Origin of the sequence: Brevibacillus panacihumi W25 (genome assembly GCF_000503775.1) — a bacterium.
In the GTDB taxonomy this organism is placed as follows: domain Bacteria; phylum Bacillota; class Bacilli; order Brevibacillales; family Brevibacillaceae; genus Brevibacillus; species Brevibacillus panacihumi_A.
The window spans coordinates 1,289,716-1,347,386 of sequence record NZ_KI629782.1 but is presented as its reverse complement, the minus strand read 5'-3'; the positions used below and the strand labels follow the sequence as shown (position 1 = coordinate 1,347,386).

51 protein-coding genes, 1 tRNA gene, 4 pseudogenes and 1 other annotated feature (2 of these 57 only partly in view) are annotated in these 57,671 nt (G+C 48.2%); of the genes and pseudogenes, 33 read left to right on the top strand and 23 right to left on the bottom strand.

The window, feature by feature from the left end:
* Together T458_RS35790 and T458_RS35785 are read left to right on the top strand one after the other, a co-directional pair.
* Positions 1-781, top strand: partial view of an efflux RND transporter periplasmic adaptor subunit gene (locus tag T458_RS35790; RefSeq protein ID WP_023555833.1) — the 3' portion only. It extends 437 nt beyond the left edge of the window; only the last 781 of its 1,218 coding nucleotides appear in the window; its start codon lies off the left edge, out of view; it ends in the stop codon at positions 779-781.
* A gap of 14 nt (positions 782-795) precedes the next feature.
* Positions 796-2,373: a DHA2 family efflux MFS transporter permease subunit gene (locus tag T458_RS35785; protein WP_023555832.1), complete on the top strand. Its 1,578-nt coding sequence runs from the start codon at positions 796-798 to the stop codon at positions 2,371-2,373.
* A gap of 24 nt (positions 2,374-2,397) precedes the next feature.
* On the opposite strand, the gene T458_RS57140 is transcribed toward T458_RS35785, so the two are convergent.
* Both T458_RS57140 and T458_RS35780 read right to left on the bottom strand, forming a co-directional pair.
* Positions 2,398-2,547: a hypothetical protein gene (locus T458_RS57140; protein WP_171819359.1), complete on the bottom strand. Its 150-nt coding sequence runs from the start codon at positions 2,545-2,547 to the stop codon at positions 2,398-2,400.
* Positions 2,504-3,457, bottom strand: coding sequence for a DMT family transporter (locus tag T458_RS35780; protein WP_023555831.1), 954 nt, complete (start codon positions 3,455-3,457; stop codon positions 2,504-2,506). Before T458_RS35780 ends, T458_RS57140 begins: the two co-directional genes overlap by 44 nt.
* 132 nt (positions 3,458-3,589) lie before the next feature.
* Between T458_RS35780 and T458_RS35775 the strand changes: the two genes are divergently transcribed.
* Complete coding sequence (locus tag T458_RS35775; RefSeq protein WP_023555830.1) at positions 3,590-4,330, top strand: N-acetylmuramoyl-L-alanine amidase family protein; 741 nt, start codon at positions 3,590-3,592, stop codon at positions 4,328-4,330.
* Here the strand turns inward: T458_RS35775 and T458_RS35770 are convergent.
* Positions 4,301-5,098, bottom strand: coding sequence for a divergent polysaccharide deacetylase family protein (locus tag T458_RS35770; protein ID WP_031305488.1), 798 nt, complete (start codon positions 5,096-5,098; stop codon positions 4,301-4,303). The genes T458_RS35775 and T458_RS35770 overlap by 30 nt on opposite strands.
* Positions 5,099-5,240: 142 nt before the next feature.
* Between T458_RS35770 and polA the strand changes: the two genes are divergently transcribed.
* The 5 genes from polA (at position 5,241) to T458_RS35745 (ending at position 11,175) form a co-directional block, all read left to right on the top strand.
* A complete protein-coding gene (gene polA / locus T458_RS35765; protein ID WP_023555828.1) occupies positions 5,241-7,883 on the top strand; it encodes a DNA polymerase I in 2,643 nt (880 codons plus the stop codon).
* Between the two features lie 50 nt (positions 7,884-7,933).
* The gene (gene mutM, locus T458_RS35760; protein ID WP_023555827.1) at positions 7,934-8,767 is read left to right on the top strand and encodes a DNA-formamidopyrimidine glycosylase; all 834 of its coding nucleotides are present in this window, start codon (positions 7,934-7,936) and stop codon (positions 8,765-8,767) included.
* A gap of 19 nt (positions 8,768-8,786) precedes the next feature.
* Complete coding sequence (gene coaE, locus T458_RS35755) at positions 8,787-9,395, top strand: dephospho-CoA kinase (protein WP_031305487.1); 609 nt, start codon at positions 8,787-8,789, stop codon at positions 9,393-9,395.
* On the top strand, positions 9,392-9,955 hold the full coding sequence (locus T458_RS35750) for a lytic transglycosylase domain-containing protein (protein WP_023555825.1): 564 nt from the start codon (positions 9,392-9,394) through the stop codon (positions 9,953-9,955). The genes coaE and T458_RS35750 overlap by 4 nt, the downstream gene beginning before the upstream one ends.
* Positions 9,956-10,128: 173 nt before the next feature.
* Complete coding sequence (locus tag T458_RS35745) at positions 10,129-11,175, top strand: glyceraldehyde-3-phosphate dehydrogenase (protein ID WP_023555824.1); 1,047 nt, start codon at positions 10,129-10,131, stop codon at positions 11,173-11,175.
* A gap of 84 nt (positions 11,176-11,259) precedes the next feature.
* Here T458_RS35745 and T458_RS35740 read toward each other — a convergent pair whose 3' ends face one another.
* Complete coding sequence (locus T458_RS35740; RefSeq protein WP_023555823.1) at positions 11,260-12,405, bottom strand: HD-GYP domain-containing protein; 1,146 nt, start codon at positions 12,403-12,405, stop codon at positions 11,260-11,262.
* A gap of 135 nt (positions 12,406-12,540) precedes the next feature.
* Here T458_RS35740 and nrdR point away from each other — a divergent pair, with 135 nt between their 5' ends.
* The 3 genes from nrdR to dnaI all read left to right on the top strand — a co-directional run bounded on the left by nrdR (position 12,541) and on the right by dnaI (position 15,563).
* Complete coding sequence (gene nrdR / locus T458_RS35735; RefSeq protein ID WP_023555822.1) at positions 12,541-13,026, top strand: transcriptional regulator NrdR; 486 nt, start codon at positions 12,541-12,543, stop codon at positions 13,024-13,026.
* A gap of 149 nt (positions 13,027-13,175) precedes the next feature.
* On the top strand, positions 13,176-14,624 hold the full coding sequence (locus tag T458_RS35730) for a replication initiation and membrane attachment family protein (protein ID WP_023555821.1): 1,449 nt from the start codon (positions 13,176-13,178) through the stop codon (positions 14,622-14,624).
* 6 nt (positions 14,625-14,630) lie between these two features.
* The gene (gene dnaI, locus T458_RS35725; protein WP_023555820.1) at positions 14,631-15,563 is read left to right on the top strand and encodes a primosomal protein DnaI; all 933 of its coding nucleotides are present in this window, start codon (positions 14,631-14,633) and stop codon (positions 15,561-15,563) included.
* Here the strand turns inward: dnaI and T458_RS35720 are convergent.
* A complete protein-coding gene (locus tag T458_RS35720) occupies positions 15,551-16,165 on the bottom strand; it encodes a YdcF family protein (RefSeq protein ID WP_023555819.1) in 615 nt (204 codons plus the stop codon). The genes dnaI and T458_RS35720 overlap by 13 nt on opposite strands.
* 201 nt (positions 16,166-16,366) lie before the next feature.
* Between T458_RS35720 and T458_RS35715 the strand changes: the two genes are divergently transcribed.
* Positions 16,367-18,958: an Ig-like domain-containing protein gene (locus T458_RS35715; protein WP_023555818.1), complete on the top strand. Its 2,592-nt coding sequence runs from the start codon at positions 16,367-16,369 to the stop codon at positions 18,956-18,958.
* A 45-nt stretch (positions 18,959-19,003) separates the two neighbouring features.
* On the opposite strand, the gene T458_RS35710 is transcribed toward T458_RS35715, so the two are convergent.
* Complete coding sequence (locus tag T458_RS35710; protein WP_436967337.1) at positions 19,004-19,525, bottom strand: hypothetical protein; 522 nt, start codon at positions 19,523-19,525, stop codon at positions 19,004-19,006.
* Between the two features lie 161 nt (positions 19,526-19,686).
* On the opposite strand from T458_RS35710, the gene T458_RS35705 reads away from it, so the two are divergent.
* Both T458_RS35705 and T458_RS35700 read left to right on the top strand, forming a co-directional pair.
* Positions 19,687-20,277, top strand: coding sequence for a TetR/AcrR family transcriptional regulator (locus T458_RS35705; protein ID WP_023555816.1), 591 nt, complete (start codon positions 19,687-19,689; stop codon positions 20,275-20,277).
* Between the two features lie 150 nt (positions 20,278-20,427).
* Entirely contained in the window at positions 20,428-20,958 is a 531-nt protein-coding gene (locus T458_RS35700; RefSeq protein WP_023555815.1) for a DinB family protein, read from the top strand.
* A gap of 62 nt (positions 20,959-21,020) precedes the next feature.
* Here T458_RS35700 and spoIIP read toward each other — a convergent pair whose 3' ends face one another.
* The 11 genes and pseudogenes from spoIIP to T458_RS35650 form a co-directional block, all read right to left on the bottom strand.
* A complete protein-coding gene (gene spoIIP, locus T458_RS35695; RefSeq protein ID WP_023555814.1) occupies positions 21,021-22,817 on the bottom strand; it encodes a stage II sporulation protein P in 1,797 nt (598 codons plus the stop codon).
* Positions 22,818-22,990: 173 nt separating this feature from the next.
* A complete protein-coding gene (gene htpG / locus T458_RS35690) occupies positions 22,991-24,868 on the bottom strand; it encodes a molecular chaperone HtpG (RefSeq protein ID WP_023555813.1) in 1,878 nt (625 codons plus the stop codon).
* Between the two features lie 144 nt (positions 24,869-25,012).
* A pseudogene (locus T458_RS56385) lies at positions 25,013-25,288 on the bottom strand (hypothetical protein); the annotation flags it as partial.
* 73 nt (positions 25,289-25,361) lie between these two features.
* On the bottom strand, positions 25,362-26,720 hold the full coding sequence (locus T458_RS35685; protein WP_023555811.1) for a transposase: 1,359 nt from the start codon (positions 26,718-26,720) through the stop codon (positions 25,362-25,364).
* Positions 26,721-26,844: 124 nt separating this feature from the next.
* Positions 26,845-27,741: a substrate-binding domain-containing protein gene (locus T458_RS35680; RefSeq protein ID WP_051410026.1), complete on the bottom strand. Its 897-nt coding sequence runs from the start codon at positions 27,739-27,741 to the stop codon at positions 26,845-26,847.
* 106 nt (positions 27,742-27,847) lie between these two features.
* Positions 27,848-28,324, bottom strand: coding sequence for a YbaK/EbsC family protein (locus T458_RS35675; protein WP_023555810.1), 477 nt, complete (start codon positions 28,322-28,324; stop codon positions 27,848-27,850).
* A gap of 27 nt (positions 28,325-28,351) precedes the next feature.
* Positions 28,352-29,914 carry a 2-isopropylmalate synthase gene (locus tag T458_RS35670; protein WP_023555809.1) on the bottom strand — a complete coding sequence of 521 codons (1,563 nt, stop codon included), beginning with the start codon at positions 29,912-29,914 and terminating at the stop codon, positions 28,352-28,354.
* A 58-nt stretch (positions 29,915-29,972) separates the two neighbouring features.
* Positions 29,973-30,206 (bottom strand) — a binding site (T-box leader).
* Between the two features lie 66 nt (positions 30,207-30,272).
* Entirely contained in the window at positions 30,273-31,610 is a 1,338-nt protein-coding gene (locus tag T458_RS35665) for a methyl-accepting chemotaxis protein (protein ID WP_084567924.1), read from the bottom strand.
* Positions 31,561-32,262, bottom strand: a complete 702-nt coding sequence (locus tag T458_RS35660; RefSeq protein ID WP_023555807.1) for a PDC sensor domain-containing protein — start codon at positions 32,260-32,262, stop codon at positions 31,561-31,563. The genes T458_RS35665 and T458_RS35660 overlap by 50 nt, the downstream gene beginning before the upstream one ends.
* Before the next feature lie 254 nt (positions 32,263-32,516).
* A complete protein-coding gene (locus T458_RS35655) occupies positions 32,517-33,077 on the bottom strand; it encodes a spore coat protein (protein ID WP_023555806.1) in 561 nt (186 codons plus the stop codon).
* 95 nt (positions 33,078-33,172) lie between these two features.
* Positions 33,173-33,586: a VOC family protein gene (locus tag T458_RS35650; protein WP_031305484.1), complete on the bottom strand. Its 414-nt coding sequence runs from the start codon at positions 33,584-33,586 to the stop codon at positions 33,173-33,175.
* 218 nt (positions 33,587-33,804) lie between these two features.
* On the opposite strand from T458_RS35650, the gene T458_RS35645 reads away from it, so the two are divergent.
* Together T458_RS35645 and sstT are read left to right on the top strand one after the other, a co-directional pair.
* Positions 33,805-33,880, top strand: a tRNA-Ala gene (locus T458_RS35645).
* A gap of 208 nt (positions 33,881-34,088) precedes the next feature.
* Positions 34,089-34,835: pseudogene (gene sstT, locus T458_RS35640) on the top strand (serine/threonine transporter SstT); the annotation flags it as partial.
* Between the two features lie 386 nt (positions 34,836-35,221).
* Here sstT and T458_RS56880 read toward each other — a convergent pair.
* Positions 35,222-35,362 (bottom strand): annotated as a pseudogene (locus tag T458_RS56880) (IS1595 family transposase); the annotation flags it as partial.
* An 86-nt stretch (positions 35,363-35,448) separates the two neighbouring features.
* Here T458_RS56880 and T458_RS0128520 point away from each other — a divergent pair.
* The 4 genes and pseudogenes from T458_RS0128520 to T458_RS35620 form a co-directional block, all read left to right on the top strand.
* Positions 35,449-35,949, top strand: a pseudogene (locus T458_RS0128520) (cation:dicarboxylate symporter family transporter); the annotation flags it as partial.
* A gap of 485 nt (positions 35,950-36,434) precedes the next feature.
* Positions 36,435-36,986 (top strand): DUF1697 domain-containing protein, encoded by a 552-nt coding sequence (locus tag T458_RS35630; protein ID WP_023555801.1) that lies wholly within the window; start codon positions 36,435-36,437, stop codon positions 36,984-36,986.
* 197 nt (positions 36,987-37,183) lie between these two features.
* Positions 37,184-37,567 (top strand): MerR family transcriptional regulator, encoded by a 384-nt coding sequence (locus T458_RS35625; protein ID WP_023555800.1) that lies wholly within the window; start codon positions 37,184-37,186, stop codon positions 37,565-37,567.
* Positions 37,564-38,379, top strand: coding sequence for an NmrA family NAD(P)-binding protein (locus T458_RS35620; protein ID WP_023555799.1), 816 nt, complete (start codon positions 37,564-37,566; stop codon positions 38,377-38,379). The genes T458_RS35625 and T458_RS35620 overlap by 4 nt, the downstream gene beginning before the upstream one ends.
* Before the next feature lie 164 nt (positions 38,380-38,543).
* On the opposite strand, the gene T458_RS35615 is transcribed toward T458_RS35620, so the two are convergent.
* Entirely contained in the window at positions 38,544-39,029 is a 486-nt protein-coding gene (locus T458_RS35615) for a MarR family winged helix-turn-helix transcriptional regulator (RefSeq protein WP_023555798.1), read from the bottom strand.
* A gap of 158 nt (positions 39,030-39,187) precedes the next feature.
* Between T458_RS35615 and T458_RS35610 the strand changes: the two genes are divergently transcribed.
* The 5 genes from T458_RS35610 (at position 39,188) to T458_RS35590 (ending at position 44,068) form a co-directional block, all read left to right on the top strand.
* Positions 39,188-39,613, top strand: coding sequence for an SgcJ/EcaC family oxidoreductase (locus T458_RS35610; RefSeq protein ID WP_023555797.1), 426 nt, complete (start codon positions 39,188-39,190; stop codon positions 39,611-39,613).
* 190 nt (positions 39,614-39,803) lie between these two features.
* On the top strand, positions 39,804-40,784 hold the full coding sequence (locus tag T458_RS35605) for an NAD(P)-dependent alcohol dehydrogenase (protein ID WP_023555796.1): 981 nt from the start codon (positions 39,804-39,806) through the stop codon (positions 40,782-40,784).
* Between the two features lie 569 nt (positions 40,785-41,353).
* Positions 41,354-42,385, top strand: coding sequence for a Cfr family 23S rRNA (adenine(2503)-C(8))-methyltransferase (locus tag T458_RS35600; RefSeq protein ID WP_023555794.1), 1,032 nt, complete (start codon positions 41,354-41,356; stop codon positions 42,383-42,385).
* 376 nt (positions 42,386-42,761) lie between these two features.
* Positions 42,762-43,565: a helix-turn-helix domain-containing protein gene (locus T458_RS35595; protein WP_023555793.1), complete on the top strand. Its 804-nt coding sequence runs from the start codon at positions 42,762-42,764 to the stop codon at positions 43,563-43,565.
* A gap of 92 nt (positions 43,566-43,657) precedes the next feature.
* Complete coding sequence (locus T458_RS35590; protein ID WP_023555792.1) at positions 43,658-44,068, top strand: VOC family protein; 411 nt, start codon at positions 43,658-43,660, stop codon at positions 44,066-44,068.
* A 266-nt stretch (positions 44,069-44,334) separates the two neighbouring features.
* Here T458_RS35590 and T458_RS35585 read toward each other — a convergent pair whose 3' ends face one another.
* Positions 44,335-45,099 (bottom strand): SDR family oxidoreductase, encoded by a 765-nt coding sequence (locus T458_RS35585; RefSeq protein ID WP_023555791.1) that lies wholly within the window; start codon positions 45,097-45,099, stop codon positions 44,335-44,337.
* A gap of 215 nt (positions 45,100-45,314) precedes the next feature.
* Between T458_RS35585 and T458_RS35580 the strand changes: the two genes are divergently transcribed.
* Positions 45,315-48,239, top strand: a complete 2,925-nt coding sequence (locus T458_RS35580; protein ID WP_023555790.1) for an AAA domain-containing protein — start codon at positions 45,315-45,317, stop codon at positions 48,237-48,239.
* An 86-nt stretch (positions 48,240-48,325) separates the two neighbouring features.
* Here T458_RS35580 and T458_RS35575 read toward each other — a convergent pair whose 3' ends face one another.
* Positions 48,326-49,231, bottom strand: a complete 906-nt coding sequence (locus T458_RS35575; protein WP_023555789.1) for a VOC family protein — start codon at positions 49,229-49,231, stop codon at positions 48,326-48,328.
* A gap of 149 nt (positions 49,232-49,380) precedes the next feature.
* On the opposite strand from T458_RS35575, the gene T458_RS35570 reads away from it, so the two are divergent.
* From T458_RS35570 to T458_RS35555, 4 genes are all read left to right on the top strand, one after another.
* Positions 49,381-49,851: a DUF3995 domain-containing protein gene (locus T458_RS35570; protein ID WP_023555788.1), complete on the top strand. Its 471-nt coding sequence runs from the start codon at positions 49,381-49,383 to the stop codon at positions 49,849-49,851.
* 9 nt (positions 49,852-49,860) lie between these two features.
* Complete coding sequence (locus tag T458_RS35565; RefSeq protein WP_051410024.1) at positions 49,861-50,124, top strand: winged helix-turn-helix transcriptional regulator; 264 nt, start codon at positions 49,861-49,863, stop codon at positions 50,122-50,124.
* 290 nt (positions 50,125-50,414) lie between these two features.
* Entirely contained in the window at positions 50,415-51,224 is an 810-nt protein-coding gene (gene speD, locus T458_RS35560) for an adenosylmethionine decarboxylase (protein WP_023555787.1), read from the top strand.
* 127 nt (positions 51,225-51,351) lie between these two features.
* Positions 51,352-51,627, top strand: a complete 276-nt coding sequence (locus tag T458_RS35555; protein WP_023555786.1) for a hypothetical protein — start codon at positions 51,352-51,354, stop codon at positions 51,625-51,627.
* 374 nt (positions 51,628-52,001) lie between these two features.
* Here the strand turns inward: T458_RS35555 and T458_RS35550 are convergent, their stop codons facing one another.
* Complete coding sequence (locus T458_RS35550) at positions 52,002-52,583, bottom strand: TetR/AcrR family transcriptional regulator (protein WP_031305475.1); 582 nt, start codon at positions 52,581-52,583, stop codon at positions 52,002-52,004.
* Positions 52,584-52,836: 253 nt separating this feature from the next.
* Between T458_RS35550 and T458_RS35545 the strand changes: the two genes are divergently transcribed.
* From T458_RS35545 to T458_RS35535, 3 genes are all read left to right on the top strand, one after another.
* Complete coding sequence (locus T458_RS35545; RefSeq protein WP_035316154.1) at positions 52,837-53,988, top strand: MFS transporter; 1,152 nt, start codon at positions 52,837-52,839, stop codon at positions 53,986-53,988.
* 269 nt (positions 53,989-54,257) lie between these two features.
* The gene (locus T458_RS35540) at positions 54,258-56,342 is read left to right on the top strand and encodes a HelD family protein (protein ID WP_023555784.1); all 2,085 of its coding nucleotides are present in this window, start codon (positions 54,258-54,260) and stop codon (positions 56,340-56,342) included.
* Between the two features lie 142 nt (positions 56,343-56,484).
* A complete protein-coding gene (locus T458_RS35535; protein ID WP_023555783.1) occupies positions 56,485-57,114 on the top strand; it encodes a cysteine hydrolase family protein in 630 nt (209 codons plus the stop codon).
* Between the two features lie 108 nt (positions 57,115-57,222).
* On the opposite strand, the gene T458_RS35530 is transcribed toward T458_RS35535, so the two are convergent.
* Positions 57,223-57,671 carry the 3' portion of an isocitrate lyase/PEP mutase family protein gene (locus T458_RS35530; protein ID WP_023555782.1) on the bottom strand. Its footprint extends 391 nt past the window's final position, so only the last 449 of its 840 coding nucleotides appear in the window; the start codon falls outside the window, past its right edge — the gene reads right to left on this strand; its stop codon occupies positions 57,223-57,225.

The following is a 57,671-nucleotide window of genomic DNA, read 5'->3' as shown; positions in this document are numbered from 1 at the left end:
CACACGGATGAAGGCTTTGTTTGATTCCGGTGCCCTGTCTCAGGCGGAGCTGGAACGCGTCACTCTCGATACGGAAAAAGCCCGCACAGGTCTCGAACAGGCGCAAGCGGCGTACGATTTGGCGAAGGCTGGTCCGACCGCTGATTCAGTAGCGGCTCTGGAAGCAGAGGTTGCCCGCTTGAGATCAAGCCTGGATATGGCGAAAAACGGGTATGACAATACCATTATCCATGCACCGATCTCGGGGATTGTCGCGAAGAAAAACGTGAATCCGGGCGAGATGGCCGGAGCAGGTGCGCCTCTATTGGTTCTGGTGAAAATGGACCAGGTGAAGGTAGAGGCAAGCGTGCCGCAAGCCATGATCAACAACGTAAAAGTCGGCAGTACTGTCGACGTGAAAGTGGCAGGGATGGCTGAGAAGGTGTGGAGTGGAGAGGTAGAATTTGTTTCCCCTGTCTCTGATGCCAACAGCAGCTCCTTCCCGATCAAGGTAAGACTGGATAATCAGGATGGCCTGCTGCGCGCCGGGATGGTAGCAGAGGTATACCTGCAAGGGGAAGCGCAAAAGGGAACGAAAGTACCTGCTTCCGCAGTCGTGGAAAAAGAAAACAAGAATTACATCTACACAGTAGATCAAGGTGTGGTCCACCAGGTAGAGGTATCTGTGAGTGAATCCGGAGCCGACTGGGCCGTGGTCGCATCAGGGGTAAAGGAAAACGATCAGATCGTGATTCATCCGACTGACGAGTTATCAGATGGCAGCATGGTGAGCGCAAACTAGCGGGGGTGAGAAATATGGCAGAAGCGGTAGCACAGCAGGAAGAGAAAAGCGGAAGCGGCGGCATGTGGCTGTCTCTTCTCGCTATTCTCTCCGGCACCTTCGTAGCGATCCTGAACAACAGTTTGATTAACGTCGCCCTTCCATCGATGGTCAACATCTTCGGATCGACGACAGACACCATGCAATGGGTATTGACGGGATACATGCTGGCCAATGCGGTAATGATTCCGATGAGCGGTTCCTTGTCCGCAAAATTCGGCTCCAAACGTATCTTCATTCTCTCACTAGCTTCCTTTACCTTATCCTCGGTGTTATGCGCCCTGGCATGGAGCGATACCTCATTGATCGCGTTTCGCGTCATTCAGGGCGTCAGCGGCGGCATGATCATGCCTATTGGGATGTCCATGATCTACATGATCGTGCCACGAGAAAAAATCGGGATGGCCTTAGGTATTTTCGGGATTGCTTCCATGACAGCGCCTGCCTTGGGACCTACGCTGGGTGGATACTTGATTGAGTTTTTAAGCTGGCAATTCCTTTTTTTGGTGGGTGTTCCATTTGGGATTTTTGCTGTCTTGATGAGCAGCATTCTCTTGAAGGAGACGCCGAAAAAACCGGAACTATCGTTTGATTATCTGGGAGCCTTTCTGGCAGTTGTAGGGTTTGGATCTCTCCTGCTTGCTTTCAGTAAAGGGCAGGCAGAGGGCTGGGATTCGTTTTTTATCGTCAGCTTGTTCTTTGTGGCGATCATGAGCCTGGCTTTGTTTGTCTGGGTAGAGCTCGGGAAGGAACAGCCTCTCCTGGACCTGCGCTTGCTGAAAATTCCTGTCTTCTCCCTCAGTATTTTGACATCAGGTTTTGTCATGATGGGGATGATGGGCGGGATCTTCCTGATGCCGATCTTTTTGCAAAACGTCCAGGGCCTGACTGCCATGGAGTCGGGGATTCTGTTGATGCCGCAATCCATTGCGATGGCCATCATGATGCCGATCAGCGGAAAGCTGATGGATAAATACGGCATTGGTCCGATCGGCTTGGTTGGTCTCGTTACGATGAGTGTCACCACGTTTGAATTGCACAATCTGGCTGCCGACAGCATGCATGAATGGATTGACATGATCTTGACCATACGGGGGATCGGAATCGGTCTTTGCATGATGACGCTGTCTACAGTCGGGATGAACGCCGTCCCGCGCCAGAATGTAGGGGATGCATCACCGCTCTCCAACGTCTTGCGTCAGGTGATGAGCTCGTTTGCCATTGCGCTGTTGACCGTATGCATGCAAACAAGACAAACGTTCCATATGTCCTCCATCGCTGAGAATTTGAACAGTGATATGGCGACACAGCTATTAACTGGCCTTGGTGGCATGTACGCGCAAGCTGGGGTGGATACGGCTTACGGAACAGCAGGGGCGACCAGTATCCTGTACGGAATGATGGCAAAAGAAGCCTTGGTTCGCGGGATTGGAGACACTTTCCTGATCTCGGCGATCCCGATCGTCATCTCCATTCCGTTCCTGTATTTCCTGCACAAAAAACCAAAGCCGCCAGCCGACCAAGCGTCGGAAAAACAAAAGACAGCAGCCTGATGAGGTTGCTGTCTTTTGTCCTGTTCAAGAGGAGAGCAGCTTGGTGATCCAGTAAATGATTCGTCCCACGATGTACCCGAGAAAAATCACCCAGCCGATCTTGGCCCAGACACTAAGCCCTTTGATATAATCACGTAAGCTTTTTCGTTGTCGCGGTTGCCGATGCTGGTTCACCCGGGCTCACTCCTTTCGCGGATGGTTGATTGAAGCGGATAAAGAGATAAATGCCTCCAAGAATGATCAACCCGCCAATCCATTGCGGCAGGGTTACCGTTTCTCCAAGGATGATATAGGCGAGAATGGCGGTCCCGACCGGTTCGCCAAGGATCCCCATGGAGATTGTCGTCGTATTCAGCCACTTGATCACCCAGTTGAGCAAGGAATGGCCAAGCAAGGTCGGAAACAATGCGAGGCAGAAAAACCAGCCCCAATTCTCCGCAGAATAACCCACCAACGGGTATCCCAGAACCAGATCATAGCCGATCAATAGTAGGCTCGTCATGGTGTAGACGACAAGGGTATACGTGAAGGATGAGAGATGCTGGCGAAGAAACTGCCCGACCAGCCAGTAGCCGGTAACGGTGACAGCCCCAAGCAAGGCGAGTATGTCTCCAAGCAGGGCCATTCCGCCAATCTGGAAATCACCCCAGGCGATAACGAAGCTGCCCGCGATGGCAGAGATTCCACCCAGCAGCGCGAGCGGACGAATTCGCTCCTGGAAGAAGAAATACCCTCCGATAAAGGCAAAGAGCGGCTGCAGAGTCACGAGCACGGTAGAGCTTGCCACAGATGTGTAGTTGAGGGATTCAAACCAGAGCAGGAAGTGGCTGGCCAGAAAAGCGCCAGACAGGATGCACAATCCCCATGCCTTCTTGGACATCCGGCCGATTTCCTTCCACGCGCCGCGATTCCAAAACAGCAGCGGGAGTGTAAGAACGGCTGAAAAGACCAGCCGATACGTGGCAATAATCGGTGCAGGGGCATCCGAGAGTTTGACAAAAATAGCGGAAGTGGAGATGGCTAGAACAGAAAAGATAAGGACGAGATAAGGTGATACTACAGGTTTGTCCGAGGATTGTTGCACAAGAAAGCACCCTCTTACCGAGAATTGAGAATCTGGATCGTCTCTATTGTATCGTTGGCGGGTGCAATTCACAATGTTAATGCTTTTACTGGCCGTTGAGAGGTTTTCTTTTCAACTGGAAATCCTACAAGCATGCGAAACAAAATCCTTGTTCTCATCACGGTTGCACTGTTGGCGATTTCGAGTTACCCGAGCCGAACCTCGGCTCTCCCGTTCACCCCCATACAAATTCTCATAGACGTCGGACACGGAGGTGTGGATTCAGGTACGACGTACGGATCCCTGTACGAAAAGGACATCAATCTCCAGGTAGCAAAGGAATTGTACCGCCAATTGACAGAGGCTGGCTTCAAGACCGCACTGAATCGCAGCGAAGATATTGCGCTAAGCGATGACAACCGTTGGCTGAAAATCCGCTCCCGCCATCTGCGTGATCTCGCCCAGCGACGAAATCTCGCTCAAGTGATCGATCCTCAGATGATGCTCAGCCTGCATGTCAACTGGTCAGCGGATTCCAAACGACGCGGGCCGTTGGTATTGTACCAAAGCAACGAGCAAAGCTACATGCTTGCCCAGCTGCTGCAAAACTCCCTGAATCGCTATGCCGGAACGAAGCAAAAGCCGGTAAAAGGAAAGACGTATTACATGCTTCGCCACAACTACTGTCCGTCTGTCATCATCGAGATGGGCTTTATCAGCAATGCGCAGGATCGCGCGGAGATGACCAGTCCTGCAGGCCAAAAAAAGATCGCTCAGGCCATTCGAGAGGCCGTGAGCGAATACGTAACCCTGACGGGAGAGATAGCAGTTGAGCAGCAGGTGGAGGAAAGCTTATGGCAGGACTTAGTTGACCGTTTGGAAAATCAGTTTTGAGATCGTGACGAATTCAGCCTCCTTCTGGATCCGCGGGATGTACTGCCGCAGAAGGGAGGCTGTTTTCTTGCCAGCCGGCCCGACATGGCCGATGACGACGCAGCGTTGCTCTTTGTCAAGGCGATGACAGGCTATTTCCAGCTGCTTGGTAATGTGTTCCGTGGTGTGGGAATCATCGAGAAACATCTGATTCTCCGTGTAGGGAACGCCGATCTCCTGCGCAATTTTTCCTGCTATACTGCGATGGTTGGTCTTGCTGTCCAGATAAAAAAGCCCTCGCTCCTTCAGAACACTCATCACGATTCGCATGACACGCTCGTCGGCAGTCGCTTTGGAACCCATGTGGTTGTTCATGCCGATTGCGTGAGGGACCTCATCGATGGCTTTGTGCAGCCGACTGCGGATCTCCTCGTCGGACAAATCCGTTGTGATGGCCCCTGGTCCCAGCCACGAGGCCCTTCCCTTGAAGGGCTCCATCGGCATGTGCACGATGACGTCATGCCCGTTTTTATAGGCGAGCTCAGCATCCTTCTTCGTGCTGGGCAAGAAAGGCATGACCGCAATCGTCATCGGAACGGGCATGGAGAGCATTTCCTCCGTGCCTTTCATGTTGTTGCCGAAATCATCAATTACAAATGCGACCTGCTTGGGTTTGGCTGGAAGCGGAGCGGGTGAGAGACCGGGGCTAGCAGCTGTCGCTTGAAAGCCGTTTGTACATGTGAAAAGGAAGCATGCAAGCACATAAGGAAAGAATTTTTTCAACTGCATAGGATCGCCTGCCTTGTGGTTTTCGTTTAGTTTGTTCAAGCCTGGTTCTCTTTACCCATTCGCCCTTACAGGCTTGGCTTGGATGTTTCCCCTATGTTACGATTAAGGATAGTACGTTTTGTCACGAGAGGGGTCGGGATCGTTGGGTCATTTTGTCTTGATAGACGGGAATAGTATTGCCAACCGCGCCTTTTATGCACTGCCGTTGCTGTCCACGTCAGCGGGACTGCATACGAATGCTGTGCTCGGTTTTACGACCATGCTGTTGAAGGTATTGGAAGAGCTCCAGCCGACACATATCATGGTCGCATTTGACGCTGGCAAAGTCGTGTTTCGCCACAGTGAATTTGCGGAGTACAAGGGTGGACGGAAAAAGACGCCGCCCGAGCTTTCCGAGCAGTTCCCGCTCATGCGTGAATTATTGGACGCCTTCTCCATCAAGCGATTTGAGCTGGAAGGCTATGAAGCGGACGACATCATCGGCACCCTGACGAAACAGGCTGACGAACAGAATTGGAAAACGACTGTAATCACCGGGGACAAGGATATGCTGCAGCTCGTCTCGGACCATGTAAGCGTAGCTTTGACGCGTAAGGGCGTCAGCGAGATCGAGCTGTACACGCCACAGGAGATCACGGATAAATACGGCCTTGAGCCGCTGCAAATCATTGATTTAAAAGGGTTGATGGGCGATACCTCCGACAATATTCCAGGGGTCCCTGGGGTAGGAGAAAAAACAGCCCTGAAGCTGCTGCATGAGTACGGCTCCGTGGAACAGGTGCTGGAAAACGTCGATCGCGTATCCGGCAAAAAACTTCAGGAGAACCTGCGGGAAAATGTGGACAAGGCCAAGCTGAGCAAAGCTTTGGCGACGATTATGCGAGATGCGCCCGTAGAGCTCAATCTTGGCGATACAGCCTACGATGGCTACGACGGGGCTTCCGTCACGGAATTCTTTAAAAAGATGGAATTCAAATCTCTGCTGTCCAAAGTGAAGGGTACAGCCCCAACTGCGCAGAGTGAAGAAAAACAGGCATTTTCCTTTGAGGTCGTGACGTCTGCAAATGCGGACGCCTTCGCAGCCAATCTGACTTCCCCGATGGCGATCTACGTGGAGATGGACGGAGAGAATTACCACCATGCGCCGATTCTGGGATTTGGCTTGGCGAACGAAGACATCGCGCTTTATGTTTCCTGGGACGAAGCCAAGGAATGGGAAGCTTTCCGCAACTGGCTGGGGGACGCAGGCCAGGAGAAATGGACGTTTGACGGCAAGCGCGACACAGTGGGACTCGCTTGGCACGGTCTGGACATCAAAGGCATCAACTTTGATGTATACCTTGCCTCCTACCTGCTCAATGCAGCGGAGAGCAATCCGACTGTGGACAGCATCGCGGCCCAATACGCACAGATACGTGTCCTTCCCGACGAGGAGTTGTACGGAAAGGGCGCCAAGCGGTTGATCCCCGAGACGGATGAGTTGAGCGAGCATGTCGCGAAAAAGGCGAAGGCCATCTGGCAATCGGTCCCTGTTCTGCGCGAGCAACTGGAGGAAAATGACTTATCCGGATTGCTCAACGATCTGGAAGGACCACTTAGTCTGGTTCTTGCAGAGATGGAGAAGCACGGGGTACGCGTGAATGCCGAACGATTGGCTCAAATGGGGGACGAACTCGATCGCAAGCTGGAGGAGTTGACCGCGAAGATCTATGATTTGGCCGGCATGTCCTTTAATATCAATTCGCCCAAACAGCTCGGGGAGGTCTTGTACGAAAAGCTGGATTTGCCTGTTTTGAAAAAGACCAAAACGGGACCTTCGACGAGCGCAGATGTGCTGGAAAAGCTGGCGCCTTATCATCCGATCATCGACACCATCCTCACCTTCCGTCAGTTGGGCAAGCTGCGCTCTACCTATATTGAGGGTTTGACCAAGGAAATTCACGGGAATACAAGCAAGGTACACACCATCTTCAATCAGGCCACGACGGCGACCGGGAGATTGTCCAGCACAGATCCCAACCTGCAGAACATCCCGATCCGTATGGAAGAGGGACGGAAGATCAGGGAAGCATTCATCCCTTCCGAGGCAGATTGCTATATCCTGGCTGCTGACTACTCGCAGATCGAGCTGCGCATCCTGGCCCATATCTCCGGGGATGAGAATCTGATTGATGCGTTCCGCAAGAATATGGATATTCACACGCGCACGGCAATGGATGTGTTTGGTGTGGCCGAACAGGATGTAACCTCCCTGATGCGGCGTCAGGCCAAAGCAGTTAATTTCGGGATTGTGTACGGCATCAGCGATTATGGCTTGTCGCAAAACCTGAATATCACCCGCAAAGAAGCAGGCGACTTTATTGAACGCTATTTCTCCGTCTTCTCAGGCGTGAAACGCTGGATGGAAGAGATTGTCCAGCAGGCCAAGCAGGACGGCTACGTCACGACTCTGCTTCAGCGCCGCAGATACCTGCCGGATATTCGCAGCAGCAACTTCAACCTGCGCTCCTTCGCCGAGCGTACGGCGATGAATACGCCGATCCAGGGAACAGCTGCAGATGTCATCAAGCTGGCGATGATCCGCATGCAGAAGTCCTTGGAGGAAAAAGGACTGAAAAGCCGCATGCTGCTGCAGGTGCATGACGAATTGGTTTTTGAAGTGCCGCAGGATGAATTGGAGCTCATGCAGGAGCTGGTGCCTGAGGTCATGGAAAACGCACTCGAACTGGATGTTCCGCTCAAGGTGGACGTGAATTACGGACGCAGTTGGTATGACGCCAAGTAGGCGAGCCGATTGACAGATAAGAGAAATGAGACAGCGAGAGGAGGAGGCATATGCCGGAATTGCCAGAGGTGGAGACAGTCGTACGTACTCTGCAGACGCTTGTAAAGGGAAAGAAAATCGAGCGGGTGAGTGTGAGCTTGCCGCGAATCGTTCGTCAACCCGATGATGTAGAAGCGTTCAAGGCGCAATTGTGCGGACAGACGATTCATGAGATCAAAAGGCGGGCCAAGTTTATCCAGTTCATTCTCGACCAGGATGTGCTGATTTCCCATTTGCGGATGGAAGGCAGATATGGACTGTATACATCCGTGGAACCGGTGGAAAAGCATACACACGTCATTTTTCACTTTACGGACGGAACCGAGCTGCGCTATCGAGACGTGCGCCAGTTTGGCACGATGGATGTCTATCCCAAGGGACTCGAAACAACCGTCGGTCCATTGGCGAAGCTCGGCGTAGAGCCGCTGGACGAGGGATTTACTGCGGAGCTTCTGCGTGGATTATTGAAAAACCGCACGACAAAAATCAAGCCGCTGCTGTTGAACCAGGAATGTCTGGTGGGGCTGGGGAATATTTATGTGGACGAGTCGTTGTTCAAGGCGGGGATTCACCCGGAGACTCCGGCGGGAAAATTGACAAACAAGCAGGTCGCGCGTCTGCACGAGAGCATCGTGTCGACGTTGCAGGAAGCCGTCGAGCAAGGCGGCAGTTCGATCAAATCCTACGTAAACGGTCAGGGCGAAATGGGGATGTTCCAGCAGTCGCTTACGGTTTACGGACGCAAGGATGAACCGTGCGTGAACTGCGGAACGCCGATTGTCCGCTTTGTTGTTGGCGGCCGAGGGACGCATGTCTGCCCGAAATGTCAGAAGCGGAAGTCATAAGGATAAGCAGGGGAGGAGGATGGAGATGATTCTGGGTTTGACAGGCGGCATTGCCACCGGAAAAAGCACCGTCACCGGGATGCTTCGGGAACGAGGGATCCCAGTGATCGATGCAGATCAGATTGCCCGGGATGTAGTAGAGCCGGGAAAGCCGGCGTATGAAGCAATCGTGGCGCATTTTGGCCGCGAGATTCTGCTCTCTGACGGTCAGATTGACAGGAAAAAACTGGGTGAGATCGTATTTTCGGATGAAACAGAGCGACAAAAACTGAATGCCATCGTCCATCCAGAGGTACGTCGTGTCATGCGCGAAGAAGCAGAAGCGGCTGAAAAGAACGGAGCAAGCATCGTTTTTATGGATATTCCCCTGCTGTTTGAAAGCAAGCTGCAACACATGGTGGACAAAGTTGTCGTAGTCTACGCACCCGCACACATGCAGTTGGCACGCATGATGGAGCGTGATGAGCTGCAGGAAGAGCAGGCACAAAAACGGCTGCGCGCGCAATTCCCCATCGATCAGAAAAAAGCCGATGCTGATTTTTTGATCGACAATTCGGGCTCACGGGAAGAAGCGGAGCGGCAAGTGGAAGAGATGCTGTCAGCGATCCGTTCGGAGATCGGTTTATGACGCTTGGCAAACGAAGGGCATGGTTAGGAATTGCCTTGATCGCGTTCTTCTTCTTGCTCAATACCTCCTTTGTCTGGAAGTGGATGTACCCCATCAAGTATCGGGAGGAAATCATGAATGCCTCCCGTCAATATCAGGTGGATCCACATCTCATCCTGGCTGTGATCCGTTCGGAGAGCAGCTTCCAAGCTGATCGGGTCTCCAAAAAAGGGGCCATCGGATTGATGCAAATCATGCCGGACACGGCGGAATGGATTGTCCAGCAGGGTGGATTTAAGCCTGCGAGTCAGGATTATCTATATGATCCGGTCATGAATATCAAGATCGGCACCTGGTACCTCCAGTTTTTAGGGAATCGCTATGAGGGAGATATCGCCAAAGTGATTGCCGCCTACAATGCCGGTCCCGGCAAAGTGAACGGATGGTTGAATGACGGACAGTGGAATGGGCGAAGAGAGTCGTTGGAGGACATTCCTTACCCGGAGACGCGCATGTACGTACAGCGGGTGTTGTATTATCAGGATCGTTACCAGCGGGTATACGACCAGGAATTGCATTGAAAAGTCGCTTTCTCGATACAAAGAGAGAGCGACTTTTTGCTTTTTAGGTCAAAAATAATGCGAAAAATCGTCCAAATATTTATTTTTCAGTAAAACACATTGATAATTGTGTCATACTTATTATAATAAAGATAACAAATCAGCGTAACTTAATTGAGGAAGGGGTTTCTTTTATGACTATCAAAATTGGTATTAATGGTTTCGGCCGTATTGGGCGCATGGTTTTTCGCCGCGCTATTCAGGACCCCAACATCGAAATCGTCGCTATCAACGCCAGTTATCCAGCAGAGACACTTGCTCACCTGTTGAAATACGACACCATTCATGGACGTCTTCCAAATAAAGTTGAAGTAAAAGATCAAACCATCATCGTAGATGGAAAGCCGACAAAAGTACTGTCCGACCGCGACCCGCTCAAGCTGCCTTGGGGAGAGCTTGGCGTGGAAATCGTCGTGGAAGCCACGGGCAAATTTACGAACCGTGATGGTGCTGGCAAGCATCTGCAAAGCGGCGCGAAAAAAGTCGTCATTACCGCTCCGGCAAAAGAAGAGGACGCTACGATCGTAATGGGTGTCAACGATACCATTTATGATCATGCGAACCATCATATCGTCTCCAATGCTTCCTGCACGACAAACTGCCTGGCTCCAGTAGCCAAAGTGCTGCATGAGGCATTCGGCATCGAGCAAGGCTTGATGACTACCATTCACTCGATCACCAATGACCAGGTGAATATTGACAACCCGCACAAGGACTTGCGTCGCGCCCGTGCGGCAGGGGAATCGATTATTCCGACCACCACAGGAGCTGCCCGTGCGGTAGGGATCGTATTGCCAGAATTGAACGGCAAGCTGAACGGCTTTGCCCTTCGTGTTCCAACTCCCAACGTCTCCGTAGTCGACCTGGTGATCAACACAAAAAAACCAGTGACTGTAGAAGAAGTGAACCGCGTCCTGCGAGAAGCGAGCGAGGGCAGCATGAAAGGATACCTGGAATTCTGCGACGAGCCGCTGGTATCCAGCGACTTCAACGGCAATGAAAACTCTTCGATCGTCGATGGTCTTTCGACGATGGTCATGGGCACGAATCAAGTGAAAGTAATCGCCTGGTACGACAACGAGTGGGGCTACTCCTGCCGCGTCGTGGATCTGGTGCGCCACGTATCCGAACAGTACAATGCCAGTCCAGTGAAAGAGACGGCGGCTGCAGGGGCCCGTTAACCGCAACTGGAACTGGAACAAAAAAGAGGGATTGTCCCGGGAAGTCAAATAGACTTCGGGACAGTCCCTCTTCAGCGTCTTGCCCTATTCGCTTGTAGGTGCTGATTCGGCAGGCGGGGTCAAGGCGCTCATCTCAAACAGCTGCTCGTCTTCAAATCCGACGATAAAAATCTTGATAAGTGTTTTCAGATCAAGATCGTAGGGGGTATGCACATCATTGCCGCGTCCATCCTTGAGAATACGGACAGTCGGACGGTGGCAGTAGTCTGGGTCGACCTTGCTGACGACGCCGACCTCTCCTGTATTGAGAACGACGCTGCTTCCGATCGGAAAAACGGCGATGTGCTTGATAAAGGCATTGATGAGGTGATGCTCGAACAAGTGGCCGCCTGCGCCGAGCAGGTATTCCATGGCGTCCTGCGGCATGTAGCGCCCGCGCCAGGGGCGAGGTGAGGTGAGGGAATCATAGACGTCGCAGATCCCGACGATCTGGGCGTATTCATGCACCTGTTTTCCTTTCAAGCCCTGGGGGTAGCCGCTGCCATTGATGCGTTCATGATGCTGCAGACAGACATGTGCAGACAAGAGCGAAATATCATGCTGCTTGCGCAATAGATTAAACCCGTTCATCGTGTGCTGCTTGGCGATCTCCTGCTGCTCGGGAGTCCAACGCTCGTTGGTATTCAGGAGTTCCTCTGGAAGCTGCAGCTTTCCGATATCGTGAAGCATCGCGCCAATCCCCAATTCCATCAGTTGGCTTTGGTTGTAGCCAAGCGACATTCCGACTGCCGTCGAAAGCACGGCCACGTTAACCGAGTGATGGTACAGGGAAGGGGAATGAGTAGAGATCGTCGTCAGATGTCCGACCATTTGCTCGTTGTGCATCAGATCTTCCAGGATCGCGCTAAAAGCCCGCTGAAAATGGAGGCCCATCTCGAGCAAGGAAATTTTGCGCGCCAATTTGTTCGAATTGGTGATCTGCTTCACTGTTTTTTCAATCGCTTCTACAGCGATCTGCCTCGTTTGCGGGCGAATGACATCCTCGACAACGATGTCGGAAGTGCGAGGATCGTCAATGTAGATGGCATCTACTTCTGAACGGTGCAGTCCTTGGATGAGCCTTTCGGTGAGGTTCATGCCTTTTCCTAAAAGCACCTTGCCATCCTGGGTAAACACGGTTCTTGCCAGCTTCATGCCCGGCCGAACTTGTTTCAAAGATACTAGGCGCATTGATATCCCTCCAACAGTCCATATTGTAATGTATTCAAAAGAGGCTTGAAATAGGTAGAAGGATTGACTTGACTTCTTGTATGCACATGAGGGACACTGTTTACAACGAATGTTCGCAAGGGAGTTGATTCCACGATGCGCTGTCCATTCTGTGAATACAACGGGACCAGGGTCCTGGATTCGCGTCCTTTCAATAACTATAAATCGATTCGCCGCCGTCGTGAGTGCGAAAAATGTGAACGCAGGTTCACCACATTTGAAATGGTAGAAGAATCTCCTTTAATTATCGTCAAAAAAGACGGAACTCGTGAGGAATTTAGTAGAGAAAAAGTATTGCGCGGACTGGTGCGTGCTTGTGAAAAACGACCCGTTCCATTGGAAACCCTGGAAGATGTAGTGAGTGACATCGAAAAGGAATTGCGCAATTGCGGCCAAGCGGAAGTGCCGAGCGATGATGTCGGAGAAAAAGTAATGGAGCGCCTGTACCATGTCGATGAGGTGGCCTATGTCCGGTTCGCTTCGGTTTATCGCCAGTTCAAGGATATATCCGTGTTCATGAAAGAGCTGGAGGAGCTGTTGTCGCAAGCCAGAAACAGCCAATCCCCTATCTCCAAAGAGTAGCGCCTTTCTCTACGTTACAGGACAAGCCAGTCACGGCTCTCGCGATCTGACAGCGGGGGTCTTTTTCGCTTTCCATCGGTTTTCCCCACTTTGCTTTCATAGCCATGCTATAATAGAGGAATGAGATTTCACAGGAAGGAAAGAGTCACATGCGCCGACTGGTATGGAACGAAATGACGCCGAAGGATCGCTATCTGGTGCGGATGATCAGGCCGCTCAGCTTTGCCGAGATGGGCTTTATCGCCCAGCTTTACTTGCCGATCATGGGTGTCGAATCCTTCGCCCTCTATCAATTGCTGGCCCATGAGGTTCAGCCTGTCAGCGGCGGGGCAGCCGAAAACACCCATCGAAGTCTGATGCTCATTACCTCGATGTCGCTGGACCGTTTGCTCAGCGCGCGGGAGCGGCTGGAAGCATTGGGGCTTCTGGAGGTGCGTCGAAGGGAAAATGGCCAGCGTGACTTTTTTTATGAATACATGGTCAAACCGCCTTTGAGTCCAAACGAGTTTTTTGCGGACTATGTGCTGTCGCTGATGCTGTTGAACAAAATCGAAAACATTCGCTATCAACAGCTGCGGCAGCAGTATGCGGATCCGCTCGCCAATCAGTTGACGAAGGAATACACGGCAGTGGAAAACATGACCAAGGACTTCCACGAAGTGTTTCAATCCTTGAAGCCATCTGAGCTGGAAGTCGAGAAAGGCTCGGAGCGGGAGCAGTTTTTGATGCAGATGGAGTCTGACTATCCAGCAGCGGAGATGAAATCGTGGTATGAGCCGGAAGTGCAGCACCCGCTCAGTGTCTCTTCCCTTCGCTTATACTTGCCGGATAATGCGGACGCAGACAAGGTGCTGGTCGGTGACAGCATGGAATTTTTGTACCGATTGTGCCACTTCTATCAATTGGATAGCTGGGGATTGGGACAAGAGCTTCGCGATTGGACGCTGTACAAGCCGGACCGCAGTCTGGACAAGGAAGTGCTGCGCAAGCGATTGGTGCAACGGTATACGGATGACAAGCTGTACCGCACCGAGCCGGTCACCCTCCCTGCAGGAGAGAGCTTTGGACCGGGCAATTTGCCGCCTGCAGGCAGTGAAGCGTTCGTACGGGCATGCCGTCTGCTCTCGCCGCTTGCCTTATTGGAGCAGGTAGTGGGGGGCCGGGTCAGCAAAGTATTTCTGGAACGGGCTGAGACGCTGGTCTTCACGGATGGAATGCAGGCGGAGGTCGTGAATGCACTGCTGCTGCATACCCTCGCAAGCATGCAAATGGAACTGCCGAAGTCATATATGGAGACGATTCGCGATAGCTGGAAAGCGAAGCGGATCGCGACAGTGGACGAGGCTGTGAAGCAGATCCTGGAACGGGCGGAACAACGTGAGCAGGTCGCGGAAAAGGAGAAGCAGCCAAGAAAAACGTCTGCACCTGCACGCCGCAACAATCGCGCAGTCCTCGAAGACAAGCTGCCAGCCTCCGTGGAATGGCAGATGGCGCAGGAAAAGCAAGCGGCCGAAGGAAAAAAAGGTCAGTCGATTCAGGATTTTCCGGAATTGCAAGAAATGCTGCAAAACCTGCGCAGCAAGCAGAAGGGAGAGTGATGGTAGATGGAGTCTATCGGTCAATTCATGCAAGAGCTTTCCAAACGTACACCGCGTCAGCTGCTGACCCCCGAGCAACAGTTGGACAAAATGCTGGGCTCGTCGTCCTATTTAAAAGGCTTTGCCCAACACCATCATGAACTCAGCAGAGAGGACTACCTGCGTTCACTCTCCACCGTCTACACCGCCGTCAAGGAACAGTACTGGTGCGAGCATTGCCCGGGGCTCGGCGATTGCCCCAATCTGGTGAAGGGACATCGGACCCAGCTAGACGTGGTAAACGGAACGATCATTAGCGCGATTTCCCCTTGCAGCAAGCAGCTTTCCCATGAGGAAGAGCTAAGACGCCGCCGCCTCATGCGCAGTTACTACGTCTCCGAGGAAACGATGAATGCTACCTTTGAAGGGCTTGTCATCGACGAAGGCAATAAAGAAACGGTAGGGGCAGCGCTCCAGTTCTGCAATAAAGTGGGGACTGGAGAGAGAGTCAAGGGACTCTACCTGCACGGGCCTTTCGGAGTGGGAAAAAGCTATATCATGGGCGCAATTGGTCGTGAATTGTCCGAGCGCAATGTAGCTTCGCTGCTTGTCTACGTCCCAGATTTTATCCGCGAGATGAAGGATTCCATCTCCGATCAGTCCTACGCAAGCAAGCTGGAGCTGCTAAAAGAAGTGCCTGTGCTCATCCTCGACGACATCGGCGCGGAAAACCTGACTCCCTGGGTTCGGGACGAGATCCTGGGAGTCATCCTGAACCAGCGCGCCAACAACCATCTGCCCACCCTCTTCACTTCCAATTATTCCCTGGAGGAACTGGAGGAGCATCTGTCCATCTCCAACGGCAATCGCATTGAACGAACCAAGGCAGCGCGAATCATGGAGCGAATCCGTCATTTCGTCGATGTGTACGAAATCCTGCGTAAAAATCATCGCGTGTAGGACCAGATCTGTTCCAACTCCCATACGGTGAGGGCGAGCACCTCACGCATTTTATGATAGGGCGCGTACAGAACCTGAGACTGGACGCCTGCGACGGTGGCTGGCAGCTGCAGACTGTCAGCCATCTTATTGGCTCGTGCCAAATGATAGTCATGACTGATAATCAGGGCATTTTTTAAATGGGCCCTTTCCATGACCTGCTGGCTGAACAGCAGGTTTTCGTATGTGCTGCGCGCTTTGTCCTCGATCAGAATCGCATCGGCGGGGACGCCCTTTTCCAGCAGGTAGGTGCGCATGGCCTCGGCTTCGGTCACTTTTTTTCCTTCGCCTAATCCCCCCGATACCAATAGAACTTTTACATAGCCCTGGTTATAGAGCCATAGCGCGTAATTCAGGCGTTCACTCAAGCCGGGACTGGGGCGATCCCCCCAGACTGCCGCACCGAGAACAATTCCCACGTCAGCTTGACGAGGGGCTGCTTCGTCGATCGTACGCTGGATCAGATAGAAATTGTAGCCGCACCAGATGGATGCCATGGCGAACAGGATCACGCTGACGAGAAGGAGCTTTCTGCGCCAGGTCTTTTTTCGTTTTTCTTTCACGATGAGTTCTCCTTTGCATGATACTGCACGAGTGGTTCTGTCCTTCTTTTCATTCTATTTGACGTATGCAATTTCCTAGCAGTTACAAGATTCGACGCATTTCTGACATGAAGAACTAGTAAATTTATTCAGGGAGAAGCCGATATAGTTAGAGAGGCAATATTTTAGTAGTGGAATACACACACGTGGGGGAGGCTGACAATGTTCTGGAAGAAAACGATGCTCATGTTCCTGGCCGTCTTGCTGTTGAGCGGATTGGGAACAACCCAAGTCGGATTGGCTGCGGATGAAATCAGCAAATTGGTGTTGACGACCAATAAAGTGACTCTGGAGACAGGGGACACGACACAATTGACAGCCAATGCGATCTATCAATCTGGCAAAGTTGAAGATGTGACCATACATACTACGTGGTCGAGTGCAGATGCGAGCATTGCCTCGGTCTATGCAGGGAAGATTGCAGCAAACGGCGTAGGAAACACCACTTTGACCGCCAATTACAAAGGCTTTCCGGCAATCGTGGATGTTACCGTAACGAAGAAAGTGAAAGCTTTGACCTCCGAGACGCAATCTGTCAATCTGCGGATCGGCAAGGATGTGCTGGTGAATCTGACTGCCGTGTACAGCGACAATTTGCAGGAAGATGTGACCGAACTGGCAGACTGGTCTGTCGATAAACCCTCGATTGCCTCTGTACTCAACGGTAAAATCAAGGGCTTGAGCTCGGGTACGGCTACGGTCACTGCCAAATACGGCAGTCAGTCGTTCAGCCTGCCAATCAGCGTCGAGATTGCCCATCGACTGGAGCCTGAAAAAAGCAAAGTTTCTCTGTTGCTCGGCGAAGAGGATGAAATCGGGCTGAAGGCGATCTTTCCAGATGGTTCGGAAATTCCGAACGTAGCAGACAAGGCGGAGTGGTCGACGAGCAACGCGGATGTAGCGGATGTCATCAAAGGAAAGATCAAGGGTTACGGGGCAGGTACAGCCGTAATTACCGCTGCTTACGGCACGAAGACCGCAACAATCCAGGTGGAAGTCGACATGGCGCAAAAGCTGGAAGCAAGTCATCAAGACATCTTCCTAAAAGTCGGCGATGAAAAAGATATCACCCTGACCGCAACCTACGCCAACAAGGACAAGGTTGAGGTCGGAGACAAGGCTGTATGGACGTCGAACAAGGAAGATGTCGCGTATTACAGCAAGGGCAAGATTCACGCGGTGTCTACTGGTGAGGCGATCATTACCGCTTCATACGGCAGCAAAACCGTTCAGGTGAAAGTAGACGTCGAAGTGCCGCGATCCCTGGATGTTGTACCTGCTTTCCTCATGATGAAGAGCGGGACTAAGGAAAAGGTCATCGTGCAGGCTTCGTTTGCCAACGGATCGAAAGAACAGGTCACAGGGAAAGTAACCTGGACTTCGGACAACGAGGACGTCGTTTTTGCCAAGGAAGGCGAAATCTCCGCCTACAAGCCGGGTACGGCAAATCTGAAGGCGGCATATGGCGGGAAGACGGCTACTCTGGTAGTGGATGTGGATGTACCGCAAAATCTGGTCGCCAATATGACCCAGCTCGCCATGCAAGTCGGTGAAGCGAAGCAAATTGAGGTCACTGCGAGCTTTCCAAATGGCGGAGGTCAAAGTGAGAACGTCACGAAGAAAATGACTTGGTCTTCGACTTCGCCAGCGGTTGCGACCGTACGTGAAGGTCTGGTGACAGGTGTAGGAACCGGCTCCACGACGATCACGGCTACGCTCGGCACGCGGACCATTACGATTCCAGTCGCGGTCGGCGTCATGCAGACCCTGACGGTCGATAAGAAGAAGCTCGTTCTCAACAAGGACGAGAGCGATACAGTGAAGCTGACAGCTAGCTATGCGGATGGGACGACCAAAGACGTAACTGAGCAAGCAGCATGGACGACTTCCTCGGCAGCGATCGCCGAAGTAAATCAGGGAAAAATCACGGCGGTAGGCTCAGGTTCGACGACAATCAGCGCCACTTTTGATGGCAAGACAATCACCGTCACGGTTGAAGTGGGTCAAGCCCAATCCCTGTCGGTTGATCCGCGCTTGCTGATTCTAAACGTCAACGAGTCTGCTGAGCTGGTCCTGACAGCGACCGATTCGACAGGCAACACGAAGAAGGTAACGGCAGATGCGGAGTGGAGTTCTTCCGCAATCAAGATCGCAGATGTCTCGCAAGGACGCGTGACAGGACTCTCCAACGGACGAGCCACCATCACAGCGAAGTACGGCGGCAAGTCAATCAGTGTCCCGGTAGAAGTCGGAATCGTGACCAAGCTGGAGGCAGACAAGCGATTTGTTTCCCTGAAATCGAAAAAATCCGCCCAGGTTACGCTTACCGCTACCTTCTCGGACGGACGCCAATTGGATGTCACTTCGGCTGCTGAATGGAAGACCAGCAATTACAAAGCTGCTGATGTCTCGCAAGGACTGATTACGGGAATTGCGTTTGGCAAATCGACAGTGACGGCCCGTTACGGCGGCAAGAGCTTGTCCATTCCTGTGGATGTGGATACGCTCAAGTACCTGAAAACGGATGTCGTACAGATTGTCATGAACAAAGGCGAGGTCAGACAGGTTACGGCCACTGCTACGTACATGGATGGATCTGAAGAGAATGTAACGATACCGGGTCTCTGGACTACCAACCGTCTGCTGGTGGCAGATGTGAAGGATGGCCTGATTAAAGCCACCGGTTCAGGAAAAGCAACCATTTATGTCACATATGGCGGGAAGAAAACGCCGATTGTGGTGACAGTGAGATAAGCATTACGAGAAGAAAGCCAACCGACTGCATCGGTTGGCTTTTTTCTACGCCTTTGCCCGCTTGGGCCAGATAAAATGGGAGAGGGCGATGAGCAGGTCGGCTCCGAGAACCAGCGTCCAAAGCTTGAGCATGCCTGACAAGGCCTCCGTGCGGGCAGGGTCCTGGACGAGATAGATCAGGATGACCAAAAATCCTGCACCGATAAGATAGGCCAGCACGTGACGAACCCAGCTTTTGAAATAGTGCTTCGCGTGGTCCAGACCGTATCGCTTGACTGGCTGGGGCCCTTGTTTGACGATGTAATATTGGAATCGTTCATCTGCCCAGGCGATCATGCTTTTTCCGAAGGCAATCGAGACGCCGATATAGACGGCTGCGATAGCATGGGCTTGCGTAGCGGTAGCGCCGCGATAGAGATCCACACTGGTCGTAAGCAGCAGAATCAGGTCAATGACGGGAGTGAGCGCGAGCAAGACTAGACCGAGTCGCTGCTTTTTCAGAAGGTACCGAAAGACGAAACCAGCGACAATCACAACCCAAAAGGCGATCTCACTGGCGACGATCATCCAGGCGACAAATGACAAAGTATCTCCCCACCTTTTTGTACTTTCAGAACATGCAACTTCGCTGAACGATTTAGACAAAAAGATTGTAACATGATGTTTTTATATAATACAACTGTATTATTTAAATTGTCGCCCGATTTGTTCTCTGCTACAATAAAGACATGCCAAAAATCGTTGATCATGAAGAAAGAAGGAAACAAATCGCTGAGGCAACATGGAGAGTGATCCTGCGGTGGGGCATGAAGGGGGCGACTGTGAGAAAGATTGCCCAGGAAGCAGGAGTGTCGTTGGGTGCGCTGCGCCATTACTTTACTACGCAGGATGAATTGCTGCTGTTTGCCATGAAGCTGGTAAAGGAAAGGGCGGCACAGCGAATTCGCGAGGTCCAGATGCGTGACCTATGTCCGAAAGAGATGGTGATCCAAATTCTGTTGGAGATTCTTCCCGTCGACGAGCAGAGGATGGCCGAGATGGAGGTTTGGTTCGCCTTTGTTTTTCATCAAAAATACAGGGAGAGCGAATCGGAGGAGTTACAGGTTGGATTTTTCCCTCAGATACGGAGCATCCTCTCGAAACTGCAGCAGCAAGATTTGCTGAAAAAAGGGCTGGATCTGGAGACAGAGGCGGAGAAGTTGTACGCCATCATCGACGGTATTGCGGTGCATGCAATGCTGGAGTCGCAGAGGCTGCTTCCGGAACGCATTGAGCGGGTTTTGCGCCATCATTTGGATTCGATCTTCAAAGCGGACTAGCGTGAAAATAAAGGAGGTATGTAGGAGAAAAAAACATTCCTGAATACCTCTTTTTATGCGGATGTATGACAGACTGTTGTCATACATCTTTTTTTACAATAAGGACATGAACAAAAACAACACACAAAATGTTTAAAGGAGACGATCCAAATGAATCATCCGGTGCAAATGTTCGACTACCATTCGTGGGCTACTCAAACTCTTTTGGGGCGAATCAAAGAGCTCCCGTCCTCCGTGCTGCAACAAGAAGTAAACACCTCGTTTCCCACCATAGGCGAGGCGTTCGCGCACATTTATACAGTAGACAAGTGTTGGCTTCAGGTTCTGAGAGGTGTCAGCATGCCTCAGGCCTTGGAAGAGTGCCTTCCACTTCAACAAGAAACACTTCATTACTCTGTCGAGGAATTCGCGAAAGTCTTTGCTGAACTAGCGGAAGAATACAGAGCATGGTTCCGAAGCCAGGACGACTTGGAGCAAACCATTGTGCTCGAGAATCCGTACGCCGGAACGCGCAGCACTCGATTATCGGAAATTGTGCTGCAAACGGTCAATCACGGTACTTATCACCGCGGGAATATTTCGACCATGCTACGCCAGCTCGGTTACGCATCCACGATGACGGAATATGCACTATTTTGGTATCACACACCGATTGCCACGGACCATAATAGTCGGATTTAACGCTAGCAGACGTAAAAAGCACGATTCTTTTCGCGAACGGTTATGCGAAAAGAATCGTGCTTTTATTTGAAAACGACGCGAGATTCCAACATATGATTGACCAGTACATCAGCAAATGCCTCTGCTGTGTTGTAGCATTCCTCCAACGTATTGTTGGTGCCGCCAAATTCCAGGAGCAGGCTCCCTTGTGACAAGGACTGGTTATACTCGCCATTTCCCTCATTCTTGCCCTTGAGAATCACGCCGCGAGACAACCCGGGATATGCCGCTTCCAGACGGGCATGCAGACTGTCCGCCAGTTTTTTGTTCTCGTGGTAGTTCGGGTTGGCTGTCCCGATTACAAACAACGTACGTGCATACGTCTTGCCATTCAAGGTAAGCGCTACCTTGCTTCGGGGCTCGTCGCTATCCCGATGAATATCGAAAATGTACTGCAGATTCGGATTTGTGGCCACTGCTGCCACAACCGCATTATACGATTCCGCATAGGACATTGCGAAGCTCTTTTTTTGCTCCGCAAGCCTTTTGGCAAAGTCATCCTGATTCACCATGGTTTGGATGCCTCTTTGCTGCAACAGCTCGCCTAATCGCTTGCCGACCAACGTAATGTTGATCTCTGGATCATCTACGGAACTGCCCTGTGTTTGCCTTGCGACATTTCGCCAGGACTCGCGATTATGGGTGTGATAGATGTAGACCGTTTCGTTCCCGATCATACCTGCGTTATACCCGACTCCGGGACTGCCAGTGCCATTCGTCGGGTGCAGCTGGTCTACGATCCAGCCTGCGATGTAGGCGGTGGATTGGTCAGGCAGCCGGATCATATACCAGTCGCCTTCCGTCTGCACAATCGGGAAGGTTTGCCCGGGTTGAGCCGTTCCTACGACCGCATAGTGTGTTCCGGGACCGCTCCGCAGATTGGTGTCCGCATTTTTTACCCGAATGGAGGCTTCTGCCTGAGCGGGAGGGGGAGTGTTCGGCGTCCACGGATTGACCGGTTGTTGTGGTGCTGCGGCTTCCGGCTTGTATAAGTAGGCATCTGCACCGTTGAAGCGAATCTTGTACCAGCCGTTGGCGTATCCGAAATGCTCCAAGACCATTCCGCCGTATAGCTCACCGATGACAGCACTCAAAAAATCAGGAGCGGCAAATATCGCATAGCCCTCCTGCAAGGTGAGCGTACCTGCGGCCTGCCCGTCAATCGGGAAAGGCGCTGGAGTCGGTGCTGGCAGAGACGGAGTTGGAACAGGCGCTGGAGTCGGTGCTGGCAGGGACGGAGTTGGGACAGGCACTGGGTTCGGTGCCGGCAGGGACGGAGTTGGGACAGGCACTGGGTTCGGTGCCGGCAGGGACGGAGTTGGGACAGGCGCCGGAGCCGGAGCAGGCGCTGCCGTTTCAGTCATATAACGTGAATTGACCCAGCCGTTGACTTCATTCGAGAGCTTGATCTGAACCCAATTCCCTTGTTTTTTTACTTGCAGGTAGGTGCCGTTTGGCGTGATGGTTTGCAAGATTTGCGAGGTGGCATTCGGTTCAGCCCGTACATTCAGCAGTTCTACCGTGCTTTTCAGATAGATCGTACGCGGTATATCGATCATCTTGACATATTTGTTGTTGACCCAGCCAGTCGTGCCGTTGGCGAGCTTCACTTGCGACCAGCCGCTTTTCTGAGTGACGATGGGCAGGCGCGTTGCTTTGTTGAGCGTTGCGACGATCTGTGTGGTTGTATCGGGGGCACTGCGAATATTCAATTGATCAACGGCCACCTCGACATGGGTGGCTGCATGAGAGATCGGAAGCGGCAGCAGCCAAACCAAGAAAAAAGCGACAACCAAGATAGTAGGGGTATGGTAACGCATGGACTCGTTCCTCTCTTTTCGACTCTTTCTACCAAAATTTTCTTACCTACCATAAGCCTTTCTCGATAGAGCGACAGATTCCTTCAAGCAATGACATCTTTTTCTAATAAAGATGAAAAGCCGCACAATTCCAGTCAAAAAAAAAGAATACGGCATTTCTGCCGCATTCTGACTCACACCATGATCTTGCAGATCTCATTTGTAAATTCTACAGGGTCCTGGATCGGCAATCCTTCAATCAACAGCGCCTGGTTGTACAGCAGGGACGTATACAGGGCCAGCTTTTCCTTGTCGTTGGCATAAGCGTCCTTCAGGGCTTGGAAAACCTCATGGTGTACATTGATTTCAAGCACCTTGTCTGCCTTTACTTGCGGATTGTTCGGCATGGCATTGAGGATTTTTTCCATCTCCAGGGAGATTTCGCCGTCGCTGGTCAGGCAGACCGGGTGGGATTTCAGGCGCTTGGAGGCGCGCACCTTGGTTACCTTTCCGGACAGCTGGCTGGTCATATAGTCGAACAGCTCCTGATTTTCGCTGTTTTCATTGGCTTCCTTGTCCGTATCATCAGCTTCGATGCCCAGATCACTGCTGGATACAGAACGGAATTCCTTCTCTTTATACGTCTGGAGCATCTTGACTGCGAACTCGTCAATATCTTCGGTGAGGTACAGGATTTCATAGCCTTTATCCGCCACCAGTTCGGTCTGTGGAAGCTTTTCGATGCGTTCGACGGATTCGCCGGTCGCGTAGTAGATGTACTTTTGCTCTTCGGGCATCCGCGAGACGTATTCATCGAGCGAGACGAGCTTCTTCTCTTTGGAGGACGTGAACAGGATGAGATCCTGCAGGGTGTCCTTGTGCATCCCGAAATCGTTGTAGATGCCGAATTTCAACTGTCTGCCAAACGCTTTGAAGAATTGCTCATACTTCTCACGCTCGGTTTTGAGCATGGTTTGCAATTGTCCTTTGATCTTGCTGTTGATATTTTTGGCGATCAGCTTCAATTGACGGTCATGCTGCAGCATCTCGCGGGAGATGTTCAGGGACAAGCTCTCCGAATCGACCATCCCTTTCACAAAGCTGAAATAGTCAGGGAGCAGATCGGCGCATTTGTTCATGATCAGCACGCCATTGGCATACAGCTCAAGGCCTTTTTCGTACTCCTTGGAGTAGTAGTCAAACGGAATGCTCTCCGGGATGTAGAGGATGGCCTGGTAGATGACGGCGCCATCAGCGCTGATATGGATATGCTTGAGCGGCTTGTCAAATCCGTAGCGCTTTTCATTGTAGAACTGCACGTAATCCTCGTCGGTCAGCTCGTTTTTGTTCTTGCGCCAGATCGGGACCATGCTGTTGATGCGCTGTTCTTCCTTGTACTCCTCGTACTCGCTGTCGCTGCCTTCCTTCAGGCGCTGTCCGCTGACGTCCATTTTGATCGGATAGCGGATAAAGTCGGAGTATTTTTTAATGATCGCTTTCAGGCGATACTGGTCCAAATATTCGTCGTAGCTTTCTTCTTCTGTATTTTCCTTGATTTTGAGGATGATGTCCGTACCGTGGCTTTCCTTCTCGCAAGGCTCGATGGTGTAACCGTCGGCTCCGGTCGATTCCCATTTATAGGCTTGGGTGGAATCGACGGATTTGCTGATGACAGTAACCACGTCAGCCACCATGAAGGCAGAGTAGAAGCCGACGCCGAATTGTCCGATGATGGCATGGCCGTCTTTGGTTTCGTTCTCATTCTTGAAGGCGAGGGAGCCGCTTTTGGCGATGATGCCCAGATGGCTTTCCAGTTCTTCCTGGGTCATCCCGATCCCTGTATCCCGAATCGTCAGGGTGCGATTCTCCTTGTCGGCGATGACCTTGATATAGTAGTTGTCTTTGTCAAAAACCAGATTTTGATCGGTCAAAGCCTTGTAGTAGATCTTGTCGATGGCATCGCTGGCATTGGAGATCAACTCCCGCAGGAAAATCTCCTTTTGCGTGTAAATCGAGTTGATCATCATTTCCAAAAGCCGTTTGGATTCAGCCTGAAACTGCTTTTTTTCCATGGAAATAGCTCCTTTCCATCCACATGACGTCAAGTTTTAGCACTCTCGGTCTTCGAGTGCTACCCAATATTTTTATAGCAGTACCCTATTTTAAAGTCAATACGGGATTGCCTGATGGTTCCAGCAAATCGCTTTCTGGCAGCTCTATGATCCCGTGAGCGGGGTGTATCCCGTCTTCTCCACGAGAGATTGGCCTTGCGGGGACAAGATCCATTCGATGAGTTTGGGCACATTCGGGTTTTCGCTGCCCGCCGTGATGGCATAAAACTCTGCGGCGAGCGGGTAGGTCTTGTTCGCGATTGTTTCCTTGCTGGGCATAACCCCATCTACCTCAAGAAGGCGGATGTTTCCGTTTTGGACCATCTCAGTGGCGAAGAAGCGGAACGAATATCCGATGGCATTAGGATAATTTTTGTAATCGAATCAATTTCATAATTGCTCATCTTAAAAATATACAGACTGCCCCAATCTCTTCTTTATCCTTTTTTAAAAACTAAGCCGCGACTGGCTTCTTGTTTTCCAGTGCGTTACGAATCCGATCAGTGGCTAATTTAGCGGCATTATAAACAAGAGTTACCAAATCAAAATGAACTTTGGCCCTCTTCCCTGTGCGATAGCGTACGTTGTTCAGTTGGAAAAATTCTTTCAAATAGGCATTCACCCGCTCGACAGCTGTTCTTTGGTCATAGAGTTCTTCCCACGTTTTTGTTCCTCTGGCCGGAGCCGTATACTTCCGAAGATCCGTTTCGACCTTAATTTTATACACCTTCTGACAGAGGGAATCTTGAGCCAGTGGACAGTCTTTGCACTCCTTGGGACGTACAAATTTCAGTGTTTTGTACTTTTTATCATAACTGTCGTAACGATAGGAGTGCTCTCGGACACATGTGGGAGCAAAGTGCTGGTCGAACCCAACCATTTCTCCTTCATTCCGCTTGTTGTAAGCAATAATAGCGTGAGCATCCATTCGACTGATTTGCTGATAAATGGGTTTGTAGTCATACCCTGCATCCATGATTCCATAATGTATACGATCCGGCAGGATCGTCTGAACTCCTTTGAGCAAAGGAATCGCCGCTTTCCCATCATTCATACTTCCAGAGGACATAAGGGAACGAAGAATGTATTGACTTTTCGTGCCGACAGCAAGATGTGCTTTGTATCCGTACCAAAACACGTTTTTCCCTTCACTATTTTTCTTGATTCCCCAGTCAGGCTGTAAAGGGACATGGGTTAAGAGCTCTTCCAATGGGGCATCCAGTTGGGCTGCAATAGATTTCTCGTATAAGGACTTTTGGGCTTCTTCTTCTTGCTTTTTCTTGTCGTATATTTCTTTTTCTGCTTTCGTTTTACGTCCGCGTTTCTTCGGTTCCGGCTTTGGCTTTTTTTCCTTTGCTACTCCACGGTCACGAGATTCAAAATGGGTCGCATCGAAAGCAACCGCTTCATCATTCACGAACCCTTCTTGAATCGCTTGGAGCAATAACGTATCTTGAACCTTCTCGAGAAGTGTTGTTTCAGATAGCTTCTGAACCAGACGTGAGTACGATGCCTCAGAAGGAAGGCTGTCTGAAACCAAAAAACCGCATTCCAACCGAAAGATAAAGTCATGTTTAAGCCGTTTCCGTAAATCTTTCACGGTTGGAATCCGTTCTACGATTCGAGCGACCAAAGAATACAGCATAGCAGCATAATTCAACTCAGTAGGAGCTCCATAGATCGACTTTTTGGAGATAACACAAAGAATCGGATCGATGTCAAGGGTGGAAAAAATCGCTTCAAATCGTTGGGGAGGTTCTAAGTCGAATAATTCTTGTATATCAAACAGGCTTCCTTGTCTTATAATGGACATTGGGAGTCATCCTCCATTCTCTTAAGTTTGGGTCGCACTTAACTTATTAGAGATTTGGGGAGGTACTCCTTTTTCTATGCTCAAAAACCCTTGAGCCCGTAGGGCTTAGATTTATGAAATTGATTCAATCAGATGTTTTTTCGATGATGCCTCCCATGCCGCTGATCCGATCTTCGTTGGGCGGCTTCATCAGCTTGTGGTTGCCCATGATTTTTTGCAGCATGGTTTGGCTGCCGCTGTTCTCCGGTCTTTGAAAAGCGCGGATCGGTTCATTTTTCCCGCCTACCTCTTGCCAGTTGGTTATGGCACCGGAGTAGATTCCTTGGATTTGCTCCGTCGTCAGTCCTTTGACCGGGTTGTCGGCATGGACGAAAAAGACAAAGGCTTCCCGACCGATCGGGGTGAGCTTAAGCTCGACTCCGTTTTCTTTGGCGATAGCCAATTGCTGCGTGGAAGGACCTGCGACGAAAATCAAGTCAGCACTGCCATTGATCAAGTTCGTGTAAGCTTTTGGCGTCGTATTGACACTTATCTCGCTGTCGTAGAGATCGTATTCCTTCTTTGGATAGACAGCCTGGGCGAAGGCGGAATAGAGCGGGTAGAGCGCGGTCGCCCCATCCAATCGGGGCAACGGGGACTCCAGCCTCAGCGTAGCAGGCTGATCAAGCGTCACTGCTTTGGTATTCTCCTGGAATGGCTTGTAAGCGGACAAGTCAAAATCCTGTTCGCTGACGGTTGGAATGCTGTTGTGATAGGCTTGATTTGCTTCATATGCGGCGGTCGCCAATGCGCATACAACGAAAAATCCAAGCAGGGAGTGATTGGCGATCCGTATTTTGCCGGGGGCGAAGAAGAGCATGATGATATACAGAATCAGTGCAGCCGTGATCGCGATGACAAGAGGCATGTAAAAGGTTTGTCCGCCAGACAAGACGGAAATGAACGTAGCAGCGAATCCGAATACCGCAATGATGATAATGGTTACCAGGCAAAAAAAGATTTTTCCTATCCATTCTCTCACGATTGTATCCTCCTACCCTTTATATGCCTTTTCATTATACCGAATTGGAAGGAATTGGACAGCGGAAGAATGAAAAAAGCACGAGAAAATCTCCCCGTGCTTCGTGCTATTTAATCGACATGACTTGACCTTGTGTCATCGCAATCAATTGGTCTGGCGTTAGTTGAAACACTGCTTTGGGATGGCCTGCCGCTGCCCAAATGGTCGAGTATTGCAGGAGACCCTCATCCAGGATGGTCGTGATGGCCTCCTTATGTCCGATCGGGGCGACACCGCCGATGACAAATCCTGTTTTTTCACGTACGAAGTCAGCATCAGCCTTGCCCAGCTTTTCAGACAAAAGGGAGGCAATATGCTTTTCGTTCACGCGATTCACTCCGCTCGCCACTACCAACAGCGGCCTGTCGGAAAGAGAGAGGCGGAAGATGATCGACTTGGCTATTTGCGCGACTTCGCAGCCAATTGCATCTGCGGCTTCCTGAGCAGTACGCGCACTGTCCGGAAGTTCCACGACCTGGTTCGAGTATCCCATCTCCTGCAAAAGATCTTGGAATCGTTGTGCGCTCTCTTTCAACGGAATCATATGACAACCCTCCAACTACAGAGAATTTTAGGTGTAGCTGCGCTCTGGTGTCAGGCTTTCCTGGGATGCGGTGTCGAGCAGCGCGGCATTGATTCCGTTCAGGAACGCCAGGGCGCTTGCTTTGATAATGTCGGTATCCATCGCACGGCCCGAGTAAATATTGCCCTGGTATTCGATGCGGATGTTGACCCGCCCGATGGCTTCTTTCCCACGGGACAGACTGTTGATCTTGTAATCCTTCAGTTGCACATCATGCCCGACCAAGGTCTTGATGACGCTGTAGAGAGCATCGATCGGTCCATCTCCCACGGCACTTCCGACGAAGGTCTCCGAGCCTTTTTTCAAGGAGACGGTAGCTGTAGGGGACTGGTTGTTGGTGATGACCTGGAAGGAATCCAGCTCGAACAGATGGCTGTCTTTGACGTCGAGCGTGCGGTGATTGGTCACCAGGTAAAACACGTCGTGGTCGTATACTTCCTTCTTGCCGTCGGCCAAGGTGAGAAATTTTTCGAACAAGACCTCGAATTCGGCAACATCGCTGGTGTCGAAGCCCAGCTTTTCTACGGCATTCTTGAAAGCGTGGCGGCCGGAGCGGGCTGTCAGGATCAATTCCATGCTTTCTGCGCCAACTTCCTCTGGCGACATGATTTCATACACTTGCTTATCCTTGAGCAAACCGTCCTGATGGATGCCGGAGGAGTGGGCAAAAGCGTTGTCTCCCGTGATCGCTTTGTTGACCTGTACATCCAGACCTGTCAAATAGGTGAGCAGACGGGAGGTTCTGAGCAGCTCGGTTGTCTTGATGTTGGTGTGGCACTGGAAGCTGTTTTCCCGCACTTTGAGAGCCATGACCACTTCTTCCAGGGATGTATTGCCCGCGCGTTCCCCCAAGCCGTTTATCGTCACCTCGACTTTGTCGGCTCCATTTTTGATAGCGGCCAAGGTATTGGCTGTCGCCAGTCCGAGGTCGTTGTGGCAGTGTACGCTGAGAATCACGCTGTCATCGAGGTTTTTCAGGCGTTCATTCAGCTTGCGGATCATCTCGCCGAATTCATCCGGGACAGCGTAACCGACGGTGTCCGGCACGTTGATCATTGTGGCGCCTGCCTTCACGACGGCCTCAATCGTTTTCCAGAGATATTCGAATTCGGAGCGGGACGCGTCCTCGGTCGAATACTGGACATGCGGGAGCAAGGTTTTGGCGTATTTGACCGCTTCTACGCCCATTTCCAGAACAGCGTCCTTGGAGCGGTTGAATTTTTTATCTACATGGATGTCAGAGGTGCCCAAGACGATGTGAATCAAGGGATTCTGCGCCAGCTTGATGCTGTTGTAGACTGCGTCGATATCGCTTTTGACGGCGCGTGCCAAGGCGGTAATGGATACGGTGTCGCCGACGCTGCGGGCGATTTCTTGCACAGCTTGGAAATCACCGGCGGAGGAGGCGGGAAAGCCTGCCTCGATAATATCCACTTGCAGACGCTTCAGCTGTTGGGCAAACTCCACCTTTTGCTGCACATTCAATTTGGCGCCGGGAACCTGTTCACCGTCACGCAGGGTAGTGTCCAATACGATGATTTTACGACTCATGATCATGTCCTCCTTCAAGTGTGGGGTATTTTTGCAATAAAAAAACCCCGTCTCTACGTATAGAGACGAGGTTGAACTCGCGGTACCACTCTAATTCATTTCAGCAATGCTGAAATGCTCTTCTTCGATGGCCATCACCATCTATCCTTGTAACGGTGGAATTCCGGCAAACCCTACATATCAGGCCGCAGTTCATAGACGAGTTCAAAGTGAGCCACGCTGCCGTTTCGCACCACCCAACGGCTCTCTGAAAGGTTTCTTCACTTCTACTATTTCTAATCGCAACATTTAGATGTGAAATTTTTGTTAGTATATCCGGTTGTGGAGCAATTTGTCAATACGTAGCCAAAACATTTTTTTATAGTTTAAACGTCTGGACGGATTGCTGCAAGTCTTCTGCCATTCTCGCCAGCGTGAGGGAAGTAGCGGCGATTTGCTCCATGGACGCACTCTGCTCCTCCGCTGCAGCGGCCACCTGCTGTGTGGTTCCGGCGAATTCCTGGGAGATGCCCTGGACGGATTCAATGGAGGAGACCATTTGGTTGGAGCCAGTCTGCAACTCCTGGATGGCTTGTGTGACCTTTTGTATATGCAGATACACTTCTCCAGCAGAGTGGGAAATGGCGTGAAAGGAGTTCCCGGCTTTTTCTGTCAGTTGCGTTCCTGCTGGGACGGCAGCAATGCCCTCGTTCATTTCCGTCATGGATGCCTGGATGTCGGTTTGGATCTGTTGGACAATCCCGCCGATTTGCTCGGCAGCCAGAGCCGATTGCTCCGCCAATTTTCTTACCTCATCGGCAACGACCGCAAAACCCCGACCATGTTCACCTGCCCGCGCCGCTTCGATCGCTGCATTGAGGGCGAGCAGGTTGGTTTGACTGGCGATGCCGCTTATGACGGAGATGATATTCTCGATTTCCGCAGATTTGCTGCCTAGTTCATGGACAGTTTGGGCGATGCGGTTTGTCTTGTCTTCAATCTGCTTCATCTGGTTCATCGATTCCGTCACAGCCTGATTCCCTTGGCTGGAGGTTTGTACTGCCTCATCGGAAAGCTCGGTCACATTTTGGCTGAGTTCGGAGATGTGGACAATCTCACTGGACATTTTCGTTACGATCTCGAGGGAGCGGTCGGTATTGGTTACTTGCTGTCCCGCCCCTGATGCGATGTCCTGAGCGGACGCAGAGATCTGTTCGATCACACGGCTTGTTTCTTCTGCGCTCGCCGTCAATTCCTGAGAGGAAGCGGCAACCTGTTCGGATGTCGAGGCGACTTTTCCAATCAGCTCGCGCAGCTGCTTGGTCATTTCCTGGACATGCTGACCCAATTGGGCAATCTCGTCCGTGCCTTTTATCCGTACGGACGCGATGGTCAAATCTCCTTGTGCAATTCTGGTTACCTGATGAATCACCTTCGTAATCGGCTTGGCAATCGTACCGCTGATGTAGATCGCCAGGATGACAACCAGCAGGGCTGCAATCGTCATCACAAGTAGCATATCCATTTGAATGGCGTTCGCGCTGGCTAATACGGTATCCAGGTTGATTGTGTAAAAGATGTTGTAATCCGTTTCCGTGATCGGAGCGAAGGCGATCAGGAACTCGACCCCATTCTCCGTGTTCAGGGTGATGCCCGTTTCATTTCTGTTATTTTTCAAAATGGCTTTCAAATCTTCGCTGAAGTCCGTCCGTCTCATCCACCGTCTTGGCAATCAGATCTTGATTAGCGGCGTACTGTACACGTTCATTCCCATCCACGAGAAGGATGTCCGCTTCGTCATCTGTGTCTTCCATAAAGGTTTTGATAAACAGTTCAAAGTTGACAGTTCCATACATGACGCCAAGTACCCGCCCCTGCTTGTCTTCAATGGGGGAGGAGACGATCAGGATTCGGTTCCCCGTCGATTTGGAGACGATGATGTCAGAGAAATAGGAATCTCCCTTGATCCCTTTTTGAAAATAATCCGTGTCATGGATATTCAACTCGACAATACTCGGTGTGGAATTGGCGATGACAATCCCTTCTGGCCCTGCTACGCCTACAGATTCATAGACTTTGGAGTGGTTATGTATTACTTCGAGGTAAGGTGTGATTCCGGAGGGGTCCAGGGATTGAACCGTGTCCGTCTTGGCCGACAGCTCGATTTCAGACATATGGCGATCCAGCCATTGGTCCATGGCTGCAGCTTTCGTCTCGACAATGCTGCGGAAGGAGTTTTTTTGATTCTGAATCAATTCTTCTGAGGTTTGCTGATAGGTGATAATGGATGAGGTGAGGAGTGGCAAGAGTGCGATAAGCAGAAACCAAATGATTAATTTTGCCCGAATACTTTTCCGTATGTTCCCCATGATGTCAAGCCTCCACAAGTTCAAGTTCGCGATCAATAGCTGTCTTAGGGCAAAGGTTCATTCCATTGCAGTTTGTCGGTTTTTCGCTTACCTCAACTCCTTCATACATGCTAGGGGAGAATGTAAAACACCCTTGGCTCGAACCCCCAAGGAAACGAGCAAACTATTATCATATTTTCTTGAATTGCGCAACGATTTTCACCTATAGGAAAAACCCATGCTGAACATGCAGCATGGGCTACTGACCATTCTTTTTACATCATCATAGCGGGCTGTTTCACAGGTTGGTACAGGGCACCCAGCGTTTGCAATGTAGATGCAGCTGCGGGCTCAACAGGATAGTATCCTTTTTTTACCATCCATTGCCATACCTCATGCGCTTGATGGGAACACATCCGAAAAGCGTCCTCCAGGAACGTCCTGACCTCCGGATTGCCCATTTCCATCGCGGCCCAGGCATATTCTCTGCCTGCTCTTTTCAGAGTCAGCAGGTAGGCTGTCGCGATTTCACGGTCATTAAAATCCTGCGCATCTGTGCGCGGTGTCACCGGAGTAGTTGTATTCGCTTGTGTGTAAGATTGCAGGGTTTGCTGAATGTCTGGCACGGGCAAAGGGGACTTGGCGCCTTCCGGGAGACTCAGGTACTCGACTTTGTTGTTATAGTCCTTCAGATGCAGGGGGAAATGTCTTTGCAACATGGCTTTGAATTCTGGGTCTTGGATATGGTTCATAAAGTAGCCCATGTTCGTGATCGAGTTGACACAGCTCATCGTCAGTTCATGTATATCCATTGCTTCATGTGTGGTTAATTGCAATGTGGTTCCACTCCTTTGGGTCATATACCAGCAGTTGTATTAATTCCCGTAGGAGGAGAAGTTATTCGGTATTACCAAGCAAAGGGAAGGAGGTCCTACCCCTGCGGTATCTTCCCTGGATCCATGTACAGCACATTCCAGCGATGACCATCTACATCAGCAAAACCGGCCCCGTACATCCAGCCGTCTTCTTTCGGCTCGCTATAGATGGTCCCGCCTGCCTGCATGACCTTCTTTACCAGTTCGTCTACTTCGTCTTTGCTGTTTGCTCCGATAGAGAGCAATACTTCCATGGATTTGCTTGTATCGGTGAGGTCACTTCCCGCGAAAGAGCGGAGAGTTGCTTCAGGAAAGAGCATGACGGCGACGTTCTGTTCACCGATCAGCAAGCTTACGACTTCATCGTCATTGGGACAATTCGGGTTGAGCGGAAAGCCAATTTCAGTGAAAAAAGCTTTGGATTTGCGGATGTCCTTGACGGGGAGGTTGATCCACAGATCCTTGGGCATTTTGGACATAATGATTCTCCTTTCAGGAGCAGGATTGTTGATGCAAGCATATCATAAGGGGAGCACGGGGGATTCTTATGGATTGCGGTCTCTGCTACATTCTTGCCTTGATGAAGGAGTCATATGGGGCAACAGGGAAATGTCGGATGTTGCGGAAAAATGGTATGTATTTTTTGTTGACATTGAAATTTGTCCATGCTAAGATAAATCTTGTCCATGGGGCATTAGCTCAGCTGGGAGAGCGCTACACTGGCAGTGTAGAGGTCAGCGGTTCGATCCCGCTATGCTCCACCATACTTAACCTTAAAAACGGCAGAGATGCCGTTTTTTTGTTTACACCCCGATGGTAATGGGCAGGCATGTATGTAGCATGTTGGTAAGTATAGTAATGTTGTAAAGTGTAGAAAAATTCATTATAATAGTATTTGTTTAAAGAAATTAAACTTTATCGCAGGGTTATTAGAAATGATTAATTTTATCTTCAACTACTGGGGGAACATCTATGAAAAGTATACTGAAAAAGTGGAATCAATTGAGCCTGGTAAAACAAATCATTGTAGGTTTGATTATCGGTATTATCCTAGCTGTTACGATCCCCGAAGCAGCAAAGCCTGTTTTAGTTTTAGGCACTTTATTTGTAGGTGCTTTGAAAGCGGTTGCACCTGTGTTGGTACTCTTCTTGGTTATGTCAGCCATCGCTCAACACAAGAGTGGTCACCAAACGAATATGAAATCCATTATCGTCCTATATCTTTTAGGAACCTTTTTAGCCGGATTAACCGCAGTAATTGTAAGTTTTATTTTTCCTGTAAGCTTAACACTTGCAAATGGCGCTGAGGGTGTGACGGCTCCTAGCGGTGTTGTAGAGGTTCTCAAATCATTACTGCTAAACGTTGTCGATAACCCAATTAAGGCAATTTATAATGCGAACTATATCGGTATCTTAGCTTGGGCGGTACTCCTTGGTTTGGCTTTAAGAAATGCCCCTGATACGACAAAAACGATGATTTCTAATTTTTCAGATGCTATATCCAAAGTGGTTACATGGGTGATTAAGTTTGCCCCACTAGGAATTATGGGTCTCGTATTTGATTCTATTACTACAAATGGAATTGAGTCGTTACTAAGTTATGGAAAATTACTTGCTGTTTTACTTGGTTGTATGGTCTTTGTGGCGCTAGTTGTCAATCCAATCATTGTGTTCATGGTTATACGTCAAAACCCTTTCCCGCTTGTTTTTAAATGTTTGGCTGTGTTAAAATTTAATGTTGATAATTGAGTAAAATAGGGAAAACCAACAAAATGGGTTTCCAACCACTTTGTTCTCTTATTATACAATCACCAAATATTAAGGTCTAAAGTTAAATGATGTTAAAAAACTTTAAACTTTGCCAAATGGCAAGACCTAAAAAGAATACAGCAATTATCAAGAAAAACCAAGAGTAATAGTTCTTTTTGCCTCGTAGAATTTTGTAAACCAGAAAAAACAAAATAGTAATCAACATTGCCATTCCGACTATTACCAATAGAATATTAATCATAAACGTAACAATCCTCCTTGCTCTAATAATAATTATGCATTGAATTTTGATTTACGCAAACTGACATATGTCTCCGTCATCTCAAATACAAATGACAACGATAGCGTTGGCGACCGTTGTATTCCCCGAACCTTACAACGTGAACATAGCGTTTAACCCAATGATAAACTTGTTCTGTTTGTGTAAGTGGTAGTTTGTCTATGTGTTTTAACAAGTTACTAAACGCTTTGCTCATACTTTTAACCTCCGAATATTTGTTCTTATTATTGTGCTTAGATTTCGGATAGATATCAAATATCAACATTTATCTTTAACAGAGCCAAATGTTTAAAGGAAAGTGGTCTTACAGCATTCTTTACACGTAGCTCAGCTGCGAATATTCCTGTAAATATGAGATTATGTGAAAATCTAGGTTTAAATAAAGATAGTTATTCAGTATCCATTCCATTAGGTGCAACCATTAATATGGCTGGTGCCGCTGTTACCATTTCTATTTTAACCCTTGCGGCGGTTCACACACTTGGTATTCAGGTGGACATCCCTACAGCAATCATCCTAAGCGTACTATCAGCTATATGTGCTTGTGGCGCTTCAGGGGTTGCTGGTGGATCCTTGTTACTGATTCCTCTAGCATGCAGCTTATTTGGAATCTCTGCTGATGTTGCTATGCAGGTTGTTGGAGTAGGCTTTATCATAGGTGTTTTACAAGATTCTTGTGAAACAGCACTTAACTCATCTACAGACGTACTTTTCACAGCAGCTGCTGAATTTAAAGAGTGGCGTAAAGAAGGCAAAAAAATAAATATCAACAAAGCAGTGTAAAGAAGATAGCTTCTTAGCGGTAATTGAACTGCACCCCAATTGTTAGATTCTACTGGCAATTTGAGGTGTAGTTTTTTTAATGAGCCAAGAAATCAAACATCTTCATCATATCGGACATGTGGTGTCCCGAATATGTGTTCCTTCAAAGCGTAATAACGCAATGGAAATCCTACTCACAGTACGTTCCATGCTGGCCTGGATTACCGGAAGCTTATCGGGGATGCTTGCATTCGACTGATCTGGAAGCATCGGCAGCCCGGTTGGATCAAGCGAGCATTGGGAACAGTGGAGCTGTGGGAAATTTATCTTTGTGTGGAAGATGCCCGAATGGAGGAATTCGAACACGACTCTGGGCCAAGTAGACCGCAGATATTTACTAGGTGATCTTTTTCTGGATTCATATGTTTTTTCGGTAATTTTTGTTAACATTGATATTCAAGGATAATTAACTTCCTTCTGAAACTCTACCAATCCAGGAGGTAATGATGGTCTATACTGCTCTGCTCCGCGGAATCAATGTCGGCGGAAAAAACAAAGTAGATATGAAAATGCTGAAACAATCATTCGAGCAAGCCGGAATGAAAAACGTCGTAACATATATCAATTCGGGCAATATCATTTTTACAACCATCGACCACTCCAAGAATGATATAGCGCAAATTCTCGAAAAAGCGATTCTGAATACCTTCGGATTGGATATCAAGGTGCTGGTGCTTAGTTTAGAAGACATGAAGAAAGTAATGTCCTCGCTTCCCGAATCATGGACAAACGATGATAAAATGAGGAGCGACGTCCTTTTTTTATGGGAAGATATCAATGACGAATCCATTCTCGATCAGCTGACCTTCAAACCGGAGATCGAAACGGTGAAGTACGCTCCAGGTGCGATTCTGTGGGCGATTGACAAAATAAACGTGACGAAAGGCAGCATGACAAAGTTGATTGGTACGAAATTGTATAAACAGATGACGATCAGGAATGTAAATACGACACGTAAAATATATGAGCTGATGCTGGCAGCAGAAAACAATGGGTAGGATGAATGCGGACAAAAGTGGTTCGCTTTCTGTAAAACCGGCTTCCTCTGCAAGCTGCTGAATCAGCACCCACCTTGGCATTCATAAAGCAGTCAATCATGACTGCTTTTTTGTATTTTTATCCTTAAATTCTTGACCTTCACACTAACGTAAAAGTTTATTATATGGTTAGCAATCCTAATCAGGAGGTGATCGCTTTGAGAATAGGCAAGGTAAGTAAATTAACCGGCGTCAGTGCTCGTTCGATTCGACATTATGAGGAGAAAGGATTAATCAATACCTCTCGTCAAGAAAATAATTACAGGGAATTTGATGAAAAGGTAATCGAATCCATAAATACCATTCAACTTTATCTAGGTTTAGGCCTAACAACTGATCAAATCAAAGAGATTATGTTTTGCCAATATCCTGAGCGTCAGGAACATAAGGAGAAGAACGTGTATTGCGAGGAATTACTCCTTATGTATAAGTCGAAAATGCATGAGATCAACAAACAATTAGCTGCTTTAACGGAAGCAAAGATACATTTGTCTGAGAAAATCAAGCTGATGGAACAAAAACGGGAGGAGAAAAACGAATGACCATATTGGTAACAGGAGCGACGGGGACAGTAGGGCGGCACGTCGTCGACCAACTGATTCGAAGGGGGCAGAAGGTGCGAGCATTGACGCGTAATCCGCTGCAAGCGAATTTTCCTGCTGATGTGGAGGTTGTCGCGGGAGATTTAAGTGACCCGAGTACGCTTGATTCTGCATTGGTTGGTGTAAGTGGCATGCATTTGATTACAACAGGGGCAGAATATACCCCGTTACAAACGGGACCGGAACTGGTAGAACTTGCTGTGAAGGCAGGAGTACGCAGAGTTACGGTTTTATGGAACGGCGAGAAGGGTCCTTTTGAGAGGGCAGTGGAAGCAAGCGAACTGGAGTGGACTCAACTTCAAGCTTTTGAGTTTATGGCAAATGCGCGGAAATGGGCAGATTCCATACGCTCCGAGGGGCTAGTCCGGGATTTATTTGGGGGAGCACGAATTGCTCCTGTGCATGAAGCCGATATTGGAAGAGTCGCGGCAGTCGCACTGACTACGGACGGCCATGCAGGTAAAATATTTACATTAACAGGGCCTGAGAGTTTGTCCGTTCAGGATAAAGTTCGGATCATTGGTGAGGTCATCGGACGTGATATTCGATTTGTTGAGAGCTCTGAAGAAGAAGAACGTGAGCAAATGAGGAGGATGGGTGTCCAGGAGGATGCTATTGATTACGTAATTCGCTGGCACCTCAATCCCCCTAAATCCGCGCATACGGTATTGTCGACTGTCGAGGAAGTAACAGGACACAAGCCGTATACTTTTGCAGAGTGGGTTAAAATGAATGCCGGATACTTTATGTAATTCGAAATTCAGGCACTTGTTAGGGGAGTGGAACCGACAACGGGGGTAGAGCAGCTACACTGGCAGGGTAGAGGTTACGATCCCGCTATGCTCCACCATACAAAAAATAGGAAACACGCCAACATCGGGCGTGTTTTTTTGCGTCGACGTTGCCGTATTGGCTTTCATTCCTCTTTCAGCTTGTTCATCTCGGCTAACGTCATGTCGTTGCACTGCCTGATGAAATTCAGGATCAACTGCAACTCCTCGTCCGTATATTGCGAGATGATCTGGAGCGTGGATTGCGCAACCGATTGAAACAAGGGCGAAATGCGAGCCGCCCCCTCTGGCACGGACTTGACGACGACGCGTCTCCGATCGTTCGGATCCTTGTCTCTGATTACATAACCTGCCTGTTCCAGCCGATCGATGACGCTCGTAATAGCCCCCGTCGTAAGGCCGGTCAATTGAGCCAACTGGCCGGCGGTAACGGGACCGGTGCGATTCAGGAAATCCAGACATTTGTGATCGGTCGCGTTCAGCCCCATTTTTTCCGAGATGAGTTGATGAAACATGACCGCTCGTGCGCTATTCTGCCGCAATTCATGCAGCAATTTTTGCTGCAATGAAGAAAGATTGGCAAAATCAGATGGGAAATTTTCTGTTGACATTTGGAAACGATCTCCTTATGATGATATTATCTTAATCGATTAAGATGTTTAGTGTTATAAGATAATTGCTGAATCAAGATTTAATTTATTTGCTCCCAAGTATAGCACAAGAGGTCATCTCCGAAATACAAATTTCATTCATGAGAGGAATGATTCAAATGTCCAACCAAGAAGACTTGAAGGCAATCGGTACACTGTTCGCGAGATTGAACGACGCGTGGAACAAAGGGGATGGGGAAGCCTACGGCAATTGCTTTACGGAAGACGCCGATTATGTCACTTTTTTGGGTCAACACCTGAAGGGAAGAAAGCAAATAGCCGACGTCCACCAGATGCTGTTTAACGGTCCACTGAAAGGCTCTGTCCTGGAATACAGCTCATTATCCGATTTGCAGCCCCGATTCATCGCACCGGACGCAGCCATCGTGCATGCAATCGGAGAGGTTCGCCTCGCTGAGCAGGCCTATGATCCGAATGATCGGGGTTCGATTAATACGAACGTGGTCGTCAAGCAGAAAGGTGAATGGAAGTTGACTGCTTTCCATAATTGCCGCATTCAACCGATGCCTCAAGGCAAGCGATAATCTGCATGAATGGAGGATCTCCCCCATAGCTTCAACCTACAACGCAGCCGAAAAACAGGCTGTGTTTTTGTTTTGTGAAATATCTGAAATTTAGGAACCGGATTCCCGTATACATAAATGAATGATAAACGGCTGTTCAAACAGTGATCTGAAGGAGCAGCACGTGCCGAAATCAAATAGGAGGAAACCTATGAGGGCAATTGTGTACACAAAATACGGACCACCGGATGTTCTTCAGCTTAAAGAGGTAGAAAAACCTACCCCAAGGGACAATGAAATACTGGTGAAAATTTATGCGACAACCGTTACAGCAGGGGATTGTCGCATCCGAAAGGCTGATCCGTTCGCTGCAAGATTTTTCAATGGTCTTCTACGACCAAAAAAAGTAACGATATTAGGGTTTGAGTTAGCGGGGGTAGTAGAAGAAGCAGGCAAAGATGTGAAGCGATTCAAGAAAGGCGATCAAGTATTTGCAGCTTGCGGAATTGGTTTTGGTGCTTACGCCGAGTACCGGTGCCTGTCTGAAGATGGAGCAGTGGCGATAAAACCTGCCAATGTGACCTATGAGGACTCCGCCGCCGTTCCTGTAGGGGGAATGACAGCATTGCATTTTCTTAGAAAAGGAAACATCCGGAGCGGACAAAAAGTTCTTATCTATGGGGCTTCCGGAAGCGTAGGTACTTTTGCGGTACAGCTTGCCAAAAACTTTGGTGCAGAAGTTACGGGTGTATGCAGTACCACGAATCTGGAATTGGTGAAATCTCTTGGAGCCGATAAGGTCATTGACTACACAAAAGAAGATTTTACCCAAAGCAGTGAGACATTTGATATTATTTTTGACACGGTTGGAAAGAGTTCGTTTTCAGGTTGTTTGAAAACACTCAAGCAAAATGGATACTATCTTCGAGCTGTCCACATGGAGCTGTTACCGATCATGCGAGGGCTATGGACTTCCATGACAAGCAGCAAGAAAGTAATAGGTGGGGTGGCAAGCAGCGATAAATCTGAAGACTTATATTTCCTCAAAGAGCTTATGGAGGCAGGGAAGGTAAAAGCGGTCATTGATAGACGCTATCGGTTGGAACAGATTCCAGAGGCCCATAGCTATGTTGAAAATGGCCACAAAAAGGGCAATGTCGTTATCATTGTGGAGCACGATAATAAACTCTAATAAAAGAGAGCACTCGATTTAAAGGATCTTGTAACGTAAAAGCGGATATGTTAAAATTTTACTGACACTTAACGATTGGAGTTGAAGAGGATAATGTAATATTTCTTGCCACTTTTTTAAAGAATGAAGCAGGATTTGTTTTATTCTTTATTGGCAAGAAAGTTACCTTATTCTTTTCACTCATAAAATATACCCTTTTCATCCCCTGCACGGGGATGAATGTGCCGTATTTTTTGAGCTGCAAGAAAGGTAACTTTCTTGTAGCTCTTTCTTATTTGCCAAAGGAGGTTGCCGACACAGTTTCTGGAACAGAAGGAATTAACCATTTCTAGGAGGATGAAAGCGATGGAGATTGAGGTTGTAGATGATACGGTGAACCGGTTCTTGTTAGATGAAGCGGTTCACAAAAAAACAAATCGGTTGCCGGAGGTTTACCAATCTATCGACAGGTGCACGTAGTCGAACTGTCTGCATACGTATGCGCGTTATCTGTATAGTTGGTTCATGACGTGTCAAAGCGCCAACTGACGGTTGCTTTTTTACGTTTTCTCCGGCGGTAAGGAGAAGACATGAGACTAACCTCGAAATATGAAACGATTCGGCGAATATTGTCCGATTTCAAGCAGCCTGAGTATCGGTATGCTCAGATCATGGATGCGATTTTCAAGCAAAATATCAGTCAATACGAACGGATGACCATACTGCCCAAATTTTTGCGCGACGAACTGACCCGGATGCTTGGTCCGAACGTCTGCAGCATCGTTCCGGTAAAGGAACTCACGTCGAAACAGGTCAGCAAGGTGCTGTTTGCCATTGCAGGCGACGAACGCGTGGAGGCCGTACGACTTACGTATGAGCGGGGGTGGAAATCGTATTGTATTTCCACGCAGTGCGGCTGCGGATTCGGGTGCAGATTTTGCGCCACCGGTACCATCGGCTTGAAACGAAATTTGACCGCAGACGAGATTACCGACCAATTGCTGCACTTTCGATTGAATGGCCACGCCTTGGACAGCGTCTCATTCATGGGCATGGGGGAGGCGCTCGCCAACCCGCATATTTTTGATGCAGTAAGGATTTTGACAGACCCGCATCTCTTTGGTTTAGGACACCGACGAATTACGATTTCCACCATTGGCCTGTTGCCGGGGATCGACAAGCTGACACGGGAGTTTCCACAGGTCAATCTAACCTTCTCGCTGCATTCGCCGTTCGACGATCAGCGAAGCGAGCTGATGCCGATCAACGACCGATTCCCCATCCCAGACGTGCTGGAGGCGTTGGATCGTCACATCAGGCAAACAGGGAGAAAGGTGTATATTGCGTATATTCTTCTTCGAGGGGTAAACGACTCGGCGGCGCATGCGGAAGCAGTTGCCGAGCTGTTAAGGGGAAGGGGACCTGGGGAACATCTCTACCACGTTAACCTGATTCCATTCAATTCGACTGAGGTTACGCCAGACAGCTATCGGCAATCTGATCCCGATCGGATTAAAGCGTTTGTTCGGATTTTGAAGTCAAAGGGCATCAAAATCACCGTCCGAACGCAATTCGGATCGGACATTAACGCAGCATGTGGCCAGCTATACCGCTCTGAATAATCGATATGTTTTACGCCGGACGCAGTAGGCTGCGACTGGAAATTAAAACGGTTGCCATGAACAGGGCAGCCGTTTTGATTTGCGGCATAGGCTTGCAAGAACATAAAATGACGGTCCTGCCTGAGTGGGGAGTTATCGAATATTCCTTGATGAATAAAGATCGCTCCGACCTGCTCATAGACCGTTAGTTCACGTGTCCACACTTCAGATAACCCTTGAACTGATGGTAAAGCGCAGCACTGGAAGTGGAGAGGTAAGTTACATATATTTACATATCGATTTCCCGAATGATAAAATAATCAACAAACCAAGGCGGAGGGAGACACGCGACACGACGTTTTATTCGATGTAAAAAGCAACTCGTCGCGTATGATCTATGATACTGCACACATATGTACCGCAAATGCCGTTATCGATGTTTATTGAGAGTTTTTGGTATATGAAAGGGTATCATCCTTCACATTCCAGGGAGTTGGCATTACCAGACGGCTCTGTTGAAGTTGTCATCAATCTCGGGGAGGAGCAGAACCGACTCTTCAATCGGGAAAACAAAGAGCTGTTGCTCGGTCATACCATTATTTGTGGTCCGCATGTAGATTGCTTTGTCATAGACACTGCCAAAGAGGCGACTATCTTGGGCATCCATTTTAAACCGGGGGGCATTCGCATGTTTATGAAGGAACCCCTGTTTGAGCTCCTTAATACACATATTTCGCTGGATACTTTTTGGGGAGCAAGAGCAAATGAACTTCGTGACGAACTGCTGGCTGCGCGAACGCCGGAAGTGATGTTCCGAGTACTTGAACGAAGATTGCTGTCATTTGCGTCGCTGCCGATGGAACGAAATCCCTCAGTTGACTATGCGCTGAAAGAACTGCGTCAATCCCGGGTGTCCAAAGTAATGGAACACATCGGTATGAGTCATAGGAGATTCAATCAATTGTTCAAAGCAGAGATCGGCATGACGCCGAAGCAATTCCATCGCATTTATCGTTTCCAGGAAGCAATGCGCATGATAGGGAATAGCGATACGATCATATGGACGGATATTGCGCTCGCTTGCGGTTATTACGATCAAGCTCATTTCATCAAAGATTTTCAAGCCTTTTCCGGCATCAACCCAAGTGATTACCGTTCCATATCAGGAAGACACCATAATCACGCTGCGCTTCCCAGCTAAGTTCAGAAATTTACAATACAGGATTTTGCTTGCAGGCTAGAATGAACATAGTAGCCTGTTTTTTTATTCCATCAGAAAAAGGAGGACGTATTGTGAGTGACACGTTTACGCCGAAAGGATACCAACATGTTACGCCGTACTTCACGGTAAAAGATGCGAATCAGCTGATTGACTTTTTGAAAATCGTATTCGATGCCCAGGTGTTGAATCGGGGGATGAATGAGCATGGCTTGATCACACATGCGGAAGTTCGAATCGGAGACACGATCGTTGAATTGTCTAATGGAAATGACAGGTTTCCGCCAAGAACGAATACCTTGCATATTTTTGTACCCGATACGGATGAGTGTTACAGGCGGGCACTTGATTTGGGCGCAACCTCCCTCTATGAACCGGCGGATATGCCTTATGGAGAGCGCAGCGGCGGCATCGAGGATCCGTTCGGCAACCACTGGTATATCGCGACTTTTACGGGAGGCGAGGGGAGTGGTTACTACGGATGAGGTTTCACGCTTTCCCTGCCGGAAACAGAAGAACACGAGTAGTGGGGGAAGTTATCGTTTCGGGTGAAATAGGAAACACACCAACATCGGTGTGTTTTTTGCGTCCTACGACACGTCTTCGATGGTTCAGATCCTTGCTGCTTGTTCCAGCCGATCGATCACGCTCGTAATGGCCCCCGTCGTAAGGCCGGTCAATTGAGCTACTGGCCGGCCGCGACGGGACCGGTGCGATTCAGGAAATCCAGACTTTTGCTTTTGTCATTTTCTTACAAGTGAGAACCTCCACTCGCATCAATGGATTGTCCTGTCACCCAGCGGCTGTCTGGGGAGGCTAAGAACGCTGCGATATCAGCAATATCATCGGGCTGCCCCCACCTGCCAAAGGCAGAAAATGAAGCGCCGAATTTGTACGAGTCCGGATCATTCAACATACCGGCATTCATATCTGTTGCTACGAATCCAGGCTGGATTGCATTAATTGTAATGTTGCGTGTAGCGACTTGAGTGGATAAAGCCAAGGTCAACGAATCGATTGCTGCCTTGCTCATACTGTACGCAGGGATCGCGGGCAGAGATATGCGGGTTACAGCAGAAGAAATATTGATGATACGACCTTCATCCCGTAATCGAGGCAATGCTTGTTGAAGGAGAAAAAAGGGTGCCTTAACGTTGATTTTCATGATTTCATCAAATGATTCTTCCGTTGTTTCTTCTATGGGAGCACTGAGAGAGGTTCCTGCATTGTTAACCAAAATATCGAAGCGGCTGCTGCCAGTACGCTGCATTAACAAATGATCCAATGTTTGAAAAAATGTCACGACACTTTCGTAAGAATCAAATTTCGTTCCAATGGCAAAGGCACTTCCTTCATGACTCTCGATTTCACGAACGACAGATTCAGCCCCTTCCTCGTTAGATCCATAATGCGCGACTACTAATGCTCCTTCTTTTGCTAACCGCAAGGCAATAGAACGACCAATACCTCTGCTTGCTCCAGTTACGAGAGCGATTTTTCCATGTAAACGTTTCATGGCTTCATCTCCTTGTGTTGTTCTTAGCTTCTTTTTTAACACAAGGATCATTTCAAAATGTTGCCTTCCCATTCGTGCGAAACAGTCGGATAGACGAGAAGTGTAAAATACTGAGTAAATTGGAAGTGAGGGGAAGTTTGTATTATGATAATTGGATGGAAGGCGCTATCTGTGCCTTTCATACTCAAAAAGTTCTACTTATTTAGGAGAAGGTTATGAATATTTCTGCACAAGCTATCACACAATATTTTAGGAGTATCGTAGCGGCCAATTCTCATTCCGGCATCGATTTTAAGACCGATGCTTTTTACATACTGAATCCAGAAGAAATCATCAGGGGACAAATTGATCAAGAGGTCAGTACGAAAATTTTTATAGAAGCGAATAAATCCGATGATGAGCGATACAAGGTGCAAAAAAACGCACTGAGTGTCCTTATTTGCATGAAAACGGTAAAAACCATTTTTGAGGCATACGAGAAGACGCAAGATGAGATTGATGAATTAACGGGAATATACTTTATTCCAGCGATTCTATATCGAGATGGTAAGCTTGCGTATAACAGCAGCGACAAGAAAGTTCCATGGTTTCCACGTGAATACTTGCAACCTATGGTAGAACCTAAGCTTTCTGTTGGCCATGTGGATGACGTCGATCGATTTATCAGCAACCATGTAGATCGGATGGAACAAATGAAGACTTGGGGAGATTACGTCACATACTTCAAAGAGTTTTATGAGCATGTCACAAAAGCGAAATTTGAACAACACGAAATTCCAAGTCAAGAAGATGAGGATTCACCAATAGAGTTAGAGAATCATGCGTACCTTTTTATTGATCAAACAGTAAACTCTTCATTCCATATCATGAATTTGTATAATCATCTGTTGAAGGTAGACAAGCCCTTGCGTTTATATGAACAATTTGTCTCGCGGGAGCCGGCCAAATTAGTTCCATTACTTGAAAGCGATCTGGCGAATATGAAGCTTCATACAGGTCAGATGGGTGGAGAATATCCTTTATCGCCTTCACAAAGAGAAGCGATCAATCATTTCAATCACATGCAGGACGGCGAAATCTTGGCCGTAAATGGGCCGCCAGGTACCGGGAAAACAACTCTTCTACAGTCGGTCGTTGCCGATTTATATGTAGATAGAGCGTTAAAGCAAGAAAAAGCGCCACTCATCGTGGCTGCTTCTACGAATAATCAAGCTGTTACAAATATAATTACATCTTTTGGAAACCTCAACAAAGTCGGCATTTCCAATCTAGAGGAAAGATGGATTGAAGGGGTGAAAAGCTTTGCTACTTATTTCCCCTCGACGCAAAAGATCAAAGAAGCCCAACAAAGGGGATACCAGTATACGAATTCCACAGGGGAGTATTTTATTGCAAATCTAGAAGCAAAGGAAAATATTGAAAAGTCAAAGATCAAATTGTTACATAACTGTAATCGATATTTTGGAACAGACTATACGGAACTACGCGACTGTCAAAAAAAGCTGCACGATGAATTGTTGTTTATGGAAGCAAAAAAGCAAGCATTGCTCATTTTGAGTAGTGATGCCAAGCGATTTTTAGGTAGCGGGACTCGAATCGATACGTGCCTACAGACGCTAGAAATAGAGATGGAACACCTAGAAAAATCGCTTCAAAACATTCACGCAAGGCTGAGAGAATGGGAGAATTGTTATAAAAATATCCCCTTTTTCTTAAGGTGGTTTTCAAAGCGAGTTCGAACCGAATTTAGGTTGTTTATGAACGAAGAAGAGTTGTCTTTCTTAAAGGAAACAATGAAACTCAATGAGATTAAGGAAGCATATAGCCTTCGTTTTACCGATCTCCAGAAGAAACTGGTCGAGCTCAAGAAAAAGCGTGACGCTATAAAGGAATGGGTAGAGTTATACGATAACGAATTGGAGGAATTAAGAGAACACGGTGTTGTATTGCATGATAAAGAAGAAGATAAATATGAGGTTGCCATCGATAAGGTAAATGAACTTCTGGATAAAAAGATACGTTATGTGGAGTTCTGGCTCGCAGTCCATTATTTTGAATGCAGATGGGCAAATGGGGAAGATGCATTGACCGAAAAACAAGTAGGAACTACATTTCAGAATGTGCTAGAGAAGTTCTATAGCAGGCTTGCAATGATCACTCCTTGTTTGGTGATGACTTTTTTCGTTCTTCCTAAGCAATTTCTAGCGTATGGTGATCAAAGTAAATTTTATCTTTACAACTTCATTGATTTGCTCATTGTGGATGAAGCAGGTCAAGTATCTCCGGAAACAGCAGCTGGGGCCTTTTCACTTGCCAAAAAAGCGATCGTTGTTGGGGATGTTTATCAGATCGAACCTGTCTGGAGTATTAATCGAGCCCTGGATAAGGCGCTAGCACTTTCAGCCGGGGCCATTAAAAATCTGGAGCAATATGAGAAACTCGAAAGCTGTGGACTGCATGGATACGGCTCAAGCGTAATGAAGGTAGCTGCCAAAAGTTGTAAATATAAAAAATATGAGGAAAGAGGATTATTTTTATCAGAGCATCGCCGCTGTTACGACGAAATCATTGACTATTGCAATAAGTTGGTATACAAAGGGAATTTAAAACCAATGCGAGGAAGAGGGCAAACAGATCCAAAGCAAGCCGTTGCGAAATGGCCACAATTAGGGTATCGGCAGATCGATTCAGAGACGTCGAATAGGAAGGGAACAAGTAGATACAATCGTAGAGAGGCGATCCAGATCGCTGAATGGCTGGACGAGCATTTCGCATACATCCTGGATTCCTACCCCAAAGAAGCAGAAAAGAATCTTATCGGGATCATTACTCCATTTAAGGCTCAGGTCAGCTGCATCCAAGCGGAAATTAGAAAGCGGGCCCCTCATCTACGTTCGAAGATAAGTGTTGGTACCGTTCATACATTTCAGGGTGGGGAACGAAATATCATAGTACTATCTACTGTGTACGGAAAACACGAAGGATGTTTTTTTATAGATACGAACAAAAGCTTGATGAATGTTGCTGTGTCCAGGGCAAAAGATCACTTTTTTGTATTCGGCGATATTCAATGCTTGAAAGATACTGCGAGTAGCGCTAGCGGATTACTAAAGGCAAGCATAATTGAGAACCAAATATAAATATGGACCACCATGGCAAAATGATTAACGGGAATAAATTACATAACGCCGTCCAACAAGTGGGCGGCGTTACTCATTGTTACTGATTATTCCCCTCGAAACGCTTTTTCCAATTGTGCAATGTTAAACTTTTTCATCTTCAAAAAGGCCTGCGTAACGCGCTCGCGTTGTTCCGGCGTGCCCTTGGCCATCATCTCGTCCATTGCGGCGGGGGAGATCTGCCACGAAACGCCGAATTTGTCCTTCAGCCAGCCGCACTGCTCAGCTTCGGGCGAGGCGGATAGATGTTCCCAGTAGTAGTCGATTTCATCCTGCGTCTGACAATTGACCAACAGGGAAATCGCCTCGTTGAAATGGAACTTGTGTTCTTGCGCGCTGTCCATTGCTACAAACCAGGTGTTTTCCAGCATGAAGTCGCTGAACATCACCATCCCTTCTTTGTCCAGCTCCATGCCGGGGCCATACCGGAAGAGGGAGCCAGGTTTGGCATTTCGGAAGATGGAAAGGTAGAACTCGCGTGCCTCTTCCGCCTTGCGGCAGTTGTCGCCCGCGAACAAGAGAGAAGGGATAATCGAGGGCCTAGGCTCCCCATCCGGATTCGTCAGAATGAGCTGCCATGTTACACCGTACTTGTCCTGAATCCAGCCATACCGTTCACTGAATGGGTACTTATCAAGCGCCATAAGCGGAGTGCCGCCTTCAGACAACTTGTTCCACGCCTCGTCGAGCTTTTCTCTAGCGTTTACAATCCGGGATGGATCGAAATTAACCATAAACGAGATAGAAGGATTGAATGGAAAGAAAGGCCCCGCAGAGATAGCCATAAACGGATGCCCGCAAACAAGGAATGATACGAGATCGCAATCACCCGAGGGCGTATCGTGCAAGGTCGTCGTGCTAGTGATTTGGGAATCCGGGAAAATGGAGCAATAAAACTCCGCAGCTTCTTTTGCTTCCTTGTCGAACCACAAATGCGGGGTAATGGGTTGCATAAGACCTGTTTTGGCATCACTCATGATTTATAATAATAAGGTGCATATTGCTTTTGATTTTACTATAAGGCTCGATTTACCGTTTCTTCTCGATTGCTTTTTGAGGGAATAAAACTTATCAAAGGACGTAAGGAAGAGGTAGGAATACTATGAGATGGTGGACAACATGGTTCATCTATGCCGGTATGGTATGGACCTTGCTTTTTGCCTTCATGAGTTTTTACTGGGCTGCTGGCGGAATGATGGGTGTAAAATCATTGGGCGGGCAAATTTACCAAATGGCAATGGACCGGGACCCGGAGTTTATCCCGGTAGTTTGGGCTACAGGGGTTGTCAAATTAGGGGGCCTGCTTCTTTTATTCTGTTTGATGAGAAGCGGCAACCCGCGCACAAAGCTAAGCAGATGGTTAGCGTATAGTAGTATGTCAGCCGGAATCTTGATGATTTTATATGGAGTGGGAAACTTCATTACCATTTCCCTCGCAGCAATACACGTGCTGGATTTTGATCTGGAGCCTTATGCGATAAGATGGAGGCTCCTATTCTGGGAGCCGTTCTGGATCGTTGGTGGTATCTTTTATGTATTTGCTGGATATGGTAAAAATCAACTTAAGAATTGAACCCATGATATTACCCGGGGCAAATGGAAGCCGATGATTCTTTGGCAGCTTGGCAAAGGAAGCGCCTCCCTCTCCCAGCTTGAAGATGCTATTGAGGGAATTACGCAAAAAATGCTGCTGGAGCATTTGAAAGATTTAATGGAATTCAACGTTGTCGACAAAACAACGTACGAGGGATTCCCGTTGAAGGTGGAATACCATTTGACGGAAAGAGGCCGAAAGCTCTTGGAAGCGGTTGTGATTATGCAGGAAATCGGTGTGCAATTGATGTAGGAAAACGGGATGGAGGAATTCCTGCGCTCAAAGGGATTCATCGAGTAATTCGGATACTTACAAAAAAGTGGGTACTGTTCGAATAGGTCGTAAGCTTTGTATACTGCTCCTGTAAGAAAGACGAAGAAGGAGTGGTACCCGCTATGAACGACCTCGGTAAAAAGGTGGACGGGCTCTTTCGGAACGGGAACGGCAGAGATGCCGTTTTTTTGTTTCGTTGATACTAATCTTCACGTCATTTGGATAGAATACGGTCTGAGCTAATCTCAATAATAATGGGGTTGAATACGATGAAACAATTATCGGAACAACAAATCATGTTACACGGTTTTAACAACTTAACGAAAACCTTGAGCTTCAACATGTTTGACATCTGTTATACGAAAACCCGAAAAGAAAGGGAAGCGTACCTAGTTTATATCGATGAACAATACAATGCGGATCGCTTAACGCATATTTTAACGAATGTATCCGATATCATTGGAGCGCATGTCATTAATATTGCCAAGCAAGACTACGTGCCTCAAGGCGCTAGCGTAACCATGCTGGTATCGGAGGGCCCGATTGACGAGGACTCTCCAAAGAGTATAAACGAATCACTCCCGAATTCTGTCGTCATACAGATGGATAAAAGTCATATCACCGTTCACACGTATCCCGAATATCATCCTGATGACGGAATCTGTACCTTTCGGGCGGATATAGACGTGTCTACGTGCGGAGAGATTTCACCGCTAAAAGCACTGGATTATTTAATTAGCTCGTTCGATACCGATATCATGACGATCGACTATCGAGTAAGAGGCTTCACTAGGGCCATTGATGGACGAAAACTGTTTATTGACCATGAAATCAGTTCGATCCAGGACTACATTCCCGATGATGTTAGGGAACAATATGACATGATTGATGTCAACGTCTATCAAGAGAACATTTTTCATACGAAATGCAAGTTGCGAGCATTCGATTTGGACAACTATTTATTTGGATATACCACGAAAGAGTTAAGCGGGGAGGAGGAGAAGAGGATCACGGACGCTTTGAAAAAGGAAATGGACGAGATATTTTATGGCAAAAATATAGATGGTAGTCGGTCTTGAGCCCTTGAGAAATCAGGGGTTTTTTGCTGTACATTTCACATTACATTAAGGTTGCATAAAAACGGAATTAAGCTTGCTCGTATACGCTGATGATTATAACCAATGAAGTCAAAGGAGTGAGCAAGATATGAAGAGATTTGGAAGGATAGGCTGTTTCAACGTGATTGCACTGGTTATAGCTCTGCTAACCGGGTCATCATGTGTGGCTATCTCCCCACCCCAAGCATCAGCGGCATCCGAGATGGCAGGTCCGCAGGATCCAAAAGAAGTGGAGCAGTTCGCGGATGACTTTTTTAACAGGCCGGAAATAAAGGAGCATTCGGGGCATATGTGCAGGATCACATCTACATTTCGGGTAGTTTTTTTTCAAACTGTAATTTTCTCCTCCCAGTCTGTCTTGTAATCATACATCCACTCGAGCTAGTCCTTATTACGTTTGCCCGCAAAAGGATAGCCCCCATTTGCGGCAGGACTTGGCCCATTTGGCGCCCGGGGGAGTGTTAAATCGTTTAACAGAACTGTTCACCGTTATTGAGTAAGACGTTAAGAAGAAAACTTCAAAAATGAATGGAGTCCCCGTATTTTGGAAGGGTGGATTTCGTCGCTGATGGGCAGAGCAGAAGCGATTCTCAGATGAAGTCTCCCAAAAGGAGCTCAGTCAGACATCGGACGAGGCTGGAGAGGAATGTATTGCCATCCAAGTCGATGTGACGAAGAAAGATCTAAAACCTCGAGAAATCAAGGTTTTTTGCTGTAGATAGATTTGAAAGAAAAATTTCATTTGAGCAATGTAAGAATAGACTCTACGGAATTATTCACAAATGATCGATCCGGGCGAGATTTCATGAGTACCGTTAGACCAATTAATGAAACAACCAATGTCTGCGCCAAAGCTTTGGGATTCATGCTGGTTGTAAGTTCCCCTGAACGTATGCCGCGTTCAAGTGCTTCCTGAAAGATAGCAGAAAGATACATCTGATGTTCTCTTGTCAGGATTTCGAACTTTGCATCGTGAGGGGCAAGTTCCACCATCGTATTGATGCAAAAACATCCTTTATTCAGGCTTTGATTGTATTCAGCATCGACCAAGCCCGTAAAAATTGACCGAAACGCTTCCTTTACGGATTCGTTGTGTTGGAGCTTATTTCGGATTTGTGAAGCATGAATTCTTGTATATTTGCGAAGGGCGGTTTCAAATAATTGTTTTTTGTCACCAAAGGCGGAGTAAATACTTGGACGCTGTATTCCCATTCCGGACGTCAAATCACTTAATGATGTAGCCTCATATCCCTTCTCCCAAAATAGCCGCATGGCTGCATCCAATGCTTGTTCTTCATCGAATTCACGTGGTCGCACCATCATAAATGCCCTCTTTCACAGTCATTATTTTATAACGATCAGTACAAAAAACATTCTAAGCGTTGAATAAAGTAATGTCAATGAGAGCTTAGCTTTAAAGCCTATTTGGATAATTAATTTTCTAGTTGTTTTATTTACTAATCATTTATTGACAGGAAGGGTAAAGATGAGTTACTTTTTAAACCAGATTCATTTCGTACTGTTCGGTATGTTATGGTGGAGGTTTTTTAAAACAAAAGGAGATGTTGGAAAAATGATGAAAAGAGATGAAACATCATCCGCCATAGCTATGTCTCGCTTTTTGGCGCTGTTGTTTGCAGTTGCAAGTGGGGTGGCGGTTGCCAACATCTATTATGCCCAACCTCTACTCGATGCTATGGCAAGTGAGTTGGCGATTGACCATTCGACGATCGGGATCGTCATTACCGTTACACAGATCTGTTATGCGCTGGGATTGTTCTTGTTGGTGCCACTCGGTGATTTGATGAATCAACGAAAACTGATCGTGAGTCACATGCTGTTATCAGTACTAGCACTTGTTGTAGTTAGCAATGCCCCGACTATCTGGGTGTTGCTTGCGGGCATTGCTGGGGTTGGACTGCTAGCTGTCGTGACACAAACTCTCGTTGCATTTGCTGCGACGTTGGCTGCTCCGACAGAGCGTGGACGTGTAATTGGCTTAGTCACGAGTGGTATTGTTATCGGGATTCTACTTGCGCGGACCTTTGCAGGCATCATTACAGACTTTTCCAGTTGGCGTGCAGTCTATATTGTTTCCGCTGGGATAACGCTTCTTCTGGCAGGTATCTTATTTCGAGTGTTGCCGAATATAGAGCGTGAAAGGACATCATTGTCTTACTTGCAGCTGCTTCGCTCTATGCTTGATTTGTTTGTACAAGAACGGATGCTTCGCGTCCGCGGGATATTGGCTCTACTTATTTTTGCAGCTTTCAGCATCCTGTGGACATCGCTGGTGCTGCCACTGAGCGCGCCGCCGTTTTCTCTTTCGCATAGCGAGATTGGGGCTTTCGGTTTGATTGGAGTTGCCGGAGCATTAGCGGCTGCGAAGGCAGGGCGTCTCGCAGATCGAGGCTTGGGACAGCGAACTACCGGTGTAGCGTTAACTTTGCTGCTTATCTCCTGGCTGCCGATCAGCTTCATCCACTACTCGTTGTGGGGATTGATAGTTGGGATTATAGTACTGGACTTCGCGGTTCAGGCAGTTCACGTTACGAACCAGGGCATGATTTTACGAAAGCATCCGGATTCACGCAGCCGTCTAACTGCCAGCTATATGATCTTCTATTCCATCGGTAGTGCTGCTGGTTCGATCGCTTCAACCACAATTTACGCTTACGCGGGCTGGAACGGAGTATGCTTGCTGGGGGCCTCGGTGAGCGCCTAAGCCTTGCTCTTTTGGGCATTTACTCGCCGTTAACAGGTGAAAGAGTCGTAGCTGAGGATGAATAGGGGCAGTTGCGCAAAAAAACCAAGTCCTAAAGCTTAGGAACTTGGTTTTAACTGTTTATCGTTACTATGTAAGTAAGGCGCTTTTGTACGTGGTTTTTTGGACCCACGATAAAAATATAATACTACAAAGAAAAGGTTAAGTCTATATTTTTTTTGCCAGCTCTCTATACTTAAGAGTATTCTCAAAAGGAAAGAGGGCGTATCATGATCGTAAATCAGACGGAAAGGGAAGAAAGAGAGTATTTGGCGAATCTGATGTCCAGGCTGCGAGAAGCACTTCGCAAGATAGACACTACGATCGATTCGATGCATCATGAAATTATCGATGCCAAAACATATCTCTGGGAGAACAGGTCTGAGCTTGACCCGGCTGAGACAGCAGCAAATAAAGTGGACATCATGCTCAGGATTGATCAAGGGGAGAAGGCGGTCGACAAAAGAAGAAAACTTCAAAAGCTAGTGGAATCCCCGTACTTTGGCAGGGTGGATTTCGTCGCTGATGGACAAAGTAGACGAGATTCTCATTATATAGGGGTACATGCTTTTAGCGAGGATGACAGTCAAAAGAATTTCATCTATGATTGGCGTTCCCCTGTAGCAAGCATGTTTTATGACTTTGAGGTAGGCAAAGCTTCCTATTCCTCACCTGCAGGGCGGGTTGGAGGGGAAATCTGTTTGAAGAGGCAGTATAAGATCAAAGATGGTGTCATGCACTATATGATTGAAAGCTCGATGAACATCAATGACGAAGTTCTCCAAAAAGAGCTCAGTCAGACATCGAACGAGAAGATGAAAAATATCGTCGCTACCATTCAAAAGGAACAAAACGCCATTATTCGAAATGAGCATTCTCATGAGCTGATCATTCAAGGGGTTGCCGGATCAGGTAAAACCTCTGTCGCGCTTCATCGGGTCGCCTTTTTATTGTACAGAAATAAAGGTACATTAACTTCCCAGAATATATGGATCATCTCCCCGAATAAAGTGTTTTCCGACTACATTTCCAATATCCTGCCGGAGCTGGGCGAAGAGAAGATTATGGAGATGGGTATCGAGGAAATTGCGGCCAGAGAACTCGAAGGAGTATGCAAATTCCAGACCTTTAGCCAGCAGGTGTCGGAGCTTGCAGCTTCACACGACCCATCGCTGATCGAGCGTATCCAATGGAAATCAGGCAACGACATGGTAGAACGTTTGGACCGATTTTTGGCTGATAGGTGCGAATCTTACTTTGTACCTACCGATGTAACAATCGATGGCGTGCATATCGCAAAAGAGGAGATCTTGCAGGCTTATCAAAAAGCCGCGAATCTGCCCATCAGGAAAAGACTCGAGAAAGCAGCGTCAGTCTTGGCGGCAAACACAAGGGATCAAGATGGAGACAAATTGTCGGCAGCCACAGCAAAAAAAGTGAAAACGGCTATCAAAAAGATGTTTGCATCTCTCAATTTGCTGGTGATCTACAAGGATTTCTATGAAACGATGGGAAGACCGGAATTGTTCACATATAAAAAAACAAAGCTGCTGGAGTTCTCCGATGTTTTTCCTCTGGTTTACCTAAAAATACATGTGGAAGGAACAACGGGTTTTGATGAAGTGAAGCATGTATTGGTGGATGAAATGCAGGACTATACGCCCGTCCAATACGCGGTGTTGTCCCGGTTGTTCACATGCAAGAAGACCATTCTGGGGGACTGCAATCAATCTGTGAATCCTTACTCATCTTCTTCGATCACAGAGATAAAAAAGATTTTTCCAGAAGCGGATACTGTTGAATTGTTGAAGAGCTATCGCTCGACAATGGAAATTATCAGGTTTGCTCAGCAAATAAACCGGAACAGTCGAATCATCCCCATTGAACGCCATGGTCCTTGCCCTGAGATCAAAACGGGGAATGATAGAAGCGATGAGATTGCAGCGATCAAAAAAATCATCACAAGTTTCCAGAAATCAGAGAATCGCACATTAGGCATCATCTGCAAATCGCAAATCCAGGCAGAAACACTGTATCAAGAGATCATGAATAGCTGCAAAGGAGTCTATTTATTGGATTTCAGCAGCGACCAATTTCATGAGGGGATTATTGTCACGTCGTCCCATTTAGCAAAAGGGCTTGAATTTGATCAAGTCATCGTGCCCTTCGTTGATGCGGAGAATTATAAGACAGACATGGACCGAAGCTTGCTGTATATCGCATGCACAAGGGCCATGCATATGCTGACGCTTACTTATTCAGGAGAAGTGTCACCGTTTTTGTTAAGGGTGGAGGAATCGTGCCAAAACAAATAGATGGAAAAATCAGAATCATGTTAATCGGATTACATCTAGACAGATCTATTTTTGATAGATTGATTCCAACAGATTGACAAGCTGGTGCTGCAGAGGTGGACGTTTCGAAAGCACCGGATAAAAGATGGGGAGGCGATTGTTCATGGGTATGCGGTTGAAGCAGATTGATCCGAAAAAGACGGCAATTCTTGTCATTGATATGCAAAACGATTTTATTGCACAAGGTGCGCCGCTTGAGACACCGATGGGACGCCGCATCTTGCCGACCTTGCAGCGCCTGCTGTCCTTTGGCCGGGAAAAAGGGATGTCGGTGATCTATACGGCGCATGTTCACCGCGAGGATGGTTCGGACCTTGGCCGGTTTGGCGATATTTATCCCGCGATTGCTGAAGGGGCCGCTCTCATAGATGACACACCTGGTACAGAAATGTATCCGGATGTGGCTCCTCTGCCACATGAGCCGGTCATTAAAAAGCATCGCTACAGCGCGTTCTTCGGCACCGATCTGGACATCATTCTGAGAAGCAAGGGGATTGAGACCGTCGTCATAACCGGAGTAACCACGGAAAATTGCTGCCATGCCGCCGCCCGGGATGCCATGTACCTGGGGTATCGGGTCGCATTTCTCTCTGATGCGACCGGGACGTATGACTATCCGGATACAGGATATGGTCCGGTCCCGGCCGAAGAAGTACACCGAGTCACGCTTGCGCTGCTGAATGTGTCAACGGCTCATGTGATGACTACGGAGGATTTTATGAAGCTTGTTTAGCATCTGGGACGACCAATCTTCTCGCATTACAAAGGATAGAAACGGAAAGGAGAAGGGGAAATTCCCTTCTCCTTTGTCATTGATACTCTCGGGATTGGCCAGCAAAGCTTATCTATACTTCTCAATCCCCAGGAATTTTTCATAATCATGGATTTTCAACATCTGTTCCTGGAAGCTTTCTGTCGACCCTGTTTCCTTTAGCGTCCTCATCAAATCCATCATGGTTTTTGCGTAGTAGAACGTAGAGGACAGCGGATAAGCCAACAGTTTAAAGCCAAGATCCTGAAATTGCTGAATGGTCAGATTGGGGATTTTCGTGTGCTCTACATAGTTGAACATCAATGGCGCATCGATTTTTCTGGCGACTTCTTTCATTTCATCCACCGATTCCAGCATTTCGATGAGAATGAGATCTGCTCCAGCGGCAGCATAAGCTTTTCCCCGTTCGATGGCTTCCGCGAGACCTTTTGTTCCTCTTGCATCGCTTCGCCCAATGATGAGGAAGTTTTCATCCTTGCGTGCTTGAATCGCTGCTTGTATCTTATCGACATGCTCCT

Excerpts from the sequence above, each read along its gene's own strand:
- T458_RS35660 (WP_023555807.1), bottom strand. The coding sequence starts at position 32,262 with ATGGGGAACATACGGAAAAGTATTCGGGCAAAATTAATCATTTGGTTT.
- spoIIP (WP_023555814.1), bottom strand. The coding sequence starts at position 22,817 with ATGCGTTACCATACCCCTACTATCTTGGTTGTCGCTTTTTTCTTGGTT.
- T458_RS35580 (WP_023555790.1), top strand. The coding sequence starts at position 45,315 with ATGAATATTTCTGCACAAGCTATCACACAATATTTTAGGAGTATCGTA.
- T458_RS35545 (WP_035316154.1), top strand. The coding sequence starts at position 52,837 with ATGATGAAAAGAGATGAAACATCATCCGCCATAGCTATGTCTCGCTTT.
- T458_RS35630 (WP_023555801.1), top strand. The coding sequence starts at position 36,435 with ATGGTCTATACTGCTCTGCTCCGCGGAATCAATGTCGGCGGAAAAAAC.
- T458_RS35570 (WP_023555788.1), top strand. The coding sequence starts at position 49,381 with ATGAGATGGTGGACAACATGGTTCATCTATGCCGGTATGGTATGGACC.
- T458_RS35585 (WP_023555791.1), bottom strand. The coding sequence starts at position 45,099 with ATGAAACGTTTACATGGAAAAATCGCTCTCGTAACTGGAGCAAGCAGA.
- T458_RS35775 (WP_023555830.1), top strand. The coding sequence starts at position 3,590 with ATGCGAAACAAAATCCTTGTTCTCATCACGGTTGCACTGTTGGCGATT.
- coaE (WP_031305487.1), top strand. The coding sequence starts at position 8,787 with ATGGAGATGATTCTGGGTTTGACAGGCGGCATTGCCACCGGAAAAAGC.
- T458_RS35675 (WP_023555810.1), bottom strand. The coding sequence starts at position 28,324 with ATGATTCCGTTGAAAGAGAGCGCACAACGATTCCAAGATCTTTTGCAG.
- T458_RS35715 (WP_023555818.1), top strand. The coding sequence starts at position 16,367 with ATGTTCTGGAAGAAAACGATGCTCATGTTCCTGGCCGTCTTGCTGTTG.
- T458_RS35595 (WP_023555793.1), top strand. The coding sequence starts at position 42,762 with ATGATACTGCACACATATGTACCGCAAATGCCGTTATCGATGTTTATT.
- nrdR (WP_023555822.1), top strand. The coding sequence starts at position 12,541 with ATGCGCTGTCCATTCTGTGAATACAACGGGACCAGGGTCCTGGATTCG.
- speD (WP_023555787.1), top strand. The coding sequence starts at position 50,415 with ATGAAACAATTATCGGAACAACAAATCATGTTACACGGTTTTAACAAC.
- T458_RS35535 (WP_023555783.1), top strand. The coding sequence starts at position 56,485 with ATGGGTATGCGGTTGAAGCAGATTGATCCGAAAAAGACGGCAATTCTT.
- T458_RS35730 (WP_023555821.1), top strand. The coding sequence starts at position 13,176 with ATGCGCCGACTGGTATGGAACGAAATGACGCCGAAGGATCGCTATCTG.
- T458_RS35540 (WP_023555784.1), top strand. The coding sequence starts at position 54,258 with ATGATCGTAAATCAGACGGAAAGGGAAGAAAGAGAGTATTTGGCGAAT.
- T458_RS35575 (WP_023555789.1), bottom strand. The coding sequence starts at position 49,231 with ATGCAACCCATTACCCCGCATTTGTGGTTCGACAAGGAAGCAAAAGAA.
- T458_RS35555 (WP_023555786.1), top strand. The coding sequence starts at position 51,352 with ATGAAGAGATTTGGAAGGATAGGCTGTTTCAACGTGATTGCACTGGTT.
- T458_RS35745 (WP_023555824.1), top strand. The coding sequence starts at position 10,129 with ATGACTATCAAAATTGGTATTAATGGTTTCGGCCGTATTGGGCGCATG.
- T458_RS35700 (WP_023555815.1), top strand. The coding sequence starts at position 20,428 with ATGAATCATCCGGTGCAAATGTTCGACTACCATTCGTGGGCTACTCAA.
- mutM (WP_023555827.1), top strand. The coding sequence starts at position 7,934 with ATGCCGGAATTGCCAGAGGTGGAGACAGTCGTACGTACTCTGCAGACG.
- T458_RS35770 (WP_031305488.1), bottom strand. The coding sequence starts at position 5,098 with ATGCAGTTGAAAAAATTCTTTCCTTATGTGCTTGCATGCTTCCTTTTC.
- T458_RS35740 (WP_023555823.1), bottom strand. The coding sequence starts at position 12,405 with ATGCGCCTAGTATCTTTGAAACAAGTTCGGCCGGGCATGAAGCTGGCA.
- T458_RS35620 (WP_023555799.1), top strand. The coding sequence starts at position 37,564 with ATGACCATATTGGTAACAGGAGCGACGGGGACAGTAGGGCGGCACGTC.
- T458_RS35650 (WP_031305484.1), bottom strand. The coding sequence starts at position 33,586 with ATGCCCAAGGATCTGTGGATCAACCTCCCCGTCAAGGACATCCGCAAA.
- T458_RS35605 (WP_023555796.1), top strand. The coding sequence starts at position 39,804 with ATGAGGGCAATTGTGTACACAAAATACGGACCACCGGATGTTCTTCAG.
- T458_RS35750 (WP_023555825.1), top strand. The coding sequence starts at position 9,392 with ATGACGCTTGGCAAACGAAGGGCATGGTTAGGAATTGCCTTGATCGCG.
- T458_RS35710 (WP_436967337.1), bottom strand. The coding sequence starts at position 19,525 with ATGATCGTCGCCAGTGAGATCGCCTTTTGGGTTGTGATTGTCGCTGGT.
- T458_RS35705 (WP_023555816.1), top strand. The coding sequence starts at position 19,687 with ATGCCAAAAATCGTTGATCATGAAGAAAGAAGGAAACAAATCGCTGAG.
- htpG (WP_023555813.1), bottom strand. The coding sequence starts at position 24,868 with ATGGAAAAAAAGCAGTTTCAGGCTGAATCCAAACGGCTTTTGGAAATG.
- T458_RS35610 (WP_023555797.1), top strand. The coding sequence starts at position 39,188 with ATGTCCAACCAAGAAGACTTGAAGGCAATCGGTACACTGTTCGCGAGA.
- T458_RS35685 (WP_023555811.1), bottom strand. The coding sequence starts at position 26,720 with ATGTCCATTATAAGACAAGGAAGCCTGTTTGATATACAAGAATTATTC.
- T458_RS35665 (WP_084567924.1), bottom strand. The coding sequence starts at position 31,610 with ATGAGACGGACGGACTTCAGCGAAGATTTGAAAGCCATTTTGAAAAAT.
- T458_RS35670 (WP_023555809.1), bottom strand. The coding sequence starts at position 29,914 with ATGAGTCGTAAAATCATCGTATTGGACACTACCCTGCGTGACGGTGAA.
- T458_RS35785 (WP_023555832.1), top strand. The coding sequence starts at position 796 with ATGGCAGAAGCGGTAGCACAGCAGGAAGAGAAAAGCGGAAGCGGCGGC.
- T458_RS35550 (WP_031305475.1), bottom strand. The coding sequence starts at position 52,583 with ATGGTGCGACCACGTGAATTCGATGAAGAACAAGCATTGGATGCAGCC.
- dnaI (WP_023555820.1), top strand. The coding sequence starts at position 14,631 with ATGGAGTCTATCGGTCAATTCATGCAAGAGCTTTCCAAACGTACACCG.
- T458_RS35615 (WP_023555798.1), bottom strand. The coding sequence starts at position 39,029 with ATGTCAACAGAAAATTTCCCATCTGATTTTGCCAATCTTTCTTCATTG.
- T458_RS35600 (WP_023555794.1), top strand. The coding sequence starts at position 41,354 with ATGAGACTAACCTCGAAATATGAAACGATTCGGCGAATATTGTCCGAT.